Source organism: Pseudoflavonifractor sp. HNCC25GI2, from assembly GCF_058136395.1.
On sequence record NZ_JBYUOW010000004.1, the window covers coordinates 1 to 55,085 of the forward strand.

The 55,085-nt window shown below is 57.5% G+C and carries 55 protein-coding genes and 1 tRNA gene (1 of these 56 running past the window's edge); 39 read left to right on the forward strand and 17 right to left on the reverse strand.

The window, feature by feature from the left end; all coding sequences use genetic code 11:
- Positions 1-213: 213 nt before the first annotated feature.
- On the reverse strand, positions 214-2,079 hold the full coding sequence (locus tag AC3YUO_RS06560; protein ID WP_489962236.1) for an HsdM family class I SAM-dependent methyltransferase: 1,866 nt from the start codon (positions 2,077-2,079) through the stop codon (positions 214-216).
- A 107-nt stretch (positions 2,080-2,186) separates the two neighbouring features.
- On the opposite strand from AC3YUO_RS06560, the gene AC3YUO_RS06565 reads away from it, so the two are divergent.
- The 3 genes from AC3YUO_RS06565 to AC3YUO_RS06575 all read left to right on the forward strand — a co-directional run bounded on the left by AC3YUO_RS06565 (position 2,187) and on the right by AC3YUO_RS06575 (position 3,887).
- On the forward strand, positions 2,187-3,014 hold the full coding sequence (locus tag AC3YUO_RS06565) for a hypothetical protein (protein WP_489962237.1): 828 nt from the start codon (positions 2,187-2,189) through the stop codon (positions 3,012-3,014).
- 94 nt (positions 3,015-3,108) lie between these two features.
- Positions 3,109-3,429, forward strand: a complete 321-nt coding sequence (locus AC3YUO_RS06570; RefSeq protein ID WP_489962238.1) for a DUF6809 family protein — start codon at positions 3,109-3,111, stop codon at positions 3,427-3,429.
- Complete coding sequence (locus AC3YUO_RS06575) at positions 3,426-3,887, forward strand: DUF6550 family protein (protein ID WP_489962239.1); 462 nt, start codon at positions 3,426-3,428, stop codon at positions 3,885-3,887. The genes AC3YUO_RS06570 and AC3YUO_RS06575 overlap by 4 nt, the downstream gene beginning before the upstream one ends.
- Before the next feature lie 45 nt (positions 3,888-3,932).
- Here AC3YUO_RS06575 and AC3YUO_RS06580 read toward each other — a convergent pair whose 3' ends face one another.
- Positions 3,933-4,898: a sigma-70 family RNA polymerase sigma factor gene (locus AC3YUO_RS06580; RefSeq protein ID WP_489962240.1), complete on the reverse strand. Its 966-nt coding sequence runs from the start codon at positions 4,896-4,898 to the stop codon at positions 3,933-3,935.
- The gene (locus tag AC3YUO_RS06585; protein WP_489962241.1) at positions 4,895-6,019 is read right to left on the reverse strand and encodes a DUF6076 domain-containing protein; all 1,125 of its coding nucleotides are present in this window, start codon (positions 6,017-6,019) and stop codon (positions 4,895-4,897) included. The genes AC3YUO_RS06580 and AC3YUO_RS06585 overlap by 4 nt, the downstream gene beginning before the upstream one ends.
- A 149-nt stretch (positions 6,020-6,168) precedes the next feature.
- On the opposite strand from AC3YUO_RS06585, the gene AC3YUO_RS06590 reads away from it, so the two are divergent.
- The 9 genes from AC3YUO_RS06590 (at position 6,169) to AC3YUO_RS06630 (ending at position 14,888) form a co-directional block, all read left to right on the forward strand.
- Positions 6,169-7,239 (forward strand): AAA family ATPase, encoded by a 1,071-nt coding sequence (locus AC3YUO_RS06590; protein WP_489962242.1) that lies wholly within the window; start codon positions 6,169-6,171, stop codon positions 7,237-7,239.
- 202 nt (positions 7,240-7,441) lie between these two features.
- A complete protein-coding gene (locus AC3YUO_RS06595; protein ID WP_489962243.1) occupies positions 7,442-7,753 on the forward strand; it encodes a plasmid mobilization protein in 312 nt (103 codons plus the stop codon).
- Between the two features lie 3 nt (positions 7,754-7,756).
- Positions 7,757-9,112: a relaxase/mobilization nuclease domain-containing protein gene (locus AC3YUO_RS06600; protein ID WP_489962244.1), complete on the forward strand. Its 1,356-nt coding sequence runs from the start codon at positions 7,757-7,759 to the stop codon at positions 9,110-9,112.
- An 88-nt stretch (positions 9,113-9,200) separates the two neighbouring features.
- A complete protein-coding gene (locus AC3YUO_RS06605) occupies positions 9,201-9,338 on the forward strand; it encodes a hypothetical protein (RefSeq protein WP_489962245.1) in 138 nt (45 codons plus the stop codon).
- Between the two features lie 81 nt (positions 9,339-9,419).
- A complete protein-coding gene (locus AC3YUO_RS06610) occupies positions 9,420-11,078 on the forward strand; it encodes a recombinase family protein (protein WP_489962246.1) in 1,659 nt (552 codons plus the stop codon).
- Between the two features lie 10 nt (positions 11,079-11,088).
- Positions 11,089-12,351 (forward strand): recombinase family protein, encoded by a 1,263-nt coding sequence (locus AC3YUO_RS06615; RefSeq protein ID WP_489962247.1) that lies wholly within the window; start codon positions 11,089-11,091, stop codon positions 12,349-12,351.
- A gap of 156 nt (positions 12,352-12,507) precedes the next feature.
- The gene (locus AC3YUO_RS06620; protein WP_489962248.1) at positions 12,508-13,797 is read left to right on the forward strand and encodes an AAA family ATPase; all 1,290 of its coding nucleotides are present in this window, start codon (positions 12,508-12,510) and stop codon (positions 13,795-13,797) included.
- Between the two features lie 549 nt (positions 13,798-14,346).
- A complete protein-coding gene (locus AC3YUO_RS06625) occupies positions 14,347-14,607 on the forward strand; it encodes a hypothetical protein (RefSeq protein ID WP_489962249.1) in 261 nt (86 codons plus the stop codon).
- Between the two features lie 14 nt (positions 14,608-14,621).
- Positions 14,622-14,888 (forward strand): SinR family protein, encoded by a 267-nt coding sequence (locus tag AC3YUO_RS06630; RefSeq protein WP_489962250.1) that lies wholly within the window; start codon positions 14,622-14,624, stop codon positions 14,886-14,888.
- Positions 14,889-15,116: 228 nt separating this feature from the next.
- Here the strand turns inward: AC3YUO_RS06630 and AC3YUO_RS06635 are convergent.
- Positions 15,117-15,201 (reverse strand) — tRNA-Leu (locus AC3YUO_RS06635).
- Positions 15,202-15,954: 753 nt separating this feature from the next.
- Here AC3YUO_RS06635 and AC3YUO_RS06640 point away from each other — a divergent pair.
- The gene (locus AC3YUO_RS06640) at positions 15,955-17,166 is read left to right on the forward strand and encodes a cation:proton antiporter (RefSeq protein WP_489962251.1); all 1,212 of its coding nucleotides are present in this window, start codon (positions 15,955-15,957) and stop codon (positions 17,164-17,166) included.
- 57 nt (positions 17,167-17,223) lie between these two features.
- Here AC3YUO_RS06640 and AC3YUO_RS06645 read toward each other — a convergent pair whose 3' ends face one another.
- The gene (locus tag AC3YUO_RS06645; RefSeq protein ID WP_489962252.1) at positions 17,224-18,555 is read right to left on the reverse strand and encodes a sodium-dependent transporter; all 1,332 of its coding nucleotides are present in this window, start codon (positions 18,553-18,555) and stop codon (positions 17,224-17,226) included.
- 257 nt (positions 18,556-18,812) lie between these two features.
- Here AC3YUO_RS06645 and AC3YUO_RS06650 point away from each other — a divergent pair, with 257 nt between their 5' ends.
- The 8 genes from AC3YUO_RS06650 (at position 18,813) to AC3YUO_RS06685 (ending at position 26,072) form a co-directional block, all read left to right on the forward strand.
- Positions 18,813-20,201, forward strand: a complete 1,389-nt coding sequence (locus tag AC3YUO_RS06650) for a DUF512 domain-containing protein (RefSeq protein ID WP_489962253.1) — start codon at positions 18,813-18,815, stop codon at positions 20,199-20,201.
- 24 nt (positions 20,202-20,225) lie between these two features.
- Positions 20,226-21,551 carry a ribosome biogenesis GTPase Der gene (der, locus tag AC3YUO_RS06655; protein WP_489962254.1) on the forward strand — a complete coding sequence of 442 codons (1,326 nt, stop codon included), beginning with the start codon at positions 20,226-20,228 and terminating at the stop codon, positions 21,549-21,551.
- Between the two features lie 3 nt (positions 21,552-21,554).
- A complete protein-coding gene (locus AC3YUO_RS06660) occupies positions 21,555-22,223 on the forward strand; it encodes a glycerol-3-phosphate acyltransferase (RefSeq protein WP_489962255.1) in 669 nt (222 codons plus the stop codon).
- Positions 22,224-22,286: 63 nt separating this feature from the next.
- Positions 22,287-23,300 carry an NAD(P)H-dependent glycerol-3-phosphate dehydrogenase gene (locus AC3YUO_RS06665; RefSeq protein WP_489962256.1) on the forward strand — a complete coding sequence of 338 codons (1,014 nt, stop codon included), beginning with the start codon at positions 22,287-22,289 and terminating at the stop codon, positions 23,298-23,300.
- Between the two features lie 138 nt (positions 23,301-23,438).
- Positions 23,439-23,834: a spore cortex-lytic protein gene (locus AC3YUO_RS06670; RefSeq protein ID WP_489962257.1), complete on the forward strand. Its 396-nt coding sequence runs from the start codon at positions 23,439-23,441 to the stop codon at positions 23,832-23,834.
- An 8-nt stretch (positions 23,835-23,842) separates the two neighbouring features.
- Positions 23,843-25,087, forward strand: coding sequence for a peptidoglycan-binding domain-containing protein (locus tag AC3YUO_RS06675; protein ID WP_489962258.1), 1,245 nt, complete (start codon positions 23,843-23,845; stop codon positions 25,085-25,087).
- Positions 25,084-25,653, forward strand: coding sequence for a peptidoglycan-binding domain-containing protein (locus tag AC3YUO_RS06680; RefSeq protein WP_489962259.1), 570 nt, complete (start codon positions 25,084-25,086; stop codon positions 25,651-25,653). The genes AC3YUO_RS06675 and AC3YUO_RS06680 overlap by 4 nt, the downstream gene beginning before the upstream one ends.
- 98 nt (positions 25,654-25,751) lie before the next feature.
- Positions 25,752-26,072, forward strand: coding sequence for a YerC/YecD family TrpR-related protein (locus tag AC3YUO_RS06685; RefSeq protein WP_489962260.1), 321 nt, complete (start codon positions 25,752-25,754; stop codon positions 26,070-26,072).
- Positions 26,073-26,118: 46 nt separating this feature from the next.
- Here the strand turns inward: AC3YUO_RS06685 and AC3YUO_RS06690 are convergent, their stop codons facing one another.
- Positions 26,119-26,913 carry a TIGR03915 family putative DNA repair protein gene (locus tag AC3YUO_RS06690; RefSeq protein ID WP_489962261.1) on the reverse strand — a complete coding sequence of 265 codons (795 nt, stop codon included), beginning with the start codon at positions 26,911-26,913 and terminating at the stop codon, positions 26,119-26,121.
- Between the two features lie 12 nt (positions 26,914-26,925).
- Complete coding sequence (locus AC3YUO_RS06695) at positions 26,926-28,191, reverse strand: putative DNA modification/repair radical SAM protein (protein ID WP_489962262.1); 1,266 nt, start codon at positions 28,189-28,191, stop codon at positions 26,926-26,928.
- Between the two features lie 276 nt (positions 28,192-28,467).
- Here AC3YUO_RS06695 and acpP point away from each other — a divergent pair, with 276 nt between their 5' ends.
- The 14 genes from acpP (at position 28,468) to glsA (ending at position 40,659) form a co-directional block, all read left to right on the forward strand.
- Positions 28,468-28,704: an acyl carrier protein gene (gene acpP / locus AC3YUO_RS06700; protein ID WP_489962263.1), complete on the forward strand. Its 237-nt coding sequence runs from the start codon at positions 28,468-28,470 to the stop codon at positions 28,702-28,704.
- 30 nt (positions 28,705-28,734) lie between these two features.
- The gene (gene accB, locus AC3YUO_RS06705; RefSeq protein WP_489962264.1) at positions 28,735-29,178 is read left to right on the forward strand and encodes an acetyl-CoA carboxylase biotin carboxyl carrier protein; all 444 of its coding nucleotides are present in this window, start codon (positions 28,735-28,737) and stop codon (positions 29,176-29,178) included.
- A 2-nt stretch (positions 29,179-29,180) separates the two neighbouring features.
- Complete coding sequence (accC, locus tag AC3YUO_RS06710) at positions 29,181-30,578, forward strand: acetyl-CoA carboxylase biotin carboxylase subunit (protein WP_489962265.1); 1,398 nt, start codon at positions 29,181-29,183, stop codon at positions 30,576-30,578.
- Entirely contained in the window at positions 30,575-31,429 is an 855-nt protein-coding gene (gene accD / locus AC3YUO_RS06715; protein ID WP_489962266.1) for an acetyl-CoA carboxylase, carboxyltransferase subunit beta, read from the forward strand. Before accC ends, accD begins: the two co-directional genes overlap by 4 nt.
- Positions 31,426-32,250, forward strand: a complete 825-nt coding sequence (locus AC3YUO_RS06720; RefSeq protein ID WP_489962267.1) for an acetyl-CoA carboxylase carboxyltransferase subunit alpha — start codon at positions 31,426-31,428, stop codon at positions 32,248-32,250. The genes accD and AC3YUO_RS06720 overlap by 4 nt, the downstream gene beginning before the upstream one ends.
- Entirely contained in the window at positions 32,247-33,185 is a 939-nt protein-coding gene (locus AC3YUO_RS06725) for a beta-ketoacyl-ACP synthase III (protein ID WP_489962268.1), read from the forward strand. The genes AC3YUO_RS06720 and AC3YUO_RS06725 overlap by 4 nt, the downstream gene beginning before the upstream one ends.
- Positions 33,186-33,237: 52 nt before the next feature.
- On the forward strand, positions 33,238-34,176 hold the full coding sequence (locus AC3YUO_RS06730) for a nitronate monooxygenase (protein ID WP_489962269.1): 939 nt from the start codon (positions 33,238-33,240) through the stop codon (positions 34,174-34,176).
- The gene (gene fabD, locus AC3YUO_RS06735) at positions 34,173-35,108 is read left to right on the forward strand and encodes an ACP S-malonyltransferase (RefSeq protein ID WP_489962270.1); all 936 of its coding nucleotides are present in this window, start codon (positions 34,173-34,175) and stop codon (positions 35,106-35,108) included. Before AC3YUO_RS06730 ends, fabD begins: the two co-directional genes overlap by 4 nt.
- Positions 35,105-35,848, forward strand: a complete 744-nt coding sequence (gene fabG, locus AC3YUO_RS06740) for a 3-oxoacyl-[acyl-carrier-protein] reductase (protein WP_489962271.1) — start codon at positions 35,105-35,107, stop codon at positions 35,846-35,848. Before fabD ends, fabG begins: the two co-directional genes overlap by 4 nt.
- A 13-nt stretch (positions 35,849-35,861) precedes the next feature.
- A complete protein-coding gene (gene fabF, locus AC3YUO_RS06745; protein ID WP_489962272.1) occupies positions 35,862-37,103 on the forward strand; it encodes a beta-ketoacyl-ACP synthase II in 1,242 nt (413 codons plus the stop codon).
- 3 nt (positions 37,104-37,106) lie between these two features.
- Positions 37,107-37,553, forward strand: a complete 447-nt coding sequence (gene fabZ / locus AC3YUO_RS06750) for a 3-hydroxyacyl-ACP dehydratase FabZ (protein ID WP_489962273.1) — start codon at positions 37,107-37,109, stop codon at positions 37,551-37,553.
- A 46-nt stretch (positions 37,554-37,599) separates the two neighbouring features.
- The gene (locus tag AC3YUO_RS06755; RefSeq protein ID WP_489962274.1) at positions 37,600-38,040 is read left to right on the forward strand and encodes a MarR family winged helix-turn-helix transcriptional regulator; all 441 of its coding nucleotides are present in this window, start codon (positions 37,600-37,602) and stop codon (positions 38,038-38,040) included.
- Between the two features lie 159 nt (positions 38,041-38,199).
- Entirely contained in the window at positions 38,200-39,618 is a 1,419-nt protein-coding gene (locus AC3YUO_RS06760; RefSeq protein WP_489962275.1) for a sodium-dependent transporter, read from the forward strand.
- A gap of 123 nt (positions 39,619-39,741) precedes the next feature.
- Positions 39,742-40,659, forward strand: coding sequence for a glutaminase A (gene glsA, locus AC3YUO_RS06765; protein ID WP_489962276.1), 918 nt, complete (start codon positions 39,742-39,744; stop codon positions 40,657-40,659).
- Between the two features lie 49 nt (positions 40,660-40,708).
- Here the strand turns inward: glsA and AC3YUO_RS06770 are convergent, their stop codons facing one another.
- The 10 genes from AC3YUO_RS06770 to AC3YUO_RS06815 form a co-directional block, all read right to left on the reverse strand.
- Positions 40,709-41,656: a TIGR03943 family putative permease subunit gene (locus tag AC3YUO_RS06770; RefSeq protein WP_489962277.1), complete on the reverse strand. Its 948-nt coding sequence runs from the start codon at positions 41,654-41,656 to the stop codon at positions 40,709-40,711.
- A 15-nt stretch (positions 41,657-41,671) separates the two neighbouring features.
- Positions 41,672-42,874 (reverse strand): CobW family GTP-binding protein, encoded by a 1,203-nt coding sequence (locus AC3YUO_RS06775; RefSeq protein WP_489962278.1) that lies wholly within the window; start codon positions 42,872-42,874, stop codon positions 41,672-41,674.
- 50 nt (positions 42,875-42,924) lie between these two features.
- The gene (locus AC3YUO_RS06780; RefSeq protein WP_489962279.1) at positions 42,925-44,796 is read right to left on the reverse strand and encodes a S41 family peptidase; all 1,872 of its coding nucleotides are present in this window, start codon (positions 44,794-44,796) and stop codon (positions 42,925-42,927) included.
- 86 nt (positions 44,797-44,882) lie between these two features.
- Positions 44,883-46,175 carry an adenylosuccinate synthase gene (locus AC3YUO_RS06785; protein ID WP_489962280.1) on the reverse strand — a complete coding sequence of 431 codons (1,293 nt, stop codon included), beginning with the start codon at positions 46,173-46,175 and terminating at the stop codon, positions 44,883-44,885.
- 239 nt (positions 46,176-46,414) lie between these two features.
- Positions 46,415-47,116, reverse strand: a complete 702-nt coding sequence (locus AC3YUO_RS06790) for an ABC transporter ATP-binding protein (protein ID WP_489962533.1) — start codon at positions 47,114-47,116, stop codon at positions 46,415-46,417.
- A 16-nt stretch (positions 47,117-47,132) separates the two neighbouring features.
- A complete protein-coding gene (locus AC3YUO_RS06795) occupies positions 47,133-47,984 on the reverse strand; it encodes an ABC transporter ATP-binding protein (RefSeq protein ID WP_489962281.1) in 852 nt (283 codons plus the stop codon).
- Positions 47,981-49,057 (reverse strand): branched-chain amino acid ABC transporter permease, encoded by a 1,077-nt coding sequence (locus AC3YUO_RS06800; RefSeq protein ID WP_489962282.1) that lies wholly within the window; start codon positions 49,055-49,057, stop codon positions 47,981-47,983. Before AC3YUO_RS06800 ends, AC3YUO_RS06795 begins: the two co-directional genes overlap by 4 nt.
- Before the next feature lie 10 nt (positions 49,058-49,067).
- Entirely contained in the window at positions 49,068-49,958 is an 891-nt protein-coding gene (locus tag AC3YUO_RS06805) for a branched-chain amino acid ABC transporter permease (protein WP_489962283.1), read from the reverse strand.
- 166 nt (positions 49,959-50,124) lie between these two features.
- On the reverse strand, positions 50,125-51,342 hold the full coding sequence (locus AC3YUO_RS06810) for an ABC transporter substrate-binding protein (protein WP_489962284.1): 1,218 nt from the start codon (positions 51,340-51,342) through the stop codon (positions 50,125-50,127).
- Positions 51,343-51,430: 88 nt separating this feature from the next.
- Positions 51,431-51,724, reverse strand: a complete 294-nt coding sequence (locus AC3YUO_RS06815; RefSeq protein ID WP_489962285.1) for a hypothetical protein — start codon at positions 51,722-51,724, stop codon at positions 51,431-51,433.
- A gap of 387 nt (positions 51,725-52,111) precedes the next feature.
- On the opposite strand from AC3YUO_RS06815, the gene AC3YUO_RS06820 reads away from it, so the two are divergent.
- The 4 genes from AC3YUO_RS06820 to AC3YUO_RS06835 all read left to right on the forward strand — a co-directional run.
- Positions 52,112-52,690, forward strand: a complete 579-nt coding sequence (locus AC3YUO_RS06820) for a hypothetical protein (protein WP_489962286.1) — start codon at positions 52,112-52,114, stop codon at positions 52,688-52,690.
- A 36-nt stretch (positions 52,691-52,726) separates the two neighbouring features.
- Positions 52,727-53,587 carry an MSCRAMM family protein gene (locus tag AC3YUO_RS06825; RefSeq protein WP_489962287.1) on the forward strand — a complete coding sequence of 287 codons (861 nt, stop codon included), beginning with the start codon at positions 52,727-52,729 and terminating at the stop codon, positions 53,585-53,587.
- 176 nt (positions 53,588-53,763) lie between these two features.
- On the forward strand, positions 53,764-53,985 hold the full coding sequence (locus AC3YUO_RS06830; RefSeq protein ID WP_489962288.1) for a hypothetical protein: 222 nt from the start codon (positions 53,764-53,766) through the stop codon (positions 53,983-53,985).
- A 236-nt stretch (positions 53,986-54,221) separates the two neighbouring features.
- On the forward strand, positions 54,222-55,085 hold the 5' portion of the coding sequence (locus tag AC3YUO_RS06835; protein ID WP_489962289.1) for a hypothetical protein. The gene runs 642 nt beyond the window's last position; only the first 864 of its 1,506 coding nucleotides appear in the window; its start codon is at positions 54,222-54,224; its stop codon lies off the right edge, out of view.

The window sequence follows — 55,085 nt, forward strand, 5'->3', positions numbered from 1 at the left end:
CGAACTCCAGTGCATCAGTTGCAGCTTGGAGAGAAGAGACGGCAAAATAGTTTTGTTCTAATTTGCTTATAAACGAAGTCGGAGCAAGCGATATAACACTTGCTCCGACGTGGTGCGCCTGAAGGGACTCGAACCCACACGCATCGCTGCACGAGAACCTAAAGGTGATGTCACCTTAGTGATATATTTTTGTTTGCAAAAATAGGCGGTTACTTAGATCCTAAAATCACTTAGACCATATTTTTCAATTAAGAATTGATTAATGGAACTCATATCGGGCTCATTTTTAAGATATGCCAGTTCATCGTCTGTAAACTGGGGAACGGAAAAGTGTTGGATATATTTTTTTTGATAGCACTTATAGTTGCCCTCAATGGCATAGCTGGTTTTTGAAACATAGTAATCCATGACTACTGAATTTAGAATTTTTTGCAAAATCTCTAAATCAAACTGCGGGGATTCCAGAATTGCATAACCATTACAAAATAATGTTTGCCTACTCTCTTCAAGCATAAATTTTGGATGTAGGCTAAAGGTTGGGAAAAGCAATTTTCTACTGTTGTTTCCTAACCCCTGACTTCTACCGTATGCATACCAAGCCACTGCGTTCCCCTTTCCTTTGTCTCTTCCATCCAAAATAGTGCGGCACCGGCATAGGTATTGGTAACATTGAGGATAACGCTGTGACATAATGTGCTCAGGAATAATTTGAAAGTTTTTATTTGGGGTATCGACGAGCGAGTATTGCTCTATTTCGGTATACGGAAAAATAATAGCCTGCTTCGCATCAGCCAAAGAGCTTTCGGCCTTAATATTTGAGACTTTATAAATGCTGCGGGTAATTCCCGGTTCAATTAGGTATCTGGTTCCTTCAAAAAGTTTATAGTACATCCCTTTCTCTTGATCAAAACCGTCTACAAGATATACATTATCCCTCAAAGTTGCAATACCAACACGAATATATGGCTTAATGGGGGAGCCCGCCTGTTCAATTTTCTTGATGTTTGCCCTTTCATTTTCGTCAAGCAACTTCCAGCCAGAAGAATCAAGATCATCAATCGCCATACGAAGAAATTTAGTATTATTCAGTGCGCTTTTTACATCGAAGCTTTTCTTTATGGTGGCATATGTTAGATTTTCGGAACCACAAGCTTTAAGAAACAGCAATGAGTTGTATGTTCTCACTGGAGCAAAAATCATATTTTCGCCAAAATCAATTATCTTTGAAAGATATTTGTTTTCTACCAAATACTTTCGAAGATCCTCAGCCGCTGTAATGGTTAGATAGTTATTAGGAATGATAAACCCTAATGTTCCATTACTGGACAAAAATCTCATGCTCTGCTCAATAAAAGCATAAAATATATTAAATGTACCCTTTTGTGTTGTTCTGTAATTCTTTTTTAGGAGGGAGATAGTATCTTTACTCATGTCGTGAGTATTAACATATGGCGGATTGCCGATTATAAAGTGGAAAGTTTTTTGGCCAAACAACTCGAACCAATTTTCTTTCAAACTATTGGCTGCTTTAATATTAAAACGCAACAAATCAGCTGATTCGCCACTGGAAAGGACAAGAAGGGTTAAAAGCTCTTTCGTGTGTCTTACATTATCTTCGCTAAGATCAATGCCAAAAATATTATGAGAAATAGTTTCAGAAAGAGATTTGTTTAATTTTTGGGACAATTTTTCTGCAGCAAGTACGAGAAATGCCCCGCTTCCACAAGCAGGATCGATGATTATACTATCCTCATCCAATTGCTCCTTCAGGGTGTTTTCCAGAATATATTCTACGATATAGCATGGCGTGAAAACCACTCCGTTTTCTCGTTTTTCACAATCTTCCACTAAAGCTTCAAATATATTTTCAAGAAGTTTGAGCGAAAGATTATCATTTGAGACACGAGTGATGATTTCGCAAACTTCAGGCTCTGCATAACATAAAATGTCAGTCAAAAGTTGCGAATGATTTATACCGTCAAGCTGTTTTTGGCGAAGAAACGCCAAAATTAAACTTGCCTCGATTTGTAGATTTGAGTATTTGGAAGGAATATGTTTCAATATAATTTCAGCTGTCATTTGATCACCATAACAAAGTATATCTGATTTTATGAAAATTTGCAAAGGTTGTAGAAACTGCTGCGGTATGCTAAACTATTGGTAATCCGATCGAAAAGAGGGATACTATGGCATACATTGATGAGCAGTTGTTCCGATTCAAAGCAGAGCTTGAAGCGGCAATTCTTGCCGGAGGGGTAAAAAGGAAAGAGTCTATTATCCGTTCTTCCGCATTGATCAATCTGATTCATGATGCAGTAAAATATGAATTGATTCAGAACGGAATTGACCCTTCACAGATATATCCTCATTTTGAGGAAACTAAACCGGAGATGAAAATTGCTGGTTTTCTGAAACAGAAAGATCAAGATGTTTGTGTTGCACCTAAAAATATAGCTCAAGTTAGGAGACGCATTTCCTGGGGACCATTGGCAAATGAAAATGTAACCGACATTTATGGCGAGGAGTATACAAGAAACACCCTAATTATAAATGTCCGAAGTCAAATGAGTAGCATCGCAAAAAATACGGATACCCTCTTTGAACGAACTTTTGCTGAAGCACTTAATCTCCACATGATGTATAAAGATGCTGTTTTGGGGGAGGTATATTTAATTCCGGTTTACGAATATGATGAGGCAACTATGAATGAAAGGAGAATTACATTTAAGTCTCATCAAACAAATGTGGCCAAATATATCAGCTTTTTCTCTGCTATCAATGGCCGCACAGACTCAAATGATGAACTCTACAAATATGAGCGTTGTACATTGTTAATTGTGGATTTTAAATATGAACGCCCCGTCCTGTATAGATCAACATCTCAGTTAATTGAAGCGGGGCTGCTGCCAAAAGATTTTTCGTTACCTCTGGAGGCGCTATCATTTGATACCTTTACCCAGGATATTCTATCTTCTTATGCACAGCGCTTTGATTTGAATAATTTGAAGCTTTGATGAAATTGAAACTCTAAATAATTCGGATGTCAAGTCTTTATAGCTATTTCCTTTCTGGTGTGGTAATGTGTGTTGCTACCAGGAGGTGCAACACATGAAAACACTACTCAAGAACCTGTACGACTGCTTTTATACCCCTCCAGAGTTTTCGGAGCAGAAGCAGGAAGTAGAAGAATGCCATCAGGCACTGATCAAAGTGCTGGAGAAGCCGGAACGGCGGTTGGTACTGCGAATCATGGATGCCCAGAGTCTGATGGCAGAGGAACGCTCTATCGACAGCTTTATCTCTGGATTTGAGCTGGCGTGGCAACTCTCCATGGAACTGAATCAATTTGAAAAAGAGCGCTCGGTCTCTCGCTGTACGGCGAAGAGATCGGGCGCTCTTTCCATGTCCGAAATGGAGGAAGCAACATGAAGAAACGAATCATCACTGTCGCGGTGTTCACTGCCTGTCTGGCCCTGTGTGCCGCTGTGTGGCCACAGAAGCAACCAGCCGAGGCAACACCCGCGCTGCCCACGCCAGCTGCTGTAATCGCCACACAGCCCGAAGTTCCGGAGATAGCAGAGATGGAAGAAGTCATACCGCCAGAGGAAGAAAAGGCGGAAGCAACACTGCCGGAACTGGTCGAGGAAACTGACATTGTCCCGGAGCCATCGCCCGTTCAAACACCCCCAGAGAGTGAAGTACAGGCTCACTCTGAACAGGATGCCACACCACAGCAAGAACCGGAGCCTACCCCGGCACCTGACAGCACACCGGACAACATGGTCTATGTGCCGGGCTTCGGCTGGATAGAAAGCCAGGGACCCAACCATGTGGAATACGCCGAGGATATGTACGAGAATGGCAACAAAATCGGAAGCATGGGATAAATGAAAAGCAGTGCGGTATCAGGACAAAGCCTGGTGCCACACTGCTTATTCTGTTTCCTGCTCCAATGCGTCGCTGAAGATCTTATGGACGTGGATCAGCGAAACGACTTCACAGAGAAACCGCTCCGCCAGTTCTTTTTCGTCCAGCCAGGTGGTCTGCGGCGGCACATAGTAACCGGAATCAGCTTCTGCCTCCGCTCTGGCCTTGAGAATGGCTTTCTGGATGGAGAGCCACTGACCGTAAGCGCCGCCGTTCAACTGCTTTTTCAGTTTCCGGATGGCGCTCTTATACACTTTCTCCGCGCCACTGGGGCCGTTGTAGTTGAGCCGGATAGCCAGTTCCTGAAAGGTCATGCCCTGCTCGTTGGGCTGACCGATCCCCAGATAACAGCGCACCAAATTCAGCTCTCTGGGGCTCAGCACTTCCTCCATACGCTGGAGGAGCAGCGTCCGGCGCATGAAGCGGTCATAGGCCTTGGCGGGGTCACCACCACAACCAAGATCAAATACACGCTCGCCCAAAGACTCGATCTGAAACACGGTACGGTATTCTTCCAGCAGACGCTTGGCCACTTTGACGGAGACTTCCAACTTCTCTTGAATGGCGGTCAGAAGATCCGTTTCGGCGTCCTGCTCATGCGTGGCATAGATAAATGCCACCTGGCGCAGCTGGCGGTAACGGTCCAGCGGGAGCGACAGAGAGAAGGAACCCTGGGCGGCGCAGTCCCGCATGGCTGTCTCAATGGCGGAGGTCGCATAGGTCAGCAGCTTTGTTCCATAGGAGGGATCAAACCGCGTCGCTGCGTCCAGCAGCGCCAGCGCCCCCTCCTGCTTGAGGTCGTCCACCAGAAAATCCTGAGAAAACTGCTCGCAGTAGCTTGTGGCCAGCATGGTCAGATATCCCTCGTTTTGGGAAAGCAGTAGCGGGGCGGCCTGTGGATCGCCGTCCTGTATCCGCAGGGCCAGCTCCTCGTTACTCGGGCAGAGATCGTCGCAGCGGTACATACTCATGGCCCGTCCTCCCGGGCAAGGCGCGCTCTCGCCTGGGCATAGATTGCTTCCTGCTCCATGTCCTTTGCATAGCCGCTGGCGGCATAGTCGTTGTCCATGAGCGCCTTATCTCGCAGGCTCTCCGCTACATACAGCGCTTCATTGCGCAGCTCGTCGGAGATCTTTCCTCTCTGGTGATGCTTGCGGATGGTGTTGGTACGGGTGGTGAACAGGCGGTAGACCGGGTGCTGTTTGTTTTGCTCCTTCTGCCGCATCATGGCGCCGTATTGCCGGCAGGTCATGCGGGAATCCTGAGGAGCAATGCCATCGCAGTATTTCGGCATATGGCCGTTGGTGGTGAGAAAGTATGTTCCACAGCCACAGCACCGGCTGGGCGCATGTCCGTGCTGCAATCCATTCATCAGGTCAAAGATGTAGAAGCTGATGGCATGGTCAAAGAAATACCGGTTCACAAATACGGTTTCCTTTTCCTGTTTCGGGTGTCGGGCAAAGACATAGGAGGATCTCAGATCCGGTGTGATGGTGAATGGCTCAACATCCGGTATTGGCAGATCACGCATCATATCCCAGAACCATTCGCTGTTGAAGCAGTCGTGGGCGGCCCTGGCGAAGAAGGTCTCTGTCCGCTTCTTCAGCCGCCGCAGATAGCCCTCCTCAAAATAGCGTGCCGCCACGGTAAAGTGCTGGATGCCCAGGGGGATGCTGAAGGCAGCCACCAGATAGCGGAAGAAAAATTCCCGAGCAGGCGAAGCCGGCTTCAGCAGGTCGTTGTGGGAGGCCGGGGAAAGCAGCACCTCCAATGTGCGCTGCTCCTGCGCTTTGTCCATCAGGCTGTACGGCGGACAGTGCCACAGGGCATCCAGCAGCTTCTCCAGAGAGGCACGGGTCCCGTCCAGCAGTTTGATAAATTCACCCCGCCCAGCCTTGGCCAGGGCCTCCACCTGATGGCTGATGGCGCCGCCGTGGGTGACCAGTTCCCGCATGGTCTCCTCGGGAACATTCAACAGTTCGGCGGCAAAGTGGCCGGCCGGGTAGACGGTCTCGTTAAAAAAGATCTGATCCTGCCAGACATCCATTGTCAGGTGCAGGAAATTGTTGTTCTGTTGGGTACCCAGCGGCATAGGGCCACCTCCTCTGTCCTATATCTGTTTTCTGACCGTCTTGCGATATTCTCATTTTATCAAAATCCCCCCAATAATCAAGTGAAAGGACAAGAGCCACGGTGGCCGTGTGGTTCTGTCCTTATCTTTTTTACAAGGGGATGATCCTGATGAGTAAAACAAAACGACTGCAAACCATTGACGGCGAGAGCCTGATGAGCCTGCCGTTGACGCCGCTCAACTTCGTGGTGGACACGCTGCTGTCTCAGGGGCTGCACATCCTTGCCGGCTCTCCCAAGGTGGGAAAATCCTGGCTGGCTCTGTGGCTGTCCGTCATGGTGGCCAAGGGCGAACCTGTCTGGGGGATGTCCGTGAAGCAAGGCACTACCCTCTATCTCTGCTTGGAGGATTCCGTTCTCCGTATCCAGAACCGGCTCTTTGAGATCACCGAGGACGCACCAAGCAGCGTCCACTTCTGCACGGAGTGCGCCCTCATTGGTCAGGGGCTGGAGGAGCAGGTGGACGCATTTATCGCCGCACACCCGGACACGGTACTGGTTATCATCGACACGCTGCAGATGGTTCGTCCAGCTCGCGACGCAACCTACGCCAACGACTACCGCGACCTCTCTGCGCTGAAACGGATCGCAGATGCCTGCGGCATCGCCATCCTTCTGATCCATCATCTGCGCAAGGAAACCGCTGACGATGTGTTCAATCGCATCTCTGGTACGACTGCTATCAGCGGTGCGGTGGATTCCAGCTTCACCCTGGTGGAAGAAAAGCGAGGCAGCGGCAGAGCGAAGCTCTCCTGCGTCGGCCGTGACATTGAATACCGGGAGCTGACGCTGGAGCGCAACGGTGAAAATGTGTGGGAGCTGGTGTCGGACAGCCGGACACAGCCGGAGCTGCTGGGCGACCGCATCATCTATCTTCTCTCTGAACTGATGCGCGACCGAACCGAATTTATCGGCACTCCCACAGAGCTGTCTGAACGAATCGACCCTGTGGGTGTGGAACGCATGTCACCCAAGAAAGTATCCCGGCAGATTCTGCAAAACCTTGACGCACTAAGGAAAATCGGTATTTCCGCTGTGGTGCGCCGCAGCAACGGAAGGCGGCTCATTGAGCTGCACCGTGCCGAAAGTGACGATGCCCAGGGTGTCCCGGCGGTCGACCCTGTTGACCCTGCCGGGGCGCTGTGCGGCGATTTGCGGGCGGTTTACAGGTGCGGCGAGTAAACTCCCGCAAGACAAAAGAAACGCCGTGTTGGGCCGTTTGTGGCCGAAGGAGGAGAGCAGGTGTCCGGCGCGGGGAAATCACCTCCCTGGAGGTGGCCAGCATCGCGTTTGTCTGGTCGTCGGCAAAGCCGCCGCCCGCCTTCCGCCTGTTTGCGGGGCGCTGCCCCACACCCCATTTTTACGAAAGACTGGAGGAAACGACATGAAAAAAGATATCAAGTTCAGTACCCGGATGGCATCCGCAGACCGGGAGACCATCAAAGAACTGGCGAAACGCTCCGGGATGTCCATGAGCGATTATGTGACCGCCTGCTGTCTGGGAAAGCAGGTAGTGGTCGTCGATGGACTGAAAGAAGTGCTCAAGGAGCTGAAGTCCATCGGCAGAAATCTGAATCAGCTTGTCACCCTGGCGCACATGGAGCGTGTCACAGTGATCAATCTGGACAGCGTGCGTCAGGCGTTCTCTGAACTCTGCACTGCTGTTCGGTCGATCCTGGAACGAAAGCGGTGGTGAAAGATGGCGATCATCAGCTTCACCAACTACAAGCGTGGTCAGAGCACCGGATGTATGGGAGCCGTAATGCGGTACACCATGCAGAACAAGAAAACTGAGTTCGAGGGGCAGCAGTTGATCACAGGCATCAACTGCCAGCCGGAATCTGTCTACGCGGACTTCATGACCACCAAGCGGCTGCATCACAAAACTGACGGCGTGCTGTTCTACCACATGGTGCAAAGCTTCCCAAAAGGCGAAGAAATCAACCCGTTCACCGCCCATGCAGCGGCATTGAAGCTGGCTGAGTACTATGAGGGGTATGAAGTTCTGGTCTGCACCCACACAGACCGGGAACACATCCATTCCCACTTCCTCATCAACTCCGTCAACTTCGATACGGGAAAGAAACTGCACATTGCAAAAGAGCAGCTCCAGGAACTGCGGCAGCGCAACGATCAGCTCTGTATGGAATTTTCTCTCCCTGTGTTCAAGCCCAAGGATAGGAAGCAGAAAACCAAGACCATGACGGTTGGTGAGTATCACACCGCAGCCCGTGGCCAAAGCAAGAAGCTGCAGCTCATGAATGTCATCAACGACTGTATGCGCCATGCCTCCAGCCGTGAGGAATTTATTGCGCTGATGGAGAACGAGGGCTACAAGGTACGCTGGGAAACCTCCCGGCGGAACATCACCTACACCACACCCAGCGGCTGGCAGTACCGTGACCGCCTGCTGTTCGGAGACAAATATCTGAAGGAGAATATGGAATATGAATTCAGAATCAGAGCAGAAATTATCCATGGACGAGCTGTTGGAGAAGAACCGACCTGCGCAGATGGTACAGACCACGCCGCAGCCTCCAGCACAGGAGCTGACACCGCCTCCCGAAGTGTGTCCCACGAAAGCGGAGTGGGAGGATCTGCTGAGCGACCTCTACACACTGGGGTACCACACCGAGAGACAGACTGGCTATCTGAAGAAGATCAACGAACTGCTGGCGCAGCTCCCGACCCGGACGCAGATGGAGGAGCTGCTGAAAGTGGTGAAGCATCTGGAGCAGATGAACGAACAGGCTGGGAAGCGGAACGAGAAGCATTTTTCTCTGCCCAGCATCAGACTGCCCAGACTGAGTCTGCCGCATCTGGATGGCCCCATATGGACAGTTCTGCTGATGGGGACGGCGGCGTTACTTCTGCTGTGGTGGGGCTTGGATACCGTCTGGAGCAGTCTCAGTCTGTTGCTCCAGTGATGGACAGTACCACAATGCACCCGCATACAGACAGGAAAACACTCCGCAAGCAGAGGCGAAAGAAAATCGCCCAGGGCCACGCCCAGGACGATCACGAAGAAGAACAGACTTGGCAGCAGACCATGTGACGGTCTGCTATTTTTATTGCCCGAATTGGTTTTGGGGGAAAGGAACGCTATGGGTAGAAAGAAAAAAGAATCCAACATCAAAAGTGTCATGTATTCCTATGTGGGGACAGATGACCAGTTCGATCACTTCCTGAAAATGATGATCCACGACTATCTATCTGTGGATGATCCGTACACAAATCAGCCTGCTGATTCTGTTGGTAAGGTAGAAAATGAAGTGGCCTGATTGGTTTTGATAGCTATTCAAAAACTTGTGTGCTATGGTGTGTCGTGAATAATCGGCACACCATAGCGGAAAGGAACAATTATGAAAGTCTGGCTCTATTACCGCTTGTCCAGAGATGAGGATGAGGAACTCAATTCGCTGAACAACCAGAGAAAAATCATATACAACTTTGCCGTCAGCAATGGCCACGAGGTGGTTGGCGAATCCTTCGATGACAATGTCAGCGGTATGCACTTCAACCGTGAGGGCATCGACAAAATCTATGAAGTGGTCGAGGCAGGGAAAATAGAAGCCATCGTCGTCAAAGATCTGTCCCGCCTTGGCCGGCACCGTACACAGACCGCACTCTTCATTGACTACCTCCGTGAGCGCAATGTACGGGTCCTGTCCGCAACGGAAAACATCGATACCTTTAACGAGAATGATGATCTCATCATTGGCTTCAAGGGACTGGTCAACGACTTCTACGCCCGTGATGGCAGTCGGCGTGTGCGAACCGGTTACCGGCAGAAGCAAAAGGAGGGCATCGTGACCATTCCGCCCTTCGGATATTTCAAGGACAAGAACACTAAGAAAGTCGTCGTTGTTGAGGAAGCCGCCGAAACTGTCCGCATGATCTTCTCCACCTATACCGGCGGCAGCGGGATGAAAGCCATTGCCCGTACATTGAACGAGCAGAGAAGAAAAACGCCCGCGCGCATGCAGATGGAGCTGCTAAACAAGCGCCTGCCCAATACGCAGGATGGGATACTCAAGAAATATCTGTGGGACGCGACGATGGTTGGCCGTATCCTTAAGGATGAGAGTTATATCGGTACGCTGATCTGCCACAAGAGCGAGCGCAACAAGATAAACAAGACCTTCCGCTTCACCGACCCAGAAGAACAGTTCCGCCATGAAAACTATCTGCCGATGATCGTGACCCGTGAGACATGGGATCTGGCGCAGACGCTTCTGACAGAGCGCAAGGCAAAAAACACCCGGGCCGGTACCAACAAGGGTATCCTTCGGTACGGAGGGCTCCTGCGCTGCCAGGACTGCGGCCGGACTTTTATCGGCAAGCGAATTAAGCTGAAGGACGGCGAACGGGTGGTCTATGTCTGTGATACCTACCATCGGTATGGCAAGGAACATTGCTCCTCTCACATAGTGGATGAGGAAGCGTTGGATCGCCTGATCAGCGCGGAGCTCCTGCGGACAAAAGAACTGTACGAAGAAAACTGGTCAAGACTGGAGTGGTTCATTGAAAAATGGACGCCCAAAGCTTCCATGGCCAGTGCCAAAATAAGCAAACTGCAAGAACACATTCTCCTGCTGGAGGAGGAAGTGGAGGTGATTTTGATGGAACGCATCCGGGATAAGGCCAACGCGGAACGCTATGACCGAATGATCGCAAAGCGTGAGGAGCAGATCGCGGAGGCCAAAAAGCAGATCGAGGAACTGCAGAACATCTCAGAAATGCTTCGCAGCCGCCAGGCCAAGCTAAAGCGAGACATCAGCCTAATTGACGATATTCTTCAAGACGGCGAAATGTCGGAGGCTCATCTGAAAATGCTGGTTGAAAAGATCCTTGTTCATGAGGAGGATGGTAAGCTGGATTTAGAGATCCGGCTGAAAGCGCCCTTCCGGGATCATCTGGATATCTTCGAAAATGGGGAGCAAACGGATTCCATCCTCTCCGCGGATTTCGATTATGACCGGCTGGGCGCAATCATTTATGGTGACTACTATGCGGGATAGGTGATAACAGATGCGGGTATGGATCTATGCGCGACTGTCAAACGATGATGACCAGGAGATGAACGCTCTCCTGAACCAGCAGGAGATCTGCCATGGCTTTGCCGAGCAGCATGGGTACACCATTGTGGGACAGTCTTCCGATGACAATGTGAGCGGCATGAAGTTCAACCGCCGTGGGCTGGATGAGCTCACGGCGGCTGTGGACGCTGATAAAATCGATGCCGTCATCGTAAAGGACTTGTCACGACTTGGCCGCCATAGAACCCAGACCGCATTATTTATGGACTATCTGCGGGAACATCAGGTGCGGGTGATTTCCGCAACAGAAGGGATCGATACCTTCCGCGACGAGGATGATTTGATCATCGGCATCCGTGGCCTGATGAACGATCACTACGCCAGGGACATCAGCAAAAAAATCCGAGCCGGGTATCGTCAGAAACAGCGGGAGGGCATTGTGATTACGCCCCCCTTTGGCTATCGGAAAGACCGCAATACCAATACAATTGAACTTCACCCGGAGGCGTCGGAAACTGTGCGGATGGTCTATTCTCTCTACTTACAGGGGCATGGGCAAAAAGAAATTGCCCGCAGGCTCAATGCGCTGGGGCGAAAGACGCCGGCACAGCTCCGGGCGGAGCAATGCGGCAGAGAAGTCTGTGTGGTAAACAAAACCAGTGATGGGCACTATGTGTGGACATATGCGAGTGTAAAAAACATCCTGGTGGAGGAGGCCTATACCGGGGTGCTGATCAACCACCGCTCGGAAACCAATGGCGGTAAGGCGAAGCGATTGGAACAGGCGGAGTGGTATCGGCACGAAAACTTCTTTCCTGTCATAATTGAGCGTGACATCTGGGAAAAGGTTCAGCAAAAACTGAAAGCGCAGGCCCGCCCGGCCAATGGAAACAAGGCAAAACACCGCTACGCCGGACTGATTCTCTGCAAAGAGTGCGGCAGCCCCTTTGTGCCGATGATCCGGTACTGGAACGACAAGCGGCGAGTGGAGTATGTCTGTAAGGGCTACCACCGGAATGGGAAAAGCTATTGCAGTTCTCACCGCATCCATGAGGAGGTACTGGATGCAGCGGTGCAGGAGTTTGTCCAGACCATGCGGATTAGCATGGCTGAGGAGCAGAAGGAACTGAAGCAGAAGCAAAAAATGTGGGCGTTGAGGAAACCGGTCCTCGACGCCCATATCTTTGCTTTAGAGAATCAAATTCAGCAGTTAGAGAACGAGATAGATAAAATTATACTCTCTTTTATAAAATAATTCCCCTAAATGTTAAGCTGAGTTGTGTTATTGCAAAATCTCAGAAAGAAAATAGTTATATGCGATTTTTGTAATATTTTCGCAAAAACCGCATATAACCATTGACAAAATGCTGGATATATTGTATTCTTACAATTGAAAGGTAGGAGTATTAATATGACTAATATTGTTTTAAAATCTCTACGGGTTAAGAACTTTGGCCCATTTGCCGATGAAGTTGTATTTACTACTGCTACTGATCGCGCTAAAAAAGAATTTATGGAAAATACTTTTTCTTATGGAGAAGAGGTATTTAATCGAGTTTCATATATTTTTGGTGCAAATGGAGCAGGAAAATCGAATTTCTGTAAGGCTATCATTCACATTCAGCAACTAATTAATTTATCACCATTATTAGCTTCTAACAACCCACAACTATTAGAGTTGCAACCGATTAAACTCAGTGCGAATGAGATGGATAAACATTTCATTTTTGATAAAAACGGAAGCGGCATTCCATCCGAATATGAAATCGAAATACTGATGGATGGGATAACATATAATTATTCTTTTGCAATTTATGATTCCTTAATTGTATCAGAAAAACTAACTAAGAAAAAGCAAAGAACAGAAGTCATTCTTTTGCGTACGTCTCCAGAATATAGCAGTATAGTATTAAAGTCAGAATTATCAAGCTTTATTCCGAATGTATCTGTTGTTAAAGAACGAGCCTTATGCTTGTCTATGGCTGCTTTTTTGAATAATCCGCTGGCATCTAAAATAGTCTCCGCAATTAGCAAAATTACAGTTGTAAATATGGCAAATCTGAATGGATTGCGTAATATTACCAAAGAAAACTTCACAGAAGAAGTCCGTGAAAGATGTTTGAAAATATTACGTGTTGCGGAACCTACAATGAATGGACTGTCTGTTGAGTTTACTGAAGAAAGAGTTGATCGCCAGAAAGTTCCAATGGGCATTGATGATCTGGAAGGCCGAGAACTTATCATTAAAAATATTCGAGTAGATGTACAATCAGAACACTCTGTTTATCAGGAGGATAATATTGTTGATACTGTACTGCTACCTTTCTTAAAGTATGAATCCACCGGTACAATTAAAATGCTGAGCATTCTTCCTCTATTATTTTCTGCTTTAGAATCTGGTAGCCCAATTGTTATTGACGAATTAGAAAACGGATTGCATCCCAATATTGTGCAGCGAATTCTTGAGTTATTTAAGTCACCGGAACTAAATCCTCTTAACTCTCAACTTATTTGTACAACTCACTGTATTTCGTTGGCTGAGAAAGGTGTCCGTAGAGACCAAGTGTGGGTAATTAGTAAGGATTCTCACGGACGGAGTTCAATGACCCGAATTAGCGAATACCCAGGCACAAGGACTACTGATAATATTGCAGAAAAATACTTGCGGTGTGCATTTGGTGATATTCCGCAATTTCCCTGACATATTAACGCCATTTAACTACTCGCGGTAGTTAAATGGCGTTTTTGCTTTTTCTTTTCTTTTTATATGTTAAGAACTCGAATTAAGGGCTTGTTATTAATTGTTTTTTCAAAAAACGAGCAAAATCAAAAAACAGCTATTGACAAAGAGGGCGAGAGGTGTTATCATGTAGGCTGTAGAGACAACGAAAAGAGAGACACCGAGAATGTCCCGGTGTCTCCCTGTGTTGACGAAAGCATCTGATGATACTTTTATCGTGTAGCAACTTTATGGTATCACAATATGGGGCCAGATGCAATAGGAAATTCGTCAGCGGAAAGGAAATGAACAGGCGTTGTGCTCTTTTATCCTATCTTTTATACGAAAGGAGCCTATTGCAATGGCCGTAAAAGTTAAAACTGGTGGAGTTGTTCCTGTATCTGGTCAATACCGACCTGAAGGATCAAAGACTGAAGTCACCTTTGTTGAAGGAAACCGCGTACCTCCCGTCCCTACTGGGGCCACAACCTTTACTCTGGTAGACAAGACCAAACACAGCGGAGGTAACCGATGACGTTTCAAGGAGCACTTATCAAGGAACAAAATGTGACATTTGGCATCGTCATTGTCAAGCCCCGTGTTCTGGACAATTCATCTGAGGCTGCCTCAATGCGAACTTTCGGAGTACGCGCATTTGGGCCGGTGCCCATCATCTTAATGGCCCAGAATGCGAGGGGAATTCCCACTTACTCCGGGCGTCGTGATATCGTCAACTTTCTCGCAAAGGTACCGCTGCAGGCAATTCCTTGGCGTGAGTACACGCTGACTTAAGGAGGACGACACATATGTCTTCTAAAATCATCGAGTATGACCTGCGGCAACCTGGTAGGGACTATGACGCGTTGTACAAAACCATTAAGAGCTACGGTACTTGGGCTCATGTGACAGAGTCCACATGGTTCATCAAAACTGACGAAACCTGTGCTCAGGTACGGGACAAGCTTTGGGAATTGATGGATGGAAATGACCGCCTTTTTGTCGGAGAGTTGACAGGAAATGCAGCTTGGCATAACACCATCTGTAAGAGCCAGTTCCTTAAGGATAATATTTAAAAAAACTCGGGGCATGTCTTCTGTGATATGCTCCGAGTTTTCTCTTGGGAGTAAATCTTATAATGCAAAGGACGGTCAAAATCGATATCCGCCCCGTCCATGGCCCATGGGGACCCGCGGAAGTTTGCGCCAGCAAAGTTTCGTGGGGAAAAGGAGGAATGACGGAGCGGTATGAGAAAAGCCCGGCTTTGGCCGGGCTTTTTGAATGGAGCGCAGTCCATTCCGACGTGGTACGGGTAGTGGGGGTCGAACCCACACGCCTTGCGGCACAGGAACCTAAATCCTGCACGTCTGCCAATTCCGTCATACCCGCATATTCACTTTCCCTCTATTTTTACTCGGGGAGGGGACACCCGAGGCGGAGCGTTGCGCTTGTTCCGCATCTATAAAAACAGGCCATGCCTGCTTTTACCTAATTGGTGAGAAATTCTTCACTGAGGTGACAGCACCTAAATCCTGCACGTCTGCCAATTCCGTCATACCCGCATATTCACTTTCCCTCTATTTTTACTCGGGGAGGGGACACCCGAGGCGGAGCGTTGCGCTTGTTCCGCATCTATAAAAACAGGCCATGCCTGCTTTTACCTAATTGGTGAGAAATTCTTCACTGAGGTGACAGCACCTAAATCTCGCATGTCTACCAATTCCATCACAGGCGCGTATATTCGGTTTTCATTCGCGGAGGTCAGGCAAAAACAGCTTGGCCGAGAGCAGTACCTTTGTGCTGCATAGATACAAAATCAAAAGGTTTACTCTGCACAATAATAGAATAATGATACACAAAGCATTTCAAAAAGTCAATGGGAAGAGAAAAGATGTCTTAAGGGGCAGAAAAAAGAAAAAAAGAAAGTGATGGGCGTCTTTCACAAAAAAGATAAACGGAAATTGTGCATGTTGGAAAGAAAAACGGGCAAAAACGGCAAAATCTAAGCGATATTTCCATTGACTTAAAAGACGTTACAAGCTATGCTGTAACAACGAAAACGGGGGGAAGCGGGACGGGCTGACCACACAGGTGAGTATCCGTCAGCGGCCACCCGGATTGATTTTTTCTGGAGGGGTATGTATGGAATCTTATGGGATTTTCCGTGATATAGCGATTATCCTGGTAGCGGCAAAATTTTGCGGATTAGCTGCCCGGAGACTGAAGATGCCCAGTGTGGTGGGCAATATTATTGCAGGTCTGCTGATAGGTCCGTGTATGTTCCATCTGGTGCAGCCCTCTGACTTTTTGACTCAGATGGCGGAAATCGGCGTGGTGCTGCTGATGTTCTCTGCCGGACTGGAGTCCGATACCAAGGAAATCGTGCGCAGCGGCCCCAAGGCACTGGCGATTGCGGCATCCGGTGTGATTATTCCTCTGGTGGCAGGAACGGGGCTGTTTCTGCTGTTCTACGGCGGAGCCAGCAGTGAGCGCAACCTGTTTTATGAGGCACTGTTCATTGGCTGTATTCTGACGGCGACTTCGGTCTCCATTACCGTAGAGGCTCTGCGTGAGCTGGGGCACCTGAAAGAGCGGGTTGGAACCACCATTATGTCGGCGGCTATCATTGACGATGTGCTGGGCATTATCGTGCTCACCCTGATCAGCGGCCTGAAGGATCCCAGCACTTCCCTGGTCATGGTTGCCTGGAACACCCTGCTGTTTTTCCTCTTTGCCAGTGTGGTGGGATATGTCATTTATCGTGCCTTTGCCTGGATTGATCAGAATCATCCCCACACCCGCCGTGTTCCCATCCTGGCTCTGGCGTTCTGTCTGGCCATGGCCTACATCGCCGAGGAGTACTTCGGCATTGCGGATATCACCGGCGCTTACCTGGCCGGCCTGGTGCTCTCCAATCTGGAGGATGCCTCTTACATCGAGCGGAAGATGGACATCAACTCCTATATCATCTTTGGCCCGCTGTTCTTTGCCTCCATCGGTCTGAGCACCGATGTGGGTGAGATGGATACCACCCTGCTGCTCTTTACCGTGGCCTTCCTGGTGGTGGCTCTGCTGTCCAAGGTGGTAGGCTGCGGCGGCATGGCCCGCCTGTGCGGCTTCTCCGGCAGCGATGCACTGAAAATCGGCGTGGGCATGATGAACCGGGGCGAGGTTGCCCTGATTGTGGCCCAGAAGGGTCTGCTGCTGGGCCTGCTGAACTCCATGTTCTTCACCAGCGTTATCATTCTGATTCTGGTCTCTGCAATCGTGACCCCGATTCTGCTCAAGGTGCTCTATCACCGGGACGGTGTAGCCACTCAGGCAGCGGTGGAACAACCCACAGTGCAGTCATAAAGAAGATAGATAAAAAAGCGGGAGCTTCTGGGAAGCTCCCGCTTTTGTTTTGCCTGTTTATCCAATGCCGCCCTGGACGCAGGCGCCCAGAATCAGCACCAGCAGTGTGACACCGCAGAACACATATTTGGCCATGGGATAGAACCAGGCGCCCAAAGGCTTAGACCGGGCCAGGTTGACCTGCTCCAGTACGTAATCCTTGCCGCACACCCAGAAGAACATGACGGCGGCCAGCAAAGCGCCCAGAGGACAAATATAGATGGAGCACACATCCATCCAGTCGGAGACAATGGGGGCGATGAGCAGGCCGACGACGATGCCCAGCCCGCCGATGATGGCGACTGCCGCAGGCCGCTTCAGGTGGAAGAGCTCCTGGAGGGTAGCCGTGGGGGCCTCAAAGAGGTTAATAAGAGAGGTGAGGGCAGCAAAGATAACCGCCAGGAAAAAGACGATGGAGATGAGCCAGCCGCCGGGGATGGAGTTCAGCACGTTGGGCAGGAAGATGAACATCAGGCCCGGGCCGCTGTTGTTCAGCTGCTGGCCGGCCACAGCCATAGCCGGGATGATGACCAGAGCGGCCAGCATGGCGGCGCAGGTATCGAAGATGGCGACCATGCGGGCGTCAGCGGGGACGTTGGAGTCCCGGCTGAGGTAGGAACCGTAAATCAGGGTGCCGTTCCCCGCCACAGACAGGGAGAAGAAGGCCTGTCCCAGAGCATAGACCCAAACCATGGGGTCCAGCAGTCCCTCCGGCTGGAGGACGAAGATGTACTGGTAGCCGGGGGCCGAGGCGGGAAGGGTGACCAGATAGAGGGCCAGCCCGATAAAGAGAAGGAAAAACAGGGGAGTCATAATTTTGTTGGCCCGTTCAATACCCCGTCCGATGCCGAATACCATGATGGCAATGGTAACAGCCATTCCGATTACCTGCCACAGGGCGTTGCCGGAGGACACGGCTCCGAAATGGTTGTTGAAGGCGTCCACCCCCTGCAGAGAGGACAGGGTGCCGGTGAGCGCATCGGCGGTGTACTTGAAGATCCAGCCGGTGACTACGGAGTAGCCGATGGCCAGGGCCAGGGAGCCCAGCACCGGAATAAGACCCAGCAGACGGCCGGGCTTGGCAGAGCCGAAGCGCATCTTGGTGGCTGTGCCGAAGGCGTCCACAGGGCCGGAGCGCGTGGCCCGGCCGAAGGACATCTCACCAATGACGCCGGTGGAACCAATGATGACCACAAAAATCAGATAGGGGATGAGGAAGGTAGCGCCTCCGTACTTGGAGACGCGGGCAGGGAAGAGCCAGATATTGCCCATTCCCACGGCAGAACCGATGCAGGCCAGGATAAAACCCCATTTGGAGCTCCAGGAGTCCCGCTTTGTGCTGTGTGTCACAGTAAATCCACTCCTTTACCCCGGCAAACAGGACAGCCGGGTCCTTTTATCATACCATAGGTGCGGCAAAAAGCAAGAAATTGTTTTGCACCCTTGGAATATGAATAGAAAAGGAGAGAGGCAGGGGACAAGGCATCAAAATTCTTCGGGAAAAGAAAGAGAAGAAGGGGGCTTTGTCTTGCAATGGGGCGTATTCTATTGTAAAATAAAAAGAACGCCTTTGAAGGTGTATTTTGTGTGCAGGCGGTGAATCATTCATGAGCATGACGGCCATCCGGGCGGTAGAGCCCAGGAGCCCGGCCCATCGCGCAGGTGTGCGGGTGGGAGAGACGCTGACCCAGATCAACGGCCACATGATTGTGGATGTGCTGGACTACAAATTTTACAGCTACGACCCCCGGCTGGAGCTGGTGCTGCGGGACCCGGAGGGGAAGACCCGCACGGTGCGCCTGCGGAAAAGCGAGGGGGAGGACCTGGGGCTGGAATTTGAGACCTATCTCATGGACCGGGCCCGCTCCTGTGCCAACAACTGCATTTTCTGCTTTGTGGACCAGATGCCTCCGGGCATGCGTCCCACCTTATATTTTAAGGATGACGACGCCCGGCTGTCCTTCCTCATGGGCAACTACCTCACTCTGACCAACCTCTCGCCCCGGGAGGTACAGCGGATCATTGACCTGCGCATTTCGCCCATCAATGTCTCCGTCCACACCACCGACCCGCAGCTGCGGGCAGAAATGCTGAAAAATCCCCGGGCGGGGGAGGGCATTGCCATTATGAAGCGCTTTGCCCAGAACCACATCACCATGAACTGCCAGATTGTCTCCTGCCCGGGCATCAACGACGGTCCGGCGCTGGACAAGACTCTGGCGGATCTGGCTGAGATGTATCCGTCGGTGAACAGTATCTCAGTGGTGCCGGTGGGAGTGACCAAGCACCGGGAGGGGCTCTACCATCTCAAGCCCTACACCCGGGAGCAGGCGGCAGCCCTGGTGGACCAGGTGGAGGCCTTTGCCCAGAAGCATCTGGAGGAGAAGGGAACCCGGCTGGTGTGGTGCTCGGACGAATTTTACCTGCTGGCTGGGCGGGAACTGCCTGAGGAGAGTTACTTCGAGGAGTTTACCCAGCTGGACAACGGCGTAGGCATGCTCCGCCTGCTGATGAGCGAGTTTGGACGGGGCCTTGACCTCATGGAAGAGGAGGAGATGGCGGGGGCCACGCCTTTCTCCATCGCCACCGGTGTGTCTGCCGCCCCGTTTTTGGAAAAATTAGTAGACATGGCCCGGGCCCGCTGTGGTAAAATAGAAGGGAAGGTATACCCCATCCTGAACCGCTTTTTCGGGGAGACCATCACGGTGGCCGGACTGGTCACCGGAAGGGATCTCATCGACCAGCTGCGGGGACAGCCGCTGGGTGAGCGGCTGCTGATTCCGGCCAATATGCTCCGAGCGGGGGAGCGGGTCTTTTTGGACGACGTGACCCTGGACGATGTGGAGCGGGAGCTGGGGGTGCCGGTGATTCCCGTGGCTCAGGACGGCTATGAGCTGCTGGACGCCATGTGCGGCATCCAGACGGCGCCGCCTCCCTCCATGCCCAACCTGCCTGAGGATGAATATTACCGCTATAACCCCGGCGTACGGGGATAAACTGCCAGAAATGAGTGTGATAGGATGAAGCCATTAGTGGCCATCGTGGGACGGCCCAATGTGGGCAAGTCCATGTTGTTTAATAAGCTGTGCGGCCAGCGTCTCTCTATCGTGGAGGACACCCCCGGTGTGACCCGGGACCGGCTGTACGCCCAGTGTGAGTGGAGAAACCGGGTCTTTGATATTGTGGATACCGGCGGCATTGAGCCGGGCACCGACGATCAGATCCTCTCCTTCATGCGGGAGCAGGCGGAGATCGCCATCCAGACCGCCACCGTCATCGTCTTTGTCTGCGATGTGAAGACGGGTATGACCGCCGCCGACCAGGACGTGGCCAACATGCTCCTGCGCTCCCGGAAGCCCGTGGTGCTGGCGGTGAATAAGGCCGACCAGGTGGGTCGGGAGAACCCGGACGTCTATGAGTTTTATAACCTGGGTCTGGGGGATCCCATTGCCGTCTCCGCCGTCCACGGCCACGGCACCGGGGACCTGCTGGATGCCTGCTTTGCCTACTTCCCCCCCGAGGACGAGGAGGAGGAAGAGGACGATACTATCAAGGTGGCCATCATCGGCAAGCCCAACGTGGGCAAGTCCTCTCTGCTCAACAAGATCCTGGGAGAGGAGCGGGTGATTGTCTCCGACGTGGCGGGTACCACCCGGGATGCGGTGGACAGCTTCTTTGAAAATGAGAAGGGCAAATACCTCTTTATTGATACCGCCGGCATGCGGAAGAAGTCCAAGGTGGACGACCGGGTGGAGAAGTTCTCCGTCCTGCGCTCCACCATGGCCATCGAGCGCAGCGACGTGTGCCTCATCCTCATCGACGCCCGGGAGGGGGTCACGGAGCAGGATACCAAGGTGGCCGGTCTGGCCCATGAGGCGGGCAAGGCCTGTATCATCGTGGTCAACAAGTGGGATGCCATCGAGAAGGACGGCAAGACCATGGACAAGATGCGCCAGGACGTTATGCGGGACTTGAGTTACATGACCTACGCCCCCATTGTCTTTATTTCCGCCCTCACCGGTCAGCGTGTGGACCGGCTCTTTGACCTCATTAACTACGTCAACAACCAGGCGGCGACCCGTATCTCCACCGGCATGCTCAACAATGTGCTGGCCGACGCCACCGCCCGGGTCCAGCCTCCCACCGACAAGGGCCGGCGGCTGAAGATCTACTATATGACCCAGACGGGCATCCGTCCGCCCCACTTTGTCTGCTTCTGCAACGACGCGCGGCTGTTCCATTTCTCCTACCAGCGGTACCTGGAAAATCAAATTCGGAGCACCTTTGGCCTGGAGGGCACCCCCGTGCGCATGACCATCCGGCAGAAGGGTGACAAGGAGGGGTAAGCCATGATGAATCTGGCAGCGCTCGAGGTGATAGCACCTTCATTGGTGCTACCAGCTCTGCTGACCGCGGTGATCGCCTATTTCTGCGGCTGCTTCAATGGCGCGGTCATTGTCTCCAAGTATATTCTGCGGGATGACGTGCGCAACCACGGCAGCGGCAACGCGGGCCTGACCAACTTCTTCCGCACCTTCGGCGGCCCCCTGACCTTTGTGGTCATTCTCACCGACGTGCTGAAGGCCGTTGTGGCCATTCTGATTGGCACTATGCTGTTCCGCAATATGATTGTGGATGACGCGATCGTGATCACGCTGGCCAAGTACTGGGCGGGCCTCTTCTGCCTGCTGGGCCACATGTTTCCCTGTATGTTCCACTTTAAGGGCGGCAAGGGCATCCTCTCCGGCGGAGCCATTGCCATTATGATTGACTGGCGCATCGCCCTGGTGGTATGGGGCGGATTCCTGGTCCTGGCCGTTCTCACCCGGTATGTGTCCCTGGGTTCCTGCTGGGCGGGGGCTTCCTTCCCCTTTATCACCTGGTTTGTCTACCGGAGCTCGGTTATCACCTTCCTGGGTGCCTTTATCGGCCTGTTGATTCTGTATATGCACCGGGGCAATATCCACCGGCTGCTTACCGGAACCGAGAACAAGTTCAGCCTGCATAAGAAGAAATAGCGCAGGATTCCAGAAACATGCGGCCCGGGGCCGCCCATTATAAACAACAAGGAGGTCCAGACCATGAAAATCACGGTCGTGGGAAGCGGCGGCTGGGGGACGGCCCTGGCGCTGCTGCTGCTGGAAAACGGCAACGACGTTACCCTGTGGTCCTATCATGAGGCGGAGTCCAAAATTTTGCGGGAAACCCATGAAAATCCCATGCTGAAAGGGGTCGCTCTGCCTGAGGAGCTGAAGTTTACCACCGATTTGGCAGCGGTGAAGGGGTGCGGCCTGGTAGTGCTGGCCACCCCGTCCTTCGCGGTGCGCAGCACGGCGGCCCAGCTGAAGGATCTGATGGACCCGGGGACCATCGTGGTCTCCGTGTCCAAGGGCATTGAGAAGGACAGCTCCCTGCGCCTGAGCCAGGTGATTGAGCAGGAGCTGGACGGCAAGTGCCCCGTGGTGGTCCTCTCCGGTCCCTCCCACGCTGAGGAGGTGGGACGGCATATTCCCACCGGCGTGGTGGCGGCGGCCGACGATCTGGCGGTGGCCCAGAAGGTGCAGGACGTTTTCATGAACAAGCGCTTCCGTGTCTATACCAGCGACGACAAGGTGGGCACCGAGATCTGCGCCGCTCTGAAGAACATTATCGCCCTGTGCGCCGGCTGCTGCGACGGCATGGGGTATGGTGACAACACCAAGGCCCTGCTCATGACCCGCGGCCTGGCGGAGATGGCCCGGCTGGGTGTGGCTCTGGGCGGCAAGAAGGAGACCTTTACCGGACTTGCCGGCGTAGGCGATCTGATCGTCACCTGCTGCTCCATGCACTCCCGTAACCGCCGCTGCGGCATCCTTATCGGAGAAGGCAAGCCGGTGGAGGAGGCTGTGAAGGAGATTGGCGCAGTGGTGGAGGGCTACTATGCTGCAGCCAACGCCCGTACCCTGGCCCAGAAAGTGGGCGTGGAGATGCCCATTGCCCAGGCAGCCTACGAAGTGCTCTACGAGGGCCGGGACGTACATGGAGTGGTGGCCGACCTGATGACCCGTGCCAAGCGCTCCGAGCACGACGAGAGCTGGGAGCCTCTGGCCGAATAAAACAGAAGAAATGCGTAAAGCACCGCCTGCTGTTTGGCAGGCGGTGCTTTTTTGCCTGGGGAGCAAGGCGTACCGTCGGGACATAGGATGGGGCGGAAACTAAGGCGGGAACTGCCCGCTTCTCAGGAGGAACGGACTATGACAAGCACAGGAAAGCTGAGGGTACGGGTGTATACCTCACAGGCGGAGCTCCCGTTGGAGGGAGCCACCGTGGTGGTGACGCAGCAGAACCGGGACGGCAAGTACCGGCTGCTCAGCGTACAGGCCACGGACAGCAGCGGACTGATTGAGCCGGTGGAGATTCCCACACCGGCCCTGGGGGAGAGCACGCATCCCGTCCCGGAGGGGGAACCGGCATTCGCGGTGTGCAGCGTGTGGGCGGAGCAGCCGGGCTATGTGATGCTCCAGGTCAACGGGGTTCAGGTGTTCCCGGGCGTGGAGACGCTGCAGGAGATGGAGCTCATCCCGCTGGCGGAGGGCGAGAGCAGCCTTCAGCAGCGGGATGTGCGGGACATCACCTCTCAGAGTCTGTGAGGTGAGCCATGCCTGCCATTCTTCCTTATGTGCCCCGGACCATTACCGTACACATGGGTGCGCCGGACCAGTGGGCGGAAAACGTAACGGTCAACTTCCCGGACTATGTGAAAAACGTGGCCTCCAGTGAAATCTACCCTACCTGGGAGCCGGCGGCCATCCGGGCCAACGTCCTGGCCATCATCTCCTTTGCCCTCAACCGGGTCTATACGGAGTTCTACCCCAGCCGGGGCTATGACTTCCAGATCACGGCCTCCACGGCCTACGACCAGAAATTTATCCGGGGCCGCAACATTTTTGAGAACATCAGCCAGATTGTGGATGAGATTTTCAACGACTACATCCGGCGCCAGGGGTTTGTGGAGCCGCTGTCCGCCAAGTTCTGCAACGGAACTACCACCACCTGTGACGGCCTGTCCCAGTGGGGCAGCCAGAGCCTCGCCCAGGAGGGCTACAACGACATGGAGATCCTGCGCTACTACTACGGGGACAACATTGAGCTGGTTGTGGATGCCCCCATTCAGGACCTCCAGAGCTCCTACCCCGGCACGCCTCTCCGGCTGGGGTCGGTGGGACAGGAGGTGGTCATTGTTCAGACCATGCTCAACCGGATTTCTCAGAACTACCCCGCTATTCCCAAGATCCGCCCGGTCATTGGGGCCTATGATGAGAATACAGAGGCGGCGGTGAAGGAATTCCAGCGGATTTTCAACCTCACCCCCGACGGAATTGTGGGCAAGGCCACCTGGTACAAGATGGTCTATTTGTATGTGGGTGTCACCAAGCTCTCAGAGCTGGTCAGTCAGGGGCAGACCTTCTTTGCGGTTCAATTTCAATTCCCAGGGGTGTTGCGGGAGGGCAGCTCCGGGACCGAGGTGGAGGTGCTGCAGTATATGCTGGCCCTCCTGGCGGAATTTGACAACGCCCTGTCGCCCCTTCAAATTGATGGAGTATTTGGTCCCAACACCGCCCGGGCGGTACGCAGCTATCAGCAGGTGACCGGGCTGACGGTGGACGGCGTGGTGGGCCCTGTCACCTGGGACTCCATCTACCGCCACTTTATCCAGGCTGACCAGTATCTGCGCCGGGATATGGGGCAGTTTCCCAGAGATGCCACCCAGGCAGTTCCGGCCTCGGTGTCGGAGGTGGGATCTGCGGCCCAGGGGTATGAAAATACCACCCGGCTGGGGCAGTACCCGGGCTATGAAATGAAATTGGGACAGACGGATGGACGAGAGGCGGTGATGGTATGATACGGGAGGACATGGAACGGGAACTGTTGGCTCAGCCGGTGCGAAGCCTTCAGTACATGCTGCGCCGGCTGGCACAGCGGTATCCGAAGCTGCCGGAGCTGGCGGTGGACGGCGTGTTTGGGGAGAAGACGCTGGAGGCGGTGATGCGCCTGCAGCGGGAGCTGCAGCTGCCGGTTACCGGGGTGGTAGACCGGACCACCTGGAACGCCATCCGGGATGGCTGGCTGGCGCTGGAGACGGAGCGAGCCATGCCCAGGTCACTCCGGGCATTCCCGGGCGAGGGGGTTCGGGTGCGGCCGGGGGAGGAACGGGATTTCCTGGGAGTTCCTCAGGCTATGTTCCAGATGCTCGGGCGGTACTTTACCGGCATTGCGCCCCATACGGTGGATGCAGTGCATGGTCCCGCCTCTGTGGGCAACGTGCGCTGGCTGCAGCGGGCCTCGGGCCAGCCGGAAACCGGGGTGCTGGATCGGCGGACCTGGGAGATGCTCAGCCGCCTGTATGAGGCCTTTGTGGTCAAAAATCTGGAGGAGGAAGGCCTCCGGTTTATGGGCGGCTGGGGCTGAGTTTGGACCTGGAAAAACCATTCCTTTTGCACAAGGCTCGACAAGCTGCAAAAATTTTGATATAATCAAGTCATTCATTGTGACAAGGAGGCCTGGTTATGTCACGGATTAAAATCAAGCGGAGCCCGGATATGGATGCGTTGTTTCAGGCGATTTTGACCCTGAAGGACATGGACGAATGTTACTCATTCTTCAGTGATCTGCTTACCGTGCAGGAGGTGGGCGCCATTGCCCAGCGGATGCAGGTAGCCCGGATGCTGGCAGAAGGAAATACCTATGAGAGCATCCGTCGTCAGGTTCCGGTAAGCAGTTCCACCATTACCCGGATTAACACCGAGCTGCGCTATGGCTCCGGCGGGTACCAGATGGTACTGGAGCGGCTGTACCCGAACCAGGCGAATCCAGAAGATGCGGAATAAAGCGTGAGGAATAACAGAAGGCGGCCCATATAGACGGGCCGCCTTTTTATGCCTGTTGGGAGTGTGGAGAAAGAGCGTTGGGTGGGGCGGAACGCTCCTCCTGAAACTCGGTCATGGTGTTCCAATATCGCTTGGGCATGTGGGTCATGCGGCAGCGGGGGTTATACCGCGCCTCAATGGCGATGGTATCGTAGAAGGAGCGCCACAGCCGCCGGTAGAGAGCCTCCTCCTCGCCGGGACGGCCCATTTGGAACTCCTCCAGAGGGACAATGGCCCAGCGCCCGCCCTGGTGGAGCAGTCCCTCCCGGTGGGTGCGGTCATAGAGGAGAAAGGCCTCCTGGGGGTAGCGGGAGCAGAAGTGGGGCCGGAGCAGGGGCAGGACCCGGTTCTTGGGCTCAATTTCCCCCACCAGCACCCCATCCAGCAGGGAGAAGCGCACAAAGCCCTTGAAGAGGTGGGCCTCCTGCTCCAAATGGCGGACGGCCTTCTGTACCTGGTGGACCACTGGGTGGGTGAGATCCCGGGTGACGACGGGGCCCCGGCGATAGCCCAACAGAATGAGCTGCCACAGCCACACCTCCCGGTTCTCCAGGCAGGTGAGAAAGCCACGGGCCACCAGCCGCTGACCCGCCGGGCCAAACTTGGCCGCCAGAGAGCGGTACACCCGTTCCGCCCGGTCCTGCCGGGTGGCAATCACCCGCTCAGGGTAGAGGGACAGACGCTCGTCCTCCAGGGTGTAGAACTCCACCGGCTCCTCTTTGTTGACATAACACTCGAATACGCAGGAGAGAAAGCCGGCGAAGGTGCCGTCATAGCGGCAGCAGACTTGGGTTTGAACCATGAATGGCACCTCCTAGGAACCGGGGTCGAACAGGGATAGCTGTTCGGGCTGCCCTTGAACCAGGGCGGGGGCCTCCAGAGCCAGCAGGTGGCGCAGCAGACCGTCCTCATTGACCCGCAGGCCGGCCATCACCCGCCCAGAGCAGGTGAGAAAGTACTGGGCCCGCTTCAGTACCACCCCCAGCCGCTTGAGTCCCTCAAAGGTGAGGGGGCCCACCCGACGGGCGGTGAGGATCCGCCGGGCGCTTTTCACCCCGATGCCGGGTACCCGCAGCAGGGCCTCGTAGTCCGCCCGGTTCACCTCCACCGGGAAGAAGTCAAGATGGCGCAGGGCCCAGGTACACTTGGGGTCCAGCCGGGGGTCCAGATTGGGCTGATTCTCGTCCAGAATTTCCTCCGCCCGGAAGTGGTAGTACCGCAGCAGCCAGTCGGCCTGATAGAGCCGATGTTCCCGCAGCAGGGGCGGCTGAAAGCCCTGGGGGGCGGGGAGGAGAGGGCTGGAGGAGACGGGGATGTAGGCGGAATAAAAGACCCGCTTGAGCTGAAATTTCTGATAGAGGCTTTGGGTCAGAGTGAGAATCTGCCGGTCGCTCTCCTGAGTGGCCCCCACAATCATCTGGGTGGACTGCCCCGCCGGGGCAAAGCGGGGGGCGTGGCGGTAGAGCTTCAGCTCCTGCCGGGAGACAGAGATGCCGTCCCGAATTTGGGTCATGGGGGCCAGAATGGCCTCCTTTTTCTTATCCGGGGCCAGCAGAGCCAGGCTCTGGGCGCTGGGCAGCTCAATGTTGACGCTCATCCGGTCGGCCAAGAGGCCCAACCGCCGGGTGAGCAGAGGATCGGCGCCGGGGATGGCCTTGGCGTGGATGTAGCCGCCGAAGCGGTACTCCTCCCGGAGAATGCGCAGGGTCTCAATCATCTGTTCGGTGGTGTGGTCGGGATTGCCTGCCACGGCGGAGGAGAGAAACAGCCCTTCGATGTAGTTGCGGCGGTAGAAGCCCATGGTGAGCTCGCACAGCTCCCTTGGGGTGAAGGCGGCCCGGGGCACATCGTTGGACCGGCGGTTCACGCAGTACTGACAGTCGTAGACGCACACGTTGGTGAGCAGCACCTTTAAAAGGGAGATGCACCGGCCGTCGGCGGAGAAGGAGTGGCAGCAGCCGCACTGCATGGTGCTTCCGATGGTGCCCGGCCGCCCCGCCCGGTCCAGGCCGCTGGAGGTGCAGGCGGCATCGTACTTGGCGGCATCGGCCAGAATATTCAGCTTGTCCAGCAGCTCCAAGGGGCTCCCTCCTCAAATAGAACGTTTGTATCATTATTATAGAACAAATGTTTCTTCTGTCAAGAGGGAATTGCTGGGCCGCAGTCCCAAAACAGGGTCGGAGCGCCGAAAAAGGGCGGGAATGGGCCAAATTCCTCTGTGAGAACAGACAAACATGGACAGGCCGACAAAATTTGCCTTGACTTTTTTTCAAAAGCCCATATAATAACATCAAGCATTTTAGCTAAAATATTTTAACTAAAATGATTGAATTATTTTGAGAGGAAGTTTTATTTTATGGATATCAATTTTGAGAATGTACGGGACATCATTGTCAACACCCTGAGCTGCGACGCCGACCAGGTCACCCTGGAGACCAACCTCTTTGAGGATCTGGACGCCGACTCCCTGGAGGCCGTGGAGCTGTCCCTGGCTCTGGAGGAGGCCTTTGGCGTGGGCATTGCCGACGAGGACATGGGCTCCATCAAGACCGTTCAGGACATCCTGACCTACATCGAGAACAAGAAGCAGTAAGCAATCCGCAGGGGAGAAGGAGGCATTCCAATGGAACTGCAGGAATTATACAGCCTGATGGAGCGCTTTGCCGCCTCCGGGCTGACGGAGCTGGAGTGGCAGAAGAAGGATGAGCGGGTGGCCCTGCGCCGGGAGAATCCGGCTGTGGTCATGCAGGCGGCCCCGGCGGTCCAGACAGCCGCCGCGGCTCCCGTACAGGCGGAGCCCGCTGCCTCCGCTCCTCAGGTTCGGGATGAGGACCTGGTGAAGGCCCCCCTGGTGGGTGTGTTCTACGCCGCCCCCGCTCCCGGAGAGGCCCCCTTTGCCGCGCCGGGCAAGCGGGTGAAGAAGGGGGAGACCCTGTGCCTCATCGAGGCCATGAAGATGATGAGTGAGGTCCCCGCCCCCGCCGACTGCGTGGTGGAGGAGGTCCTGGGCCGGGACGGCGAGGCCGTGGGCTTCGGCGAGCCCCTGTTCCGGATTCGGAGGGTGTAACCATGCTCAAGCGCGTACTCATCGCCAACCGGGGGGAGATTGCCCTGCGGATCATCCGGGCCTGCCGGGAGCTGGACATCGAGACGGTGGCGGTCTACTCCGCCGCCGACGAGAGTGCCCTCCACGCCCAGCTGGCCACCCGGTCCCTGTGCATCGGCCCGGCCCGGGCGGCGGACAGCTACTTAAACCAGGACGCCCTGCTGTCGGCGGCCAAGGCCACCGGATGCGACGCCCTCCATCCGGGCTACGGCTTTCTGTCGGAGAACCCGGACTTTGCCGACCGCTGCATTGAGGCGGGCCTCAAGTACATCGGTCCCTCCGGGGACGTCATCCGCCGCATGGGCAGCAAGGCGGCCGCCCGCACCCTGGCCCAGCAGGCGGGGGTGCCCGTGGTGCCTGGCTCTGACGGCCCCCTGAAGGGCGTCAAGCAGGCCAAGCAGCTGGCCGAGCAGGTGGGCTACCCCGTCCTCCTCAAGGCCTCCGCCGGCGGCGGAGGCCGGGGCATGCGCCAGGTGGACGCTCCCGAGGAACTGGAGGGGGCCTACAAGGCTGCCCAGGCCGAGGCCATCGCCTGCTTCGGCAACGGGGAGATGTACCTGGAAAAGCTGGTCCTCAATCCCCGGCACATTGAGTTTCAGATTATGGCGGATACCCAGGGCCATGTGGTCCACCTGGGGGAGCGGGACTGCTCCATCCAGCGCCGCCGTCAGAAACTGGTGGAGGAGTCCCCCTCCAAGGCCCTGAACCCCGAGCTGCGGGCAAAGATGGGAGCGGCTGCTGTGGCCGCCGCCCAGGCCGCAGGCTATGTGGGAGCGGGCACGGTGGAGTTTGTGCTCTCTCCGGATGGGGAGTTCTACTTCATTGAGATGAACACCCGCATCCAGGTGGAGCACCCGGTCACCGAGCTGGTCACCGGGGTGGACCTGGTGAAGGAGCAGCTGCGGGTGACCGCGGGCCTGCCCCTGTCCTTTACCCAGGAGGACATCCGGGTGTCCGGCCACGCCATTGAGTGCCGCATCAACGCCGAGGACCCGGAGCAGGACTTCCGGCCCTGCCCCGGCAAGACGGAGTTTCTCCACCTGCCGGGTGGCCCTGGCGTCCGGGTGGACACCGACCTCTACTGCGGCTACGAGGTGCCCCCCTACTATGACTCTCTGGTGGCCAAGGTGCTGGTCCACGCCCCCACCCGGCTGGAGGCCATCCGTCGGATGCGCCGCAGTCTGGAGGAGCTGGTCATTGAGGGATACCCCACCAACGCCGCTCTGGCCCACCTTATCATGCACGACAGCGAGTTTGTCAAGGGAAGCTATGACACCGGCTTCATGGATCGCAATCTGGAGAAGCTGCTGGAGCTGTCCAAGACCTGTGACAAGCTCTCCGGAGGAAAGGAGCAGCTGTGAATCAGTTTTTCACCCAGCGCCGGGAGCGGCTGCTGACCTACCAGGCCATGCGGGAGGGGCGGATCACCTCCACCCGCCGCAAGGCCTGCCCCAGCTGCGGGGCGGAGAGCTCCGCCCTGGACTGGAGCCGGAATAAGCAGGTGTGCCCCCGGTGCGGTTATCACAGCCCCATCGGGGCTTATTATCGCCTGTCCATGATTCTGGACCCCGGCTCCTTCCAGGAGCTGGAGGAGAAGCTGGAGCCCGCCGACCCCCTGGACTTCCCCGGCTACGCCGACAAGCTCCAGGGTCTGGAGCGGGACACCGGCCTGAAGGACGCGGCAGTGGCCGCTCTGGGCCAGGTGCAGCGCCACAAGGCGGTGTTCGTGGTACTGGACGGCCGCTTCCTCATGGGCAGCATGGGCACCGCGGTGGGGGAGAAGATGACCCGGGCCGCGGAGTACGCCCAGCGTCACAAGCTGCCCCTCATCATCTTTGCCGCCAGCGGCGGTGCCCGGATGCAGGAGGGCATCTTCTCCCTCATGCAGATGGCCAAGACCGCCGCTGCCATCACCCGCTTCCAGGAGAAGGGCGGGCTCTACATCTCCTGCCTCACCCACCCCACCACCGGCGGCGTGACGGCCAGCTTTGCCTCCCTGGGAGACATTATGCTCTCCGAGCCCGGGGCCCTCATCGGCTTTGCGGGACCCCGGGTCATTGAGCAGACCATCGGAGAGAAGCTGCCCGAGGGCTTCCAGCGGGCGGAGTACCTGCTGGACCACGGCTTCCTGGATCAGATTGTGCCCCGGGACCAGTGGCGGCACGTGCTGAGCCAGCTGCTGGCGCTCCATGAGAAGGGGGGACGGGCATGAGCAAGTACACACCGGAAGAAAAGGTAAAGATTGCCCGCAATCCCGGCCGCCCCGGGACGGCGGACTTCATCGAGGCCCTGTTCACCGACTTCTTTGAGCAGCGGGGAGACCGGCAGTGCCGGGAGGACGGCAGCATCCTGGGCGGCATCGCCCGGTTCCACGGCCGCCCCGTCACCGTTCTGGGCCACCGGAAGGGCAAGAGCCTGGAGGAAAACCTCCACTGCAACTTCGGCATGCCCGGGCCCGAGGGCTACCGGAAGGCCCAGCGCCTGATGAAGCAGGCGGAGAAGTTCGGCCGGCCCATCATCACCTTCGTGGACACCCCCGGGGCCTACCCCGGCAAGGAGGCGGAGGAGCGGGGCCAGGGCGAGGCCATCGCCCAGTGCCTGGCCCTTATGAGCACCCTTACCGTCCCTGTCATCGCCATCGTCACCGGCGAGGGGGGCAGCGGCGGCGCCCTGGCTCTGGCCGTGGGCAACCGGGTCCTGATGCTGGAGCATGCGGTCTACTCCGTCCTGTCCCCGGAGGGCTTTGCCTCCATTTTGTGGAAGGACTCCTCCCGCAGCGGGGAGGCCTGCGGGGTGATGAAGCTCACCGCCCAGGATCTGCGCCGGGGCGGGATTGTCCAGGGTGTCCTGAAGGAGCCGGAGGGCGGCGCCCACACCGACTGGGAGGCCACCTTCCGCACGGTGGACGCCGCGCTGAAGAAGGAGCTGGCCGCCCTTGACAAGCTCAGCGGGCCTGCGCTGGCCCGCCAGCGCTATCAAATGTTCCGCGCCATGGGGCAGGGTCTGCCTCCGGCGGGGAAGGAGGAAGCATGAGCGCACCGAAAATTTTATCCACCGGCCGGTGCCTGCCCCACCGGATCGTCACCAACGAGGAGCTGAGCCGGCAGGTGGACACCAACGACGAGTGGGTCTTCAGCCGCACCGGCATCCACCAGCGCCACTTCTGCGACGGAGAGAGCGGCCTGGACCTGGCCCTGGGCTCCGCCCGGCAGGCGCTGGATCGGGCAGGGCTGAAGGCGGAGGACATCGGGGTGTGCCTGGTGGCCACCTTCACCCCCGACTATGCCAGCCCCTCCATGGCCTGCCTGGTGCAGAAGGAGCTGGGGCTGCGGGAGGACACCCTCTGCTTTGACCTGAATGCCGCCTGCGCCGGATTCCTTTATGGCATGAAAACGGCCCACGCCCTGCTGGCCGATTCCCCCCGGCCCTACGCCCTGCTCATCGGCTGCGAGGTCATCAGCCGGGTGCTGGACATGACCGACCGCAACACCTGCGTCCTCTTCGGGGACGGCGCGGGAGCGGCGGTGCTCCGCCGGGACGAGGAGGCCAGCTGGCACACCGTCTTCGGCTCCCGGGGCGACCCGGAGAGCATCTGGGTCCAGGGCCCCGGCCCTGAGCCCTCTGCGGTACATATGGAGGGCAAGGCCGTCTTCCGTTTTGCGGTGGAGGTGGTGGAGCAGTCCATCCGCCAGCTGCTGGCGGAGGAGGGCTGCGACATCAACGACCTGGACCTGGTGGTCTGCCACCAGGCCAACGCCCGCATCATCGACCATGTGGCCAAGAAGCTGAAGGCCCGGGAGGGCCTCTTCTATAAGAACATGGAGCGCTATGGCAATACCTCGGCGGCCAGCATCCCCATGGCTCTGGACGAGCTGGTGGAGCAGGGCGTTTTGAAGAGCGGCATGCGGGTCCTCACCGTGGGCTTTGGCGGCGGCCTCACCTGGGCCGGAGCCCTGCTGCGTTGGTAAAGAGAGAACGTTCGTCGGCCGGTTGGCCGCTTGCTTGAAGGAGAGAAGTTGCATGAAACTCAATGAATTGCTGGGGACTGAGTTCCCCCTGATCCAGGGCGGCATGGCCAACATCGCCACCGGCGAGTTCGCCGCCGCTGTGTCCAACGCCGGAGCCCTGGGCCTCATCGGTGCGGGCGGCATGAATGCCGACACCCTGCGGGAGAACATCCGCCGCTGCAAGGCCCTTACCGATAAGCCCTTTGGCGTAAACATTATGCTTATGAACCCCGCCGCCCCCGAAATGGCCAAGGTAGTGGTGGAGGAGGGTGTGAAGGTGGTCACCACCGGCGCCGGCGTCCCCAGCCAGTATGTCCCCGCCTGGAAAGAGGCGGGCATCAAGGTGTTCCCCGTGGTGGCCGCCACCGCTCTGGTGCGCCGCTTGGCCCCTCTGGGGGTGGACGGCTTTATCGCTGAGGGCACCGAGTCCGGCGGCCACGTGGGCGAGCTGACCACCATGGCCCTGGTCCCCCAGGTAAAGGCCATGACCGACCTGCCCGTCATCGCCGCCGGCGGCATCGCCAGCGGCCGGCAGTTGGCCGCCGCCTTTGCCCTGGGTGCCTGCGGAGCCCAGATCGGCACCTGCCTGCTGGTGAGCCAGGAGTGCCCCATCCACGAGAACTACAAGCAGGCACTGCTGAAGGCCAAGGACAGCGACACCACCGTCACCGGCCGCTCCGTGGGCGCCCCGGTGCGCATCCTGAAAAACCAGATGGCCCGGGAGTACCTGGCCAAGGAGCGGGAGGGCGCAGACAAGATGGAGCTGGAGAAGTACACTCTGGGCTCCCTGCGCCGTGCCGTCTTTGACGGCGACACCAAGACCGGCTCCCTTATGGCCGGCCAGGTGGCGGGCATGCTCCATGAGATCCGCCCCCTGCGGGATATCCTGGAGGAGCTGTGGCACGACTGCCAGACCGAGGCTAAGAATCTGGCTGCGGAGGTGGGCGCATGAAGCTGGCCATTGTCTACGCCGGTCAGGGCAGCCAGAAGGTGGGCATGGGCCGGGACTTCTACGAGCAGTACCCCTCCTTCCGCGCCCTGCTGGACGGGGCGGATGCGGGCTTCGATGTGAAGGAGCTGTGCTTTGAGGGGCCGGAGGAGCGGCTCTCGCAGACCCGCTACACCCAGCCCTGCATGGTGGCCTTCGCCATGGGTGTCACCGACCTGCTCTTTGAGGCGGGCATCCGTCCCCAGGCGGCGGCTGGCCTGTCCCTGGGCGAGTACTCCGCCCTCTACTGCGCCGGAGTCTTTGACAAGGAAACTGCCCTCCAGACCGTGGCCCTCCGGGGCCGGGCCATGGAGGAGGCTGCCCGGGGCCTGGAGTGCGGCATGACCGCTGTGCTGGGCCTGGACCGGGAGAAGCTGCAGCAGGCCTGTCAGGAGGCCTCCCAGCTGGGCGTGGTCCAGATCTGCAATTACAACTGCCCCGGGCAGCTGGTCATCAGCGGCGAGAAGGCAGCAGTGGACAAGGCCGGGGAGCTGGCCAAGGAGCTGGGCGCCAAGCGCTGCATGCCCCTCAAGGTGAGCGGCCCCTTCCACACCGGGCTCATGAAGCCCGCCGGAGATGCGCTGGCCAAGCACTTCACCAAAATCTGCTTTGGAGAGATGGAAGTGCCCGTCTACTTCAACTGCAAGGGCGCACCCATGGGGGAGGGGGACACCATTCCCGCCCTGCTGGAGCGTCAGGTCCAGTCCTCCGTCTACTGGGAGGACACCATCCGCGCCATGGAGGCGGACGGCATTGACACCATCGTGGAGATTGGGCCGGGCAAGACCCTCTCTTCCTTTGTGAAGAAGACCGCCCCCTCCATCAAGACTTACAACATCGATACCGCCGAGGACTTTCTGAAGGTGACGGCGGCGCTGAAAGGAGAAGCCCTATGACCATGAAGGAATCTGTGGCCCTGGTGACCGGCGGAAGCCGGGGCATCGGCCGGGCCATCTGCCTGGAGCTGGCCCGGCAGGGTGCCAGCGTGGCCGTGAACTATGCCGGCAACGAGCAGGCCGCTCTGGAGACGGTGGAGGCCTGCCGGGCCCTGGGCGTGGAGGCCGAGGCCTTCCGGGCCGACGTGGCCGACCCCGCCGCCTGCGAGGAGCTGGTAAAGGCGGTGAAGGACCGCTTCGGACACCTGGACATCCTGGTCAACAACGCGGGCATTACCCGGGACGGCCTGCTGATGACCGCCAAGGCGGAGGACTTTGACAAGGTGCTGGACACCAACCTGAAGGGGGCCTATTTCTGCATGAAGGCCGCCTCCAAGGTGATGATGCGCCAGCGCTACGGCCGTATCATCAGCATGAGCAGCGTGGTGGGCCTGCGGGGCAACGCCGGCCAGACCAGCTACGCTGCCAGCAAGGCGGGCATCCTGGGCCTCACCAAGTCGGCGGCCAAGGAGCTGGCCACCCGGGGTGTCACCGTCAATGCGGTGGCTCCCGGCTTCATCGATACGGATATGACCTCCGTGCTGCCGGAGAACGCCAAGAACGCCATGCTGTCTACCATTCCCATGGGACACCCCGGTGCCCCCGAGGACGTGGCACAGGCGGTGGCTTTCTTTGCCCGGCCCGAGTCCGCCTACATCACCGGACAGGTGCTGTGCGTGGACGGCGGCATGGCGGTTTAATGAGGTGAACGATATGGAAAAACGCAGAGTGGTCATTACCGGCATGGGCACGGTAAACCCCATCGGCAATACCGTGGCGGAGAGCTGGCAGGCGGCCAAGGACGGCGTGTGCGGCATCGGCCCCATCACCCGCTACGACACCTCCAACATGAAGGTAAAGCTGGCCGGTGAGGTGAAGAACCTGGATGCCGAAGGTATCCTGGGCAAGCGGGATTGCAAGAAGATGGACCGCTTCACCCAGCTGGCCCTGGTGGCCGCCGAGGAGGCCATGAAGGACAGCGGCCTGGAGCCGGAAAAGCTGGATCTGGACCGCTGCGGCGTCCTCTGCTCCAGCGGCATCGGCGGCTTCGAAACGGTGGGCGACGCCTATGAGCGGGGCCTGGCCCGGGGCTTTGACTCCGTGTCTCCCTTTATGATCCCTATGATCATCTCCAATATGGCGGCGGGGCAGATGGCCATCCGCTACGGCTTCCGGGGCATGTGCACCTGTGTGGTCACCGCCTGCGCCGGCGGCACCAACGCGGTGGGCGACGCCTTCCGCCACATCCGGGACGGCTACGGCGAGGTCATGCTGTGCGGCGGTACTGAGGCCGCCATCACTCCTCTGGCCATGGGCGGCTTTACTTCCATGAAGGCTCTGTCCGAGAGCCAGGACCCCAAGCGTGCCTCCATTCCCTTTGACGCGGAGCGCTCCGGCTTTGTCATGGGCGAGGGCGCCGGCATCCTAGTGCTGGAGGAGTATGAGCACGCCAAGGCCCGGGGCGCCAAGATCTACGCCGAGGTCATCGGCTACGGCGCCAACTGTGACGCTCACCACATCACCGCTCCCGCCCCCGGCGGCGCGGGCGGCGCGGCCTGTATGGCCCAGGCCCTGGCGGATGCGGGTATCACCCCGGAGCAGGTGGACTACATCAACGCCCATGGCACCTCCACCTCCATGAACGACGCCTGCGAGACCGCCGCCATCCACACCACTTTCGGTGACCATGCGGGTAAGCTGATGGTCAGCTCCACCAAGTCCATGACCGGCCACCTGCTGGGGGCTGCCGGTGCGGTGGAGGCCATCTTCACCGCCATGACCCTGAAGGAGGGCTTTGTCCCCGCCACCATCGGCTATCAGGTGCCCGACCCGGCCTGCGATCTGGACATTGTGCCCAACGAGGGCCGCAAGGCGGACGTGCGGGTGGCCCTGTCCAATTCCCTGGGCTTCGGCGGCCACAACGCCGCCGTGGTGCTGAAAAAGTGGGAGGAGTAAGAGATGGAGCTGAATATTGACCAGATTGAGCAGCTACTGCCCCACCGCTATCCCTTCCTGCTGGTGGATAAGATCGTGGAATGCAACCCCGGCCAGAGTGCCAAGGGCATTAAGTGCGTCACTGCCAACGAGCCCTTCTTCCAGGGGCACTTCCCCGGCTTCAAGGTGATGCCCGGCGTCCTCATCATCGAGGCGCTGGCCCAGGTGGGCGCGGTGGCCATTCTCACTGAGGAGGAGAGCCGGGGCAAGCTGGCCCTCTTCGGGGGCATCAAGAACGCCCGCTTCAAGCAGCAGGTGCGCCCCGGGGACGTGCTGGAGCTGGAGTGTGAGCTGACCACCCGCCGGGGCCCGGTGGGCTTTGGCACCGCCACGGCCAAGGTAAACGGAAAGACGGCCTGTAAGGCGGAGCTGACCTTCGCTCTGACGGACCGGCCAAACGCCTCTTGCTGAGCAGGCCTGATTTTGTTATACTGGGAAGGCGAGAGGAGGAATCGCAATGCTGGAGGAGAGCTTTTCTCAGGTGTATACCAAATTTAAACTGCATTTTTACCAGGAGATCTTTTCCCGGTTTCAGAACCGGGAGGCCAGCCTGACGGCTGTGGAGACCTTCTGTATGGAGATTATTCTGGCCCTGAAGGAGCCGACCATCAACGAATTTGCGTCATTCGTCCACATCTCCTCGCCCAACGCGGCCTATAAGGTGAACAGCCTCATTCAGAAGGGCTATGTGGAAAAGGTACAGTCCTCCCATGACCGGCGGGAGTATCATCTGCGCCCCACCAAGAAGTATATGGACTACTACAACATCAGCAGCAACTACCTCAAGGAGGTTATGGACCGGGTCAAGGCTCGGTTTACCCATGAGGAGGCTGTGGAGCTGGACCGTATGCTCCAGGTAGTGGGCCAGGAGCTGATGCCGGAAGTGGAGCTGAAGTGAGAAAAACCGTGCGCCCCACCGGGGCGCACGGTTTTTCTCTTTTTATGGGCTTGGGGAAATGTGTAGCTTTTGGTTGACCGGGAAGGAAAAAACGAGTACAATAAAGCGTTGTGTACGGCGCGGTGGAAAAACGGCGCCGGTAAAGGAGTGTTTTGTGTTATGGAAAAACGGGAGAGTTTCTCCTCGCGGCTGGGCTTCCTGCTCATTTCCGCGGGCTGTGCCATCGGCTTAGGCAACGTATGGCGCTTCCCCTATATTACAGGCCAGTACGGCGGCGCGGCCTTCGTGCTGATCTATCTGCTGTTTCTGGTGATTATGGGCCTGCCGGTCATGGTTATGGAGTTCTCTGTGGGCCGGGCCAGCCAGAAGAGCATTGCCCTGTCCTTCCATGCTCTGGAGCCCAAGGGCACCAAGTGGCATATTTACAGCTGGTTCGGCATCGCGGGCAACTACCTGCTCATGATGTACTACACCACCATCGCCGGATGGCTGCTGCTGTACTTCTTCAAGATGGCCAAGGGCGACTTTGTGGGCCTGGACACCGCCGGTGTGGGCAATGAGTTCAGCGCCCTGATGGGCCAGCCCGGCCTGATGGCCGTCTTTATGGTCATTGTGGTGGTGCTGTGCATGCTCATCTGCTCTCAGGGCCTGCAGAACGGCGTGGAGAAGGTCACCAAGGTGATGATGCTCTGCCTGCTGGCTTTGATGGTGGTGCTGGCGGTCAACTCCATTTTGCTGGAGGGTGCCGGCGAGGGCCTGAAGTTCTACCTCATGCCCAACTTCCACAACCTGACCTACGATGCCGAGGGCAACTTCATCCTGGGCGAGGCGGTGTACGCCGCCATGGGCCAGGCCTTCTTCACCCTGTCCCTGGGCATCGGTGCCCTGGCCATCTTCGGCAGCTACATCGGCAAGGAGCACTCGCTGGCTGGTGAGGCCGTCCGGGTGGGCGTGCTGGACACTTTTGTAGCCTTCACCGCGGGCCTCATTATTTTCCCCGCCTGCTTTGCCTTTGACGTGTCCCCCGACTCCGGTCCCAACCTTATCTTTATCACCCTGCCCAACGTCTTCAACGCAATGCCTATGGGCCGGGTGTGGGGCGCTCTGTTCTTCGTGTTCATGTCCTTTGCCGCTCTGTCCACCGTCATTGCTGTGTTTGAGAACATCCTCTCCTTCTGCATTGACAAGTGGGGTTGGAGCCGCAAAAAGGCGGTGGCCATCAACACAGTGGCCATCGTTGTCCTGTCCCTGCCCTGCCTGCTGGGCTTCAATGTGCTCTCCGGCTTCCAGCCCTTCGGCGCGAACAGCGGCGTGATGGACCTGGAGGACTTCATCGTCAGCAACAACCTGCTGCCCCTGGGCTCTCTGGTCTACCTGCTTTTCTGTGTCAGCCGAAAAGGCTGGGGCTGGGACAACTTCCTGGCCGAGGCCAACACCGGATCTGGCCTGAAGTTCCCCCGGGCCGTGCGGTTCTATGTGACCTATATCCTGCCCATCATCATGCTCATTATCTTTGTCTTTGGCTACAACGACAAGTTCAAGATTTGGGCACAGCTGAGCGCTCTGTTCGGAGCATAAGAGAATCCTAAAAGAAGCCGCCGCCGAAATTCTCTTCGGCGGCGGTTTTTTTGGTTGACAAACAGGGGGAATGGACAGTAAAATGGAGCGCACTGGACAGAAACTGGAGGAATGGAAGAAAATATGGAAGAATTATTGGACAAGCTGTTGGAGGAGTGCCGGCCTTTTACTGCCCAGGGCAAGGTAGCGACTTATATTCCGGAGCTGGCCAAGGCCAATTCGGAGGATTTGGGCATCTGTGTGCTCAGCAGTGACGGGCGGTGCTACCAGTCGGGGGATGCCCAGAAGCGCTTTACCATTCAGAGTGTGGTCAAGCCCATCCTGCTGCTGCAGGCCCTCATGGACAATGGGGAGGAGTATGTCCACGCCCGGGTGGGGGTAGAGGCCACGGGAAAGCCCTTTGACGCCATCAATATGACGGACCAGACCCTGCACAGCGACCACCTGAACCCCATGGTAAATATGGGGGCCATTGCCATGTGTACGCTGATTCAGGGTAAAAGCTATGAGGAGCGGTTTCAGCGGGTGCTGGAGCTGACCCGGAAGCTGGCCGGGGATTCGGATATCCAGGTGGACGAGGCGGTGTACCGCTCGGAGCAGCGGACCGGAAATAAGAACCGGGCCCTGGCCTACCTGCTCAAGAGCAACGGAATGATTGAAGATGACGTGGAGGAAGTGCTGGACTGCTACTTCAAGGCCTGCTCCATGTCGGTGAACAGCAGGGACCTGGCCCGCATTGCCTTTGTACTGGCCAACCGGGGCAAGCTGCCTCAGACCGAGGAACGGGTGTTCCCCGCCCGGTATGCCCATTATGTGAATGCGGTCCTCATGACCTGCGGCATGTACGACGGGTCGGGCAACTTCGCTGTGGATGTGGGCGTCCCCGCCAAGAGCGGCGTGGGAGGGGGCATTATGGCCGTAGTCCCCACCAAGATGGGAATCGGCATTTACTCCCCGGCGCTGGATGAAAAGGGCAACAGCCTGGCAGGAATTCAGCTGCTGAAGGGTCTGTCAGAGCAGATGTATCTGAGTATTTTCTAATCCAGAAAAGAAAAAGGACTGTGCCTACGGCACAGTCCTTTTTGCTGCTTTATCGGAAATAGACCAGGGGGTCCTCGGGCCGCTGGGCCTTCTCCACGCTCTGGGCGTAGAGCACCACGCCCTCGCCGTCGTAGACAGAGGCCTCTTCCCAGCGAATTTCGGCGGTGACGGTGATCCACTCGCCCTTTTTCAGGGAGCGGGCCTTGTCATACTTGCACAGGAAGCCGAAGAAGCGGATGTCCTCGGCGCAGCAGGTCATGGCGTTGCGTCCGGGAACAAAGGTCCCCTTGGGCAGGCGCATGCCGGTCATGGCCTGGGCCTTGTAGGTGATGGTCTTGCCCACGTAGCGCTCCGGGTGCTCCTGAATGTCCAGATACCAGATGCCGTAGTCCGGGTCGTCCAGGGTGATGTGGGGCTCCTCCAGAGAGTAGGGGAGGATGTCCTCCACCTCCAGCTCCTCGCCCTTCTCGTCCTCAAAGACGATTTCACACATCCGGTTCACCGCCCGGATGGACCGCTTCCAGCCGGACATGGGCATGTCGGGGGTACAGCGGTTGAAAAGCACCATGTCCGCCTCAGACACCATGTCAATGATCATGGACTGCATGTTGTTGAGGTACATCTCAAAGGTGGTTCCGTCAATGACGTGGATGGACTGATAGAGGCCCCAGCCCTTGGGCAGCTTCAAATCCCGCAGGATATCCATGGGCCACATGCCGTTGTACTCCAGCAGCACCCGCTCGGGCTGGTAGCGCCGGTCAATCTCCTGGAGGAAGGCGGTGTTCAGCTGCTCCTGGTCCTCAATAGGGATGAGGCGGCAGTTGCGGTGGGACAGCTGCTGCTGGTCATACTCCTCCTCGCCGTCCTCGCACATGAGCAGGACGGTGCGCTGCCCGTCGTTGAAGTAGTCCATGTTCAGGGTGTCGGTGAGCAGGGTGGTCTTTCCGCTGTCCAGAAAGCCGGTGATGACATAAAGGGGGATACGGGAATCAGGCATTGAAACGTCCTCCCATCAGGCCAGCAGGAACAGCTTCTCCAGCTGGTCCTCCTTCAGATCGGAGCCGATGACGCACAGTCGGCCGGTGTAGTCGGCCGCACCCTCCCGGATCTGGAACTCCTCAGGCACCAGGTCGAAGTGGAGCCAGGTCTGGCCGTCGTCGCAGGGGACCATGCCTTTGGCGCGGAGAATATAGCCGTAGTCCTCGCTCATAGCCAGAGAGGCCAGGGCATCCTGCAGCTCCTCACGGCTGTACTTCCGGGGTGTCTCGCGGCCCCAGGAGGTGAACACCTCGTCGGCGTCGTGATGGTGATGGGTGGTGGAGTGCAGGCAGGTGTCGCACAGGTCGCAGCTGTTGCAGGCGCCCTCACAGCCCAGCTCAGCGTGGATGGCGTCCAGCTCCTCCTGGGTGTGGTGGTGGCCGCAGGAGCAGCCATCGTGGTCGTGGTGGTGCTCGTGATGGTCATGATCGTGATCATGGTGATGATGCTCATGCTCATGGTCATGATCGTGATGATGGTGGTCGTGATCGTGGCAGCCGCAGTCACAATGGTCATCGTGGTCGTGATCGTGGTGATGCTCGTGCTCAATTTCCTCCATCAGCTCCTCGGCCAGGGAGTGCCCGCCCTCCATGGCGGCGAGAATCTGGGCGCCGGTGAGCTGGTCCCAGGGGGTGGTGAGGATGGCGGCCTTGGGGTTCTTCTCACGGAGCAGGTGGACGGCGGCATTCAGCTTGCCCTCGTCCATCTTCTGGGTGCGGGAGAGAAGGATGGCGCAGGCGTGCTCCACCTGGTTGTTGAAGAACTCGCCGAAGTTCTTCATATACACCTTGGCCTTGGTGGCGTCCACCACGGTGACAAAGCTGTTGAGGTGGAGGTTGGGCTCCTCCTTCTGCACACGCTCCACGGCGGCAATGACGTCGGAGAGCTTGCCCACACCGGAGGGCTCGATAACGATGCGGTCGGGAGTGTAGTCCTCCAGAACCTTCTTCAGGGCGGCACCGAAGTCGCCCACCAGGGAGCAGCAGATACAGCCGGAGTTCATCTCGGTGATCTCCACCCCAGCGTCCTTCAGAAAGCCGCCGTCGATGCCGATCTCGCCGAACTCGTTCTCGATGAGGACGATCTTCTCGCCCTTGAAGGCCTCGTCCAGCAGTTTCTTGATGAGGGTGGTCTTGCCAGCCCCCAGGAAGCCGGAGATAATGTCAATCTTGGTCATACAGTGGTCAGATCCTTTCCAATATTAAGCATATACAAAAATAGATGAAGTTAATCCCACAGCAGGTGAATTCCCTCCATGAGGGAGCACAGCATACCGGCGGCCACCTCGCGGGTACCCAAGTCGGTGGGAGCCAGGTCGCCCACCAGGGCCCCCAGCTTGTCCAGGTTGCGGGCAGGCACCTGGGCCCAGTCGGCGTACTCATAGTACTCCGCCCACTCCGGCGCGCTCAGCTCGGTCTGACTGAGGGAATATCCCTCCATGCTGCACCAGGCGGCCACGGAAGAGAGAATGGTCACCATTTCCTGATAGGTGATGGTGGCCTGGGGGCGGAAGGTGCCGTCGCCGCAGCCGGCCACAAAGCCCTTGGCTGCCATGGCGGAGATGCTCTCAGAATACCAGGCGTCCGCGCTGACGTCGGTAAAGGTGGGGGCGTCGCCGCTGGCGGACAGGTTCAGGGCGGTGGCAATCATGGTGCAGAACTCAGCACGGGTGACGGTGTCGGTGGGATGGAAGCCGCCGTCCTCACAGCCGCCCAGCAGCTGGTAGGCGGTCAGCGTCTCAATCTCTTCCCGGAAGGGGCTGTCCGCAATGTCGGGGAAGGTCCGGCCGGTGTAGTCCAGATCCAGCTTCTCAGCCAGGTCAGCGGGCTCAATTTCCTTCCAGGTGGAGGAGCCGGAGCCCTGATACAGCACGGCGGAGGGAGGCAGGGCCTCCAGCAGCTCAGTAAAGGCGGCCTTGTAGGTCTCGCTTACTGCCTCCTCCTGGTCGATGTAGAAGGTAAAGCCGGCCAGCTCCAGCTTCAGGTGGCCGTCCGCCCGGGTGGGCTTGGGCGTGGAGAGAAGGAGAGAGGCGGCAGGGGTGTTTTCCATGGAAATCATCAGAGTGGGAAGAATCCCCACGATGTGGTTGGTGGCACCCTCCGGGGAGTAGAAGCGGTAGGTGGTGACCTTCAGGGCGTCTCCGTCAAAGAGCTCAGGGGTGTTGTTCTCATCAAAGACGGACTGGGCAATGCCCTTGCCGTAGGTGCGCTGACCGATGGCAATGCCGAAGCCGTGGTCCCGGGCGTCGGAGGCAAAGAGCTCCGAGCCGCTGGCGGAGTAGGGGCTAGTGAGAATGATGAGGGGCTTGTCCGTCAGGTCGGGGCAGGCCTCGGTGGTGTAAGTATAGGTATAATTACCGTTGGCGTCCCGGAAATAGACCATGATGGCGCTGCCCATGAACAGACCGGCAGAGCCGGCTGCGGCCTCGGTGGTGCCGCCGGGATTGCTGCGCAGGTCCATAATCCACACGGAGACGTCGTCGTTCAGCTCCTTGAGAGCCTCCTCAATGGTGGAGACAGTGCTCCCGCCAAAGCTGGTGCAGTCGATGAGACCGGCATCCCCCACCTGTTCGTAGGTGACGATGGGCAGCTGCACGGCCCGGCGGGTGAGGGTGTAGTCCACCTGCTGGCCGTCGGAGAGACGAATCACGGTGATGGTGACCTCAGTGCCCTCTTCTCCGGTGATCAGCGCACTGATGTTGGAGGAAGCGGTGAGGGCGGTGCCATTCACCGCGATAATCCGGTCGCCGGCCTCCAGACCAGCTTCCAGGGCGGGGGAGTTGGCCAGGACAGACATAATCTTGAAGCCGTCCTCATAGGCGTTCTGAATGGACACGCCGATGCCCACCACCGTGTCGCCGTTCACAGAGGAGAGAAACTTCTGATACTCGTCGGCGGTGAGGTACACCGTGTAGGGGTCCCCCAGAGCCTCCAGCATTTCCTCCAGAGAATCCTTGGCCAGCACATCGTCCGAGATGGGATCCACATAGTAGGTTTTCAGCAGTTCTTTGGCGTCCTCCAGCTCCAGAGCCGCAGCAGGGGCCGCGCACAGGGAGAGGGACAGGCACAGGGCCAGCAGGGAAGCAAGAATTTTTTTCATGATGTTCTCCTTGTACCGGAAAGTAGGTCGGGGGCGTAGGCACGCCGGATGCCACCCTGTGGCATCCGGCGTGAAAAAGGACAAGATTACAGCTTGGGAGTGCGGTGGGTAATCTCATGGCGCTTGGGGCCGGTGGATACCAGGGTGATGGGGGCGTCGATGTGGGCCTCCAGGAAGTCCACATAGGCCTTGGCATTGGCCGGAAGAGCCTCGTAATCGGTGCAGCCCCGGATGTCGCACTTCCAGCCGGGGAGGGTGGTGAAGACGGGCTTGGCCCGCATAAGGTCGGGGGTGGTGGGGAAACGGTCGGTCACCTGGCCGTCAATCTCATAGCCGGTGCAGACCTTAATCTCATCCAGGTAGCCCAGTACGTCCAGACAGGTCAGGGCCACCTGAGTGGCGCCCTGCACCATGCAGCCGTACTTGGTGGCCACGGCGTCGAACCAGCCCACGCGGCGGGGACGGCCGGTGGTGGCGCCGAACTCGCCCTTGTCGCCTCCGCGGCGGCGCAGCTCGTCACCCTCGGGGCCGGTGACCTCGCTGACGAAGGGCTCCTTGCTGGAACCCACGGAGGAGGAGTAGGCCTTGGTGACGCAGATGACGTCCTCGATGGCGGTGGGAGGCACCGCGCCACCCACGCAGCCGAAGCCGGCCAGGGTGTGGGAGGAGGTGGTCAGGGGGAAGATGCCCAGGTCGGGATCCTTCATGGAGCCCAGTTGTCCCTCCAGCAGAACGGTCTTGCCCGCCTTCAGGGCGTCGTGGACAAAGCCCACCGCGTCGCCCACATAGGGACGGATCTCCTCCCGCAGGGCCAGCAGCTGATCCATCAGCTCGTCCACGTTCAGGGCGGGCTTGTGGTAGAGGTGCTCAAAGAGCACGTTCTTGATGGCCAGAGCGGCGGTGAGCCGCTCACGCAGACGGTCCTCATCAAAGAGGTCGCACACCTGGATGCCGATCTTGGCGTACTTGTCGGAGTAGAAGGGGGCAATGCCGCTCTTGGTGGAGCCGAAGGCCTTGCCACCCAGACGCTCCTCCTCATAAGTGTCCTGAAGCACGTGATAGGGCATCAGCAGCTGAGCACGCTCGGAGACAATGAGGTTGGGGGCGGGAACACCCTGATCGGTGATGCTCTTCAGCTCACCCACCAGTTTTTTCACGTCCAGAGCCACACCGTTTCCGATGATGTTGGTGATATGGGGATAGAATGTGCCGGAGGGGAGAATGTGCAGGGCAAACCGGCCGTAATCGTTGATGATGGTGTGCCCGGCGTTGGCACCGCCCTGGAAGCGGATGACCACGTCGGACTGCTCAGCCAGCATGTCCGTGATTTTGCCCTTGCCTTCGTCGCCCCAGTTGGCGCCTACAATCGCTTTTACCATAGTGTTACCTCCGTGGGCCGGGATTCGCAACCGCAGTGCGGATTTGCCTTATCCGACGCATAACGCAACAAAAACATTATACTTCTTTTTGCCTCCTCTGGCAAGGGGAAAAGTGGTGTGAATCGGGCAATTTCCGGGGAGAAACCAGGTGGAGAACCGATAAAAAGAACAAAGCCGCGGCCGCCTGCCAAGCAGACGGCCGCGGTGGGAAAACAGGGGAAAGCGAGGTGCTCCGGCCATTAGCCGCCCAGGTAGGCGCGCTTGATGTCCGGGCTCTCGATGAGCTCCGCTCCGGTGCCGGTGGTGACAATTTTGCCCGTCTCCAGCACATAGCCCCGGTGGGCGATGGAAAGAGCCATCTGAGCGTTCTGCTCTACCAGCAGAATGGTAGAGCCATGGCGGTTCAGATTCTGAATGATCTCAAAAATCTGCTCCACCAGAATGGGGGCGAGGCCCATGGAGGGCTCGTCCAGCATCAGCAGCTTGGGGTGGGACATGAGGGCCCGGCCCATGGCCAGCATCTGCTGCTCGCCGCCGGAGAGAGTGCCCGCCACCTGGCGGCGGCGCTCCTTCAGACGGGGGAAGAGCTCAAAGACCATCTCCAGGTCCTTGGGGATTCCGGCGGGGGGCTGCGTATAGGCGCCCATCTCCAGATTCTCCTCCACGGACATCTGCAGGAAGACCCGCCGTCCCTCGGGGACCTGGGCCAGGCCGTGGGAGACCAGCTTGTCGGGGCTGATGGTGCTGATGTTCTTGCCGTCAAAGGTGATGCTGCCCGTCTTGGAGCGCAGCAGACCGGAGATGGTCTGCAGAGTGGTGGTTTTGCCGGCGCCGTTGGCGCCGATGAGGGTGACGATTTCACCCTCGTTCACCTGGAAGGAAACGTCCTTGATGGCGTGGATGGCGCCATAGTAGACGTTGATGTTTTCCACATTCAGCAGTGTCGTTGCCACGCCCTTACGCCTCCTTCTTCTTACCCAGGTAGGCCTCGATGACCACCGGGTCGTTTTTGATTTCGTCGGGGGTGCCCTTGGCGATAATCTGGCCGAAGTTAAGCACCGCGATGCCCTCGCAGATGCCCATGACCAGGTTCATGTCGTGCTCGATGAGCAGGATGGCGATGCCAAAGGTGTCCCGGATTTTGACGATGGTCTCCATGAGCTCGGCGGTCTCCGAGGGGTTCATGCCAGCGGCTGGCTCGTCCAGCAGCAGCAAGCTGGGATTGGTGGCCAGAGCCCGGACAATCTCCAGCCGGCGCTGGGCGCCGTAGGGCAGGTTGCCCGCCTTGAACTGGGCCAGGTAGCCCATGTCAAAGATGGACAGCAGCTCCATGGCCCGCTCATGGGCCAGCTTCTCCGACTTCCAGTACTGGGGCAGACGGAGAATGCCGCTCCACATGTTGTAGCGCACCTGGTTGTGAAGGCCCAGCTTGACGTTGTCCTCCACGGTCAGGTTGTTGAACAGGCGGATGTTCTGGAAGGTACGGGCGATGCCCGCCTTGTTGACCTGCACGGTGGACATGTTGTTGGTGTCCATGCCGTCCAGCAGAATGGTGCCCCGGGTGGGCTGGTACACCTTGGTCAGAAGGTTGAAGACCGTGGTCTTGCCCGCACCGTTGGGGCCGATGAGGCCGGCGATCTCGGTGCGGCCGATGGCCATGTTGAAGTCCTTCACGGCGGACAGACCGCCGAAGTCAATGCCCAGATGGCGGCACTCCAGAATGGGGCTTTTGTCGATGTCGCGCTCTGGGATCTTATTGGTGCTGGGTACCGGGACCAGCTTTACCGGCTCTTTTTGGAATTTGCTCATTGCTCAGCCCCTCCCTTCTCCTCAGCCTTTTTTCTCTGGAAGCGGGAAACCCAGCCCCAGATGGTGGGATTGTTGGTGATGAGCATCACCAGAATCAGCACGATGGCGTAAATCAGCATGCGGTATTCCTTCACGTCGAAGCTGCGCAGCAGCTCGGGCAGCACGGTAAGCACCGCGGCAGCAATGATGGAGCCACGGATGCTGCCCAGGCCGCCCAGAACCACGAACACCAGCACCAGGATGGAGGTGTTGAAGTCAAACTTGGAGGCCAGCGTGGAGGAGTAGTTCAGGCCGTACAGCGCGCCCGCGGCGCCAGCCAGGGCGGCGGAGGTGACAAAGGCCATGAGCTTGTACTTGGTGGCGGAGATGCCGATGCTTTCCGCAGCGATGCGGTTGTCCCGCAGGGCCTGAATAGCCCGGCCGGCCCGGCTGCGCACCAGATTCTGAACAATAACCAGAGTGATGAGAACGAGGATAAAGCCGGCAGTAAAGGAGGCCAGCTTGGTCACACCAACCGCGCCCATGGGGCCCTTGACAATGGCGGTTCCGTTCTCGGAGAGCAGCAGACCGGCCTCAGAGGTGGAGACATGCAGTCCGTGCTCGTCCACACCGATATAGAGCACCTGCATCACGTTCTTAATGATTTCGCCGAAGGCCAGAGTGACGATAGCCAGATAGTCGCCCCGCAGCCGCAGCACGGGCACGCCTACGATAAAGCCGCCGATGGCACCGAAGAGGGCGCCGACCACCAGGGCGATGGCCAGACGCAGGGGGGAGAGGGGGACGAGATTTTTCAGGGCGATAGAGACGATGATGCCGGAGAAGGCACCCAGACTCATAAAGCCGCCATGGCCCAGGGACAGCTCACCCAGCACGCCTACCGTCAGGTTCAGGGAAACGGCCATAACCACATAGCAGCACACCGGCACCAGCAGAGACTGCATGGAGTTGCTCAGCGCGTCCGCCTTCACGGCAATCTGGAGGGCCAGGAAGGCCACGATGACGATGGCGTAGTTGAGGTAGGGGCTGAGGGTTTTCCGACGCTGCATGGAACTGGAAGATAATTTGCTCATGTTTCCCACCTCACACTTTCTCGGGCACGTACCGGCCCAGCAGCCCGGCGGGCTTGACCAGCAGCACCACAATCAGCACGGCGAAGACCACCGCGTCAGACAGGTCGGTGGAGATGTAAGCCTTGGTGAAGGTCTCAATGAGGCCCAGCAGCACGCCGCCCAGGAAGGCACCCGGGATGGAGCCGATGCCGCCGAACACGGCGGCGGTGAAGGCCTTGATGCCGGGCAGGGAACCGGTGGTGGGCAGCAGGTAGGAGTAAGCGGAGCACATCAGCACGCCCGCCACCGCCGCCAGGGCGGAGCCGATGGCGAAGGTCATGGAGATGGTGAAATTCACGTTGATGCCCATGAGCTGAGCGGCGGCCTTGTCCTCAGAGCAGGCCCGCATGGCTTTGCCCATCTTGGTGTTCCGGGTGAACCAGGTCAGGGCCAGCATGATGACAACGCAGGCCAGCACGGTGGCAATGGCCACATAGGTGATGTTCAGCTGTCCGCCGAACAGGCTCAGGCTGTTCTTCCCGCCAAAGACAAACAGATTGGGGAAGGACTTGGGGGAGGCGCTCCAGAGAATCTGGGCGCTGTTCTGCAGGAAGTAGCTTACGCCGATGGCGGTAATCAAAACCGCCAGGGACGGGGCCTGACGCAGGGGCTTGTAAGCCAGCCGCTCAATGACAATACCCAGGATGGTACACACAACCATGGCCAGGGGTACCGCCAGAATCGCGGGGAGCTGGTAGCTGGTGACCGCAAAGAAGCAGACATAAGCGCCTACCATGATGATGTCACCGTGGGCGAAGTTCAGCATCTTTGCAATGCCATAGACCATAGTGTAGCCCAGGGCGATGATAGCGTAGATGCTGCCCAGGCTCAGGCCGGTGATCAGATGACTGAGAAAGGTCATAATTTTTTCCCACTTCTTTCTCTCGTTTGGAATGGTCCGGTCTGCCGGGGACCGGGGGTCAGCTTCGGCGGAAAAGCCCGCATCCGCGGCTGTGGGTTTTTCCGCCGAAGCCGGTGGGGCGCCGGATGGAACCGGCAGCCCCTTCGGCGGGCGGGATAAACGAAAATTACCGGGTGACGTAGGCGCCGTTCTCAATGACCACAACCATGGGGTCCTTGGAAACTTCGCCGTTGGTCTGCCAGGTCATGGCAGAGCCGGTCAGGCCGTCCACGCTGAAGTCGGAGGAGGTGAAGACGCTGATGAGGGCGTCGCACAGGGCCTCATGGCGCTCAGCATAGTCCATGGAGGCAATCTCGGAGAGGTTGTCGATCTTCTGCAGGGCGTTGTAAATGGCGTAGACGCAGTCGTAGCCGTCGGCGGCAAACTGGTTGGGGATGTCCTTGTAATCAGCCTGGTACTTCTCCACGAAGGCGGCGGTGCGCTCGTCCTCGGAAGCGGCGTTGAAGGGGGTCATGAGCATCAGGCCCTCAGCCAGGGAGGCGTCGAAGCCCTCGATGCCGGTGAGGATGCCGTCCATGCCGTCGCCGCCGAAGAAGATGGGGTCATAGCCCATCTGGTTGGCCTGAGCCAGCACCAGGGAAGCAGGGCCGTAGTAGATGGGCATGAACACCAGCTCGGCGCCGCCGTTCTTGCAGGCATTGAGCTGAACGTTGAAGTCGGTGTTGGTGTCGGCGGGGAAGGTCTCCTCAGCCACGACCTCCAGACCCAGAGCCTTGGCCTCCTCGATGAAGCCCTGAGCGATGCCAGTGGAGTAGGAGTCGCCGTTGTTGTAGATGACGCCCACTTTGGTGGCCAGGTTGTTGTCCTTCACGTAGTTGGCAGCGGTCACGCCCTGGTTGGGGTCGGTGAAGCACATCTGGAAGACGTTGTCCTTGCTGTCGGTGACGTCGGGGGAGGAGGCGGAGGGAGTGATCTGGAAGTAGCGGTCGGCGAAGGTCTCAGCGGCCACGGCCACACAGGGACCGGTGGTGGTGCAGCCGTAGATGACGTCCACATCCCAGTCCTTCAGGGTGCTGTAAGCGGAGACGGCAGTCTCGTTGACGCCGGTGTCATCCTCAAAGCGGTACTCCAGCTTGATGTTGCTGTCCAGGGCGTTGATCTCGTCCACAGCGATCTGGGCGCCGTAGTAGGTGGCCAGGCCGTAGGTGGCGTTGCTGCCGGTGAGGGGGCCGATGCCGCCGATCTTGATGGTGATGCTGCCGTCGGAGGCAGTCTGGCTGCCGCTGCCGCTGGTGCTGTCGCCGGAACTGCTGCCGTTGCCGCAGGCAGCCAGGCTCAGAGCCATAGCCAGAGCCAGGGCAAGAGAGAGTAACTTCTTTTTCATTCTGAATTGCTCCTTTACATGTACTTATACAAAAAAGCGGCTCCGATTCCAAAGAACGAAGCCGCTTTTGTATCGAGATAAACCCCAATTACGGTTGTTCGTTTGGAATGCGAGGATAGAACGCTGCGCCCGCCGCCAGAATAGCCAGAATGGTTAAAATCACGGTTAGCAGGACCAGGCACAGGACTACGTTCTGTACTTCAATAATAATGGCCAGAATGACAAAAATGGACACCATCAGAATGGTGTCCATGGAAATGAAAGTCAGGCTGGCGCAGGAAGAGGCAAAATGCGCGCAAGAGAACCGACCCTGCTCACGCTGGGCGGCAGAGGGATTTTGCTGCATATTAGGCTGTGTACGGAAACAGGAGAACTGTTTCATGACAAATCCCTTCTCTTTGCAAGCACTCAAGAAAATACATGCGTTTATTCTAAGAGAATAAAGCGAAAAAGTCAATGGTTGTTCTTCACAGGAATGACAGAAGAAAACGAATTTTTTTAAAAATAATTTAGGAATATTCACGAAAAGAAAAGAAAGGGAAGCGGTACAGGAGAAATCGGGGACAGAGGCCGGGAGGAATGCCGGAGCGGGGACGGTTCTGCAAAGGCACCGGCGTCTGACTGCATGAGCGGGAGAGGACCTAAGAACCTCCCCGGCGGCACAGGCATAGAGTGAACACGGGTGCGGAACGCGAACCGGCCCGGTTGCGCATCCGCTTTGCCTTTGGGCGGAGCACCAAGCCGGCCGAGGGAAGGAGAAAGAGCGGCATTGTGGACGACTAAGCTTTGTACCGCCAGAAAACGAGCGGCAGGGCGTATCCATCTGGTGGATCGGTGCCTGCTTTTGTTTATGGCCGTGCTGATGATACAATCGGCTGCCAGCCTGTTTTTCCCGGGACAGCCGGGAGCAGAGAGCGACAGCATCAATATAATCGTGCGGACCTCCTCCGCTGCAGTCTTCGGCTATATTCTCAGTGCCAATTTTAATCGCTGTGCCTCGGCCTCCGCATCCAAAACGGCGGGAGGTCGAGCAAACGAGGTGCAGACAGCGGCAACCCGGGAGGGGCCGGTGGCACAAATCGGATTCCAGGCTCCGGCAGAAGAGAGCGGCGGGGATCTGGAGCGAACCGGGCCAGGCGTGATCCAGGAGGAGAATAGCCAAACGCCGGAGAACCGGCTTCAGATCGTAACCGCCACGGTCATTGGATTGTTCTGCCTTTTGACGCTGCTGCTGCTCCAGTGGCGGGGCGTGCCCGAGGGCGGGACCGCTGCTGTGGTGCAGTTCAGGGACTTCGTGTCCGGCTGTGTGGGCTTCCTCATTGGATGTCCCACCCAAAATTCCAATTAACCCATAAACCCAAAGGAATAACAGGAGGATCACCTTATGGCTGATATCAAGCAGGATCTGCTCAGTCTGAATTACAGCACCAGTTTTGAACTGAAGGGCATGGAGGAGGCCGACATCAACCTGAGCCTGACTCCCGCGGTACCGCCCACAGCCTCGGTCTATGGCACCGTCACGGACGGTACCCTTCCTCTGCCCAATGCCACGGTAAAACTGTTTGACAGCCTGGGCGTTCCCTACCAGCATACGCTGACCGATGCCAGCGGCGCTTATACCTTCAGTGCGGTTCCAGCCGGGACGTACAGCGTAGGCGCAGTGCTGCCCGGCTATCCCATGAGCAGCGCGGTGGGCGTAACCCTTACGGAGGGCAGCAGCGCCGAGGTGCCTCTGGTGTGTACCGCAGACGCGACGCTGTCGCTGGGTACCATCGCCGGTGTGCTGAGTGCAGTTACCCTGCAGGGGACCAAGCCGCTGGCGGGGGCCAAGATTACCCTGCTGGACCTTACCGGCACTGTAGTGGCCTCCACCTACACGGCCGATGACGGCGAGTTTGTCTTCTATGACGTTGCCGACGGGGCCTATAAATTGATGGCGGCGGCCGACGGCTATCTCGCTTCCGCCCCTACCGCTGTTACCATTCTGAAGGGTTCCATTGCCAACGTAACAATGACCATGGAGGTAGATGCCCGCACCTATAACGGGACGGTCAGCGGCGTCATCCGCAATGCCAGCGGCGCGGCGGTGGCCGGATGTTTTGTGGGCCTTTACCAGGTCACCCGGGTGGGGGAGACCTCTGTGGAGACACTGATTGCCACCACCAAGACCAATGCGGAGGGAAAATATCTGTTCGGCGGGGTGATCGGCGGCCAGTACCTGGTCAAAGCCAAGCTGGAGCGGTAAAGGGAACCCCGGCTGTCTCACAATGCTTCTGCCTTTGCCCGGGCGGCGAGGCGGACTGCAGCCTGTGCCTGTTTCCCGGATATTCCCGGTGTGCGCTCCGGGTATGGGTACGGGATGCCGGCCCGGTGGATTCACTTTTGCTGGAAGAGCAGGGGGGATGCAGAGGCTGGGAACGCATGCTGTGCGGAAACAGAGAGGCGGTGTTTGCCTTCCTGCCTGCGGGGGGCTACCGGCTCACGCTATGCCGGTGCGGCCGTCCCCTCTGCCGGCTGCTGGTGTGGCTGGTACCGGGAGGAAATGCGGAAATTATGCTGGATCCGGCGCGCCGCTGCTATGGGTGGCGGCAGGATCGGATGCACAGCCTTTATAATGCAGACGATGGAGCCCTGCGGACCTGAAAACACCATATGACTGGAGAAACCAGGCTTGTAAGAGCCAGATGGTTTCTTTAGAAACAGATTCAGCGAGGCGCCCGCAAACAGCGGGCGCCTCGCTTTCCTGTGCAATGGATTCATGCGGTGTTAAATTTCTCATAGATGAGCGACAGATTTAGGGCCGCTATTCCAAGCTGTCCGTTGCAACTGCGGCCAGATATGGTATGATAAACAGGAGCCTTATACAGGGAGGCAGAACGATGAACGAGCTGGTCTATCTGTTTGAACTGGATTCCGTGCGAAATTCACCCCAGGAGATTTTGCTGGGCCAACAGGCCCTGTTCCGGGAGATCGCGCTGAAGGGGAACCGGGTAGTGCTCTCCTTCAATCAGCTGACGGACTCAGAGAGTTTCCTGAGTGCGGTGCGGACGGCAGACTTCTACCCACAGATGTTATCGCTGTTTGCACAGGGTGTAATGAAATATTCCCGGTTTGCTCCCGGCAGTTACAGCAAGGCGGTGGATGTGGAGCGCCTCACACGGACGCTGACGGACTGCCGCCAGGCCTATGACGAGCTGTTTCAGGAGGGCGTGCTGAAGGAGGACGAGGTTCTGCCCACCTATTCGCCGCAGCGTATTGTACGCAGCGGATCCCATTATGTTCAGAATGCGGTGGAACGCTGCCTCAATTCCACGGACGAGCGCTTCCTGTTTTCCGCCCTTCCCTTCCGCGCAAACGATAAGCGTGCTCTTTCGGTCATCCGGTATGCCCTGAAATACAGCGACCCGTCCATTCTGGACGAGCTGTCCGGCGCGGAGGGGACGGAAGATACAACCCGTCAAAAGGAGCGGCTGGACTTTGCCAAAGCCTACGTGGAACTGATTCTTCGGCTGAGTCGGGAGCCGCTGGCCTATAATCCTCCCGATCTGGGCCCCCATCCCGCCATGAAGGAATATCTGAGATGGGTGATGAAGCGCTGCCAGACGGAGCAGCCGCCCCAGGGATTTCCGCTGTGGGAGCTGCTTCGGCAGGGAGCGGAGCGGCTGGAGAGCCTCTGGCCGTCGGTGCAGGCGGCGGGGCAGCTCAACGACCGCAGCGATTGGCATGCAGCGTTTCGGTGTGCG

Excerpts from the sequence above, each read along its gene's own strand:
- AC3YUO_RS06730 (WP_489962269.1), top strand. The coding sequence starts at position 33,238 with ATGAAACTCAATGAATTGCTGGGGACTGAGTTCCCCCTGATCCAGGGC.
- AC3YUO_RS06605 (WP_489962245.1), top strand. The coding sequence starts at position 9,201 with ATGTATTCCTATGTGGGGACAGATGACCAGTTCGATCACTTCCTGAAA.
- AC3YUO_RS06625 (WP_489962249.1), top strand. The coding sequence starts at position 14,347 with ATGACGTTTCAAGGAGCACTTATCAAGGAACAAAATGTGACATTTGGC.
- accB (WP_489962264.1), top strand. The coding sequence starts at position 28,735 with ATGGAACTGCAGGAATTATACAGCCTGATGGAGCGCTTTGCCGCCTCC.
- AC3YUO_RS06825 (WP_489962287.1), top strand. The coding sequence starts at position 52,727 with ATGGCTGATATCAAGCAGGATCTGCTCAGTCTGAATTACAGCACCAGT.
- AC3YUO_RS06680 (WP_489962259.1), top strand. The coding sequence starts at position 25,084 with ATGATACGGGAGGACATGGAACGGGAACTGTTGGCTCAGCCGGTGCGA.
- AC3YUO_RS06585 (WP_489962241.1), bottom strand. The coding sequence starts at position 6,019 with ATGCCGCTGGGTACCCAACAGAACAACAATTTCCTGCACCTGACAATG.
- AC3YUO_RS06650 (WP_489962253.1), top strand. The coding sequence starts at position 18,813 with ATGAGCATGACGGCCATCCGGGCGGTAGAGCCCAGGAGCCCGGCCCAT.
- AC3YUO_RS06620 (WP_489962248.1), top strand. The coding sequence starts at position 12,508 with ATGACTAATATTGTTTTAAAATCTCTACGGGTTAAGAACTTTGGCCCA.
- fabZ (WP_489962273.1), top strand. The coding sequence starts at position 37,107 with ATGGAGCTGAATATTGACCAGATTGAGCAGCTACTGCCCCACCGCTAT.
- AC3YUO_RS06615 (WP_489962247.1), top strand. The coding sequence starts at position 11,089 with ATGCGGGTATGGATCTATGCGCGACTGTCAAACGATGATGACCAGGAG.
- AC3YUO_RS06760 (WP_489962275.1), top strand. The coding sequence starts at position 38,200 with ATGGAAAAACGGGAGAGTTTCTCCTCGCGGCTGGGCTTCCTGCTCATT.
- AC3YUO_RS06720 (WP_489962267.1), top strand. The coding sequence starts at position 31,426 with ATGAGCAAGTACACACCGGAAGAAAAGGTAAAGATTGCCCGCAATCCC.
- AC3YUO_RS06795 (WP_489962281.1), bottom strand. The coding sequence starts at position 47,984 with ATGAGCAAATTCCAAAAAGAGCCGGTAAAGCTGGTCCCGGTACCCAGC.
- AC3YUO_RS06775 (WP_489962278.1), bottom strand. The coding sequence starts at position 42,874 with ATGACCAAGATTGACATTATCTCCGGCTTCCTGGGGGCTGGCAAGACC.
- AC3YUO_RS06600 (WP_489962244.1), top strand. The coding sequence starts at position 7,757 with ATGGCGATCATCAGCTTCACCAACTACAAGCGTGGTCAGAGCACCGGA.
- AC3YUO_RS06560 (WP_489962236.1), bottom strand. The coding sequence starts at position 2,079 with ATGACAGCTGAAATTATATTGAAACATATTCCTTCCAAATACTCAAAT.
- AC3YUO_RS06755 (WP_489962274.1), top strand. The coding sequence starts at position 37,600 with ATGCTGGAGGAGAGCTTTTCTCAGGTGTATACCAAATTTAAACTGCAT.
- AC3YUO_RS06685 (WP_489962260.1), top strand. The coding sequence starts at position 25,752 with ATGTCACGGATTAAAATCAAGCGGAGCCCGGATATGGATGCGTTGTTT.
- AC3YUO_RS06630 (WP_489962250.1), top strand. The coding sequence starts at position 14,622 with ATGTCTTCTAAAATCATCGAGTATGACCTGCGGCAACCTGGTAGGGAC.
- der (WP_489962254.1), top strand. The coding sequence starts at position 20,226 with ATGAAGCCATTAGTGGCCATCGTGGGACGGCCCAATGTGGGCAAGTCC.
- AC3YUO_RS06675 (WP_489962258.1), top strand. The coding sequence starts at position 23,843 with ATGCCTGCCATTCTTCCTTATGTGCCCCGGACCATTACCGTACACATG.
- AC3YUO_RS06780 (WP_489962279.1), bottom strand. The coding sequence starts at position 44,796 with ATGAAAAAAATTCTTGCTTCCCTGCTGGCCCTGTGCCTGTCCCTCTCC.
- AC3YUO_RS06610 (WP_489962246.1), top strand. The coding sequence starts at position 9,420 with ATGAAAGTCTGGCTCTATTACCGCTTGTCCAGAGATGAGGATGAGGAA.
- AC3YUO_RS06595 (WP_489962243.1), top strand. The coding sequence starts at position 7,442 with ATGAAAAAAGATATCAAGTTCAGTACCCGGATGGCATCCGCAGACCGG.
- acpP (WP_489962263.1), top strand. The coding sequence starts at position 28,468 with ATGGATATCAATTTTGAGAATGTACGGGACATCATTGTCAACACCCTG.
- glsA (WP_489962276.1), top strand. The coding sequence starts at position 39,742 with ATGGAAGAATTATTGGACAAGCTGTTGGAGGAGTGCCGGCCTTTTACT.
- accC (WP_489962265.1), top strand. The coding sequence starts at position 29,181 with ATGCTCAAGCGCGTACTCATCGCCAACCGGGGGGAGATTGCCCTGCGG.
- AC3YUO_RS06580 (WP_489962240.1), bottom strand. The coding sequence starts at position 4,898 with ATGAGTATGTACCGCTGCGACGATCTCTGCCCGAGTAACGAGGAGCTG.
- AC3YUO_RS06570 (WP_489962238.1), top strand. The coding sequence starts at position 3,109 with ATGAAAACACTACTCAAGAACCTGTACGACTGCTTTTATACCCCTCCA.
- AC3YUO_RS06690 (WP_489962261.1), bottom strand. The coding sequence starts at position 26,913 with ATGGTTCAAACCCAAGTCTGCTGCCGCTATGACGGCACCTTCGCCGGC.
- AC3YUO_RS06810 (WP_489962284.1), bottom strand. The coding sequence starts at position 51,342 with ATGAAAAAGAAGTTACTCTCTCTTGCCCTGGCTCTGGCTATGGCTCTG.
- AC3YUO_RS06785 (WP_489962280.1), bottom strand. The coding sequence starts at position 46,175 with ATGGTAAAAGCGATTGTAGGCGCCAACTGGGGCGACGAAGGCAAGGGC.
- fabD (WP_489962270.1), top strand. The coding sequence starts at position 34,173 with ATGAAGCTGGCCATTGTCTACGCCGGTCAGGGCAGCCAGAAGGTGGGC.
- AC3YUO_RS06830 (WP_489962288.1), top strand. The coding sequence starts at position 53,764 with ATGCTGTGCGGAAACAGAGAGGCGGTGTTTGCCTTCCTGCCTGCGGGG.
- AC3YUO_RS06800 (WP_489962282.1), bottom strand. The coding sequence starts at position 49,057 with ATGAGCAAATTATCTTCCAGTTCCATGCAGCGTCGGAAAACCCTCAGC.
- fabG (WP_489962271.1), top strand. The coding sequence starts at position 35,105 with ATGACCATGAAGGAATCTGTGGCCCTGGTGACCGGCGGAAGCCGGGGC.
- AC3YUO_RS06665 (WP_489962256.1), top strand. The coding sequence starts at position 22,287 with ATGAAAATCACGGTCGTGGGAAGCGGCGGCTGGGGGACGGCCCTGGCG.
- AC3YUO_RS06725 (WP_489962268.1), top strand. The coding sequence starts at position 32,247 with ATGAGCGCACCGAAAATTTTATCCACCGGCCGGTGCCTGCCCCACCGG.
- AC3YUO_RS06640 (WP_489962251.1), top strand. The coding sequence starts at position 15,955 with ATGGAATCTTATGGGATTTTCCGTGATATAGCGATTATCCTGGTAGCG.
- AC3YUO_RS06575 (WP_489962239.1), top strand. The coding sequence starts at position 3,426 with ATGAAGAAACGAATCATCACTGTCGCGGTGTTCACTGCCTGTCTGGCC.
- AC3YUO_RS06590 (WP_489962242.1), top strand. The coding sequence starts at position 6,169 with ATGAGTAAAACAAAACGACTGCAAACCATTGACGGCGAGAGCCTGATG.
- AC3YUO_RS06670 (WP_489962257.1), top strand. The coding sequence starts at position 23,439 with ATGACAAGCACAGGAAAGCTGAGGGTACGGGTGTATACCTCACAGGCG.
- AC3YUO_RS06815 (WP_489962285.1), bottom strand. The coding sequence starts at position 51,724 with ATGAAACAGTTCTCCTGTTTCCGTACACAGCCTAATATGCAGCAAAAT.
- fabF (WP_489962272.1), top strand. The coding sequence starts at position 35,862 with ATGGAAAAACGCAGAGTGGTCATTACCGGCATGGGCACGGTAAACCCC.
- AC3YUO_RS06660 (WP_489962255.1), top strand. The coding sequence starts at position 21,555 with ATGATGAATCTGGCAGCGCTCGAGGTGATAGCACCTTCATTGGTGCTA.
- AC3YUO_RS06805 (WP_489962283.1), bottom strand. The coding sequence starts at position 49,958 with ATGACCTTTCTCAGTCATCTGATCACCGGCCTGAGCCTGGGCAGCATC.
- AC3YUO_RS06770 (WP_489962277.1), bottom strand. The coding sequence starts at position 41,656 with ATGCCTGATTCCCGTATCCCCCTTTATGTCATCACCGGCTTTCTGGAC.
- AC3YUO_RS06565 (WP_489962237.1), top strand. The coding sequence starts at position 2,187 with ATGGCATACATTGATGAGCAGTTGTTCCGATTCAAAGCAGAGCTTGAA.